At 42.2% G+C, this 57,671-nt stretch carries 45 protein-coding genes and 1 tRNA gene (2 of these 46 running past the window's edge); 30 read left to right on the top strand and 16 right to left on the bottom strand.

What is annotated here, in order from left to right:
• From GGD38_RS00935 to GGD38_RS00925, 3 genes are all read left to right on the top strand, one after another.
• Positions 1-763, top strand: the 3' portion of a protein-coding gene (locus GGD38_RS00935; RefSeq protein WP_375299910.1) for a RagB/SusD family nutrient uptake outer membrane protein. The gene continues 821 nt to the left of window position 1, outside the view; the window shows 763 of its 1,584 coding nt (coding positions 822-1,584); its start codon lies off the left edge, out of view; its stop codon occupies positions 761-763.
• A 25-nt stretch (positions 764-788) separates the two neighbouring features.
• Entirely contained in the window at positions 789-4,241 is a 3,453-nt protein-coding gene (locus GGD38_RS00930; protein WP_375299911.1) for a VCBS repeat-containing protein, read from the top strand.
• Positions 4,242-4,360: 119 nt separating this feature from the next.
• Positions 4,361-4,434 (top strand) — tRNA-Arg (locus GGD38_RS00925).
• 301 nt (positions 4,435-4,735) lie between these two features.
• On the opposite strand, the gene GGD38_RS00920 is transcribed toward GGD38_RS00925, so the two are convergent.
• The 3 genes from GGD38_RS00920 to GGD38_RS00910 form a co-directional block, all read right to left on the bottom strand.
• Complete coding sequence (locus GGD38_RS00920; protein ID WP_375299912.1) at positions 4,736-5,317, bottom strand: hypothetical protein; 582 nt, start codon at positions 5,315-5,317, stop codon at positions 4,736-4,738.
• 13 nt (positions 5,318-5,330) lie between these two features.
• Positions 5,331-7,448, bottom strand: a complete 2,118-nt coding sequence (locus GGD38_RS00915; protein ID WP_375303761.1) for an RHS repeat domain-containing protein — start codon at positions 7,446-7,448, stop codon at positions 5,331-5,333.
• 554 nt (positions 7,449-8,002) lie between these two features.
• Positions 8,003-8,266 carry a short-chain dehydrogenase gene (locus GGD38_RS00910; RefSeq protein WP_375299914.1) on the bottom strand — a complete coding sequence of 88 codons (264 nt, stop codon included), beginning with the start codon at positions 8,264-8,266 and terminating at the stop codon, positions 8,003-8,005.
• Positions 8,267-8,513: 247 nt separating this feature from the next.
• On the opposite strand from GGD38_RS00910, the gene GGD38_RS00905 reads away from it, so the two are divergent.
• On the top strand, positions 8,514-8,765 hold the full coding sequence (locus tag GGD38_RS00905; protein WP_375299915.1) for an RNA recognition motif domain-containing protein: 252 nt from the start codon (positions 8,514-8,516) through the stop codon (positions 8,763-8,765).
• Between the two features lie 167 nt (positions 8,766-8,932).
• Here the strand turns inward: GGD38_RS00905 and GGD38_RS00900 are convergent, their stop codons facing one another.
• The gene (locus GGD38_RS00900; protein WP_375303754.1) at positions 8,933-9,253 is read right to left on the bottom strand and encodes a hypothetical protein; all 321 of its coding nucleotides are present in this window, start codon (positions 9,251-9,253) and stop codon (positions 8,933-8,935) included.
• Here GGD38_RS00900 and GGD38_RS00895 point away from each other — a divergent pair.
• The 3 genes from GGD38_RS00895 (at position 9,178) to GGD38_RS00885 (ending at position 10,689) form a co-directional block, all read left to right on the top strand.
• Complete coding sequence (locus tag GGD38_RS00895) at positions 9,178-9,696, top strand: chemotaxis protein CheB (RefSeq protein WP_375299916.1); 519 nt, start codon at positions 9,178-9,180, stop codon at positions 9,694-9,696. The genes GGD38_RS00900 and GGD38_RS00895 overlap by 76 nt on opposite strands.
• A 221-nt stretch (positions 9,697-9,917) precedes the next feature.
• Complete coding sequence (locus GGD38_RS00890; RefSeq protein ID WP_375299917.1) at positions 9,918-10,166, top strand: hypothetical protein; 249 nt, start codon at positions 9,918-9,920, stop codon at positions 10,164-10,166.
• A gap of 214 nt (positions 10,167-10,380) precedes the next feature.
• Positions 10,381-10,689, top strand: coding sequence for an RNA recognition motif domain-containing protein (locus tag GGD38_RS00885; RefSeq protein WP_375299918.1), 309 nt, complete (start codon positions 10,381-10,383; stop codon positions 10,687-10,689).
• Positions 10,690-10,915: 226 nt separating this feature from the next.
• Here GGD38_RS00885 and GGD38_RS00880 read toward each other — a convergent pair whose 3' ends face one another.
• Complete coding sequence (locus GGD38_RS00880) at positions 10,916-11,329, bottom strand: hypothetical protein (protein ID WP_375299919.1); 414 nt, start codon at positions 11,327-11,329, stop codon at positions 10,916-10,918.
• 207 nt (positions 11,330-11,536) lie between these two features.
• Here GGD38_RS00880 and GGD38_RS00875 point away from each other — a divergent pair, with 207 nt between their 5' ends.
• The 7 genes from GGD38_RS00875 (at position 11,537) to GGD38_RS00845 (ending at position 22,596) form a co-directional block, all read left to right on the top strand.
• Positions 11,537-13,903: an ABC transporter permease gene (locus GGD38_RS00875; protein WP_375299920.1), complete on the top strand. Its 2,367-nt coding sequence runs from the start codon at positions 11,537-11,539 to the stop codon at positions 13,901-13,903.
• 108 nt (positions 13,904-14,011) lie between these two features.
• Positions 14,012-15,259, top strand: a complete 1,248-nt coding sequence (locus GGD38_RS00870; protein ID WP_375299921.1) for a transglutaminase domain-containing protein — start codon at positions 14,012-14,014, stop codon at positions 15,257-15,259.
• Positions 15,260-15,261: 2 nt separating this feature from the next.
• On the top strand, positions 15,262-16,977 hold the full coding sequence (locus GGD38_RS00865) for a sensor histidine kinase (RefSeq protein ID WP_375299922.1): 1,716 nt from the start codon (positions 15,262-15,264) through the stop codon (positions 16,975-16,977).
• On the top strand, positions 16,974-17,732 hold the full coding sequence (locus GGD38_RS00860) for a LytR/AlgR family response regulator transcription factor (protein ID WP_375299923.1): 759 nt from the start codon (positions 16,974-16,976) through the stop codon (positions 17,730-17,732). The genes GGD38_RS00865 and GGD38_RS00860 overlap by 4 nt, the downstream gene beginning before the upstream one ends.
• A gap of 48 nt (positions 17,733-17,780) precedes the next feature.
• Positions 17,781-19,112, top strand: a complete 1,332-nt coding sequence (locus GGD38_RS00855; protein ID WP_375299924.1) for an alpha-L-fucosidase — start codon at positions 17,781-17,783, stop codon at positions 19,110-19,112.
• Positions 19,113-19,130: 18 nt separating this feature from the next.
• On the top strand, positions 19,131-20,873 hold the full coding sequence (locus tag GGD38_RS00850; RefSeq protein WP_375299925.1) for an ABC transporter ATP-binding protein: 1,743 nt from the start codon (positions 19,131-19,133) through the stop codon (positions 20,871-20,873).
• Positions 20,857-22,596, top strand: a complete 1,740-nt coding sequence (locus GGD38_RS00845; RefSeq protein ID WP_375299926.1) for an ABC transporter ATP-binding protein — start codon at positions 20,857-20,859, stop codon at positions 22,594-22,596. Before GGD38_RS00850 ends, GGD38_RS00845 begins: the two co-directional genes overlap by 17 nt.
• A 2-nt stretch (positions 22,597-22,598) precedes the next feature.
• Here the strand turns inward: GGD38_RS00845 and GGD38_RS00840 are convergent, their stop codons facing one another.
• Positions 22,599-24,983 carry an ABC transporter permease gene (locus GGD38_RS00840; protein WP_375299927.1) on the bottom strand — a complete coding sequence of 795 codons (2,385 nt, stop codon included), beginning with the start codon at positions 24,981-24,983 and terminating at the stop codon, positions 22,599-22,601.
• 188 nt (positions 24,984-25,171) lie between these two features.
• Positions 25,172-25,567 carry a nuclear transport factor 2 family protein gene (locus GGD38_RS00835; protein WP_375299928.1) on the bottom strand — a complete coding sequence of 132 codons (396 nt, stop codon included), beginning with the start codon at positions 25,565-25,567 and terminating at the stop codon, positions 25,172-25,174.
• Between the two features lie 161 nt (positions 25,568-25,728).
• Between GGD38_RS00835 and GGD38_RS00830 the strand changes: the two genes are divergently transcribed.
• The 8 genes from GGD38_RS00830 to GGD38_RS00795 all read left to right on the top strand — a co-directional run bounded on the left by GGD38_RS00830 (position 25,729) and on the right by GGD38_RS00795 (position 36,436).
• On the top strand, positions 25,729-26,754 hold the full coding sequence (locus GGD38_RS00830; RefSeq protein WP_375299929.1) for a helix-turn-helix domain-containing protein: 1,026 nt from the start codon (positions 25,729-25,731) through the stop codon (positions 26,752-26,754).
• Between the two features lie 202 nt (positions 26,755-26,956).
• The gene (locus GGD38_RS00825; protein ID WP_375299930.1) at positions 26,957-27,364 is read left to right on the top strand and encodes a hypothetical protein; all 408 of its coding nucleotides are present in this window, start codon (positions 26,957-26,959) and stop codon (positions 27,362-27,364) included.
• 248 nt (positions 27,365-27,612) lie between these two features.
• Positions 27,613-28,944: a hypothetical protein gene (locus GGD38_RS00820; RefSeq protein ID WP_375299931.1), complete on the top strand. Its 1,332-nt coding sequence runs from the start codon at positions 27,613-27,615 to the stop codon at positions 28,942-28,944.
• A 5-nt stretch (positions 28,945-28,949) separates the two neighbouring features.
• The gene (locus tag GGD38_RS00815) at positions 28,950-29,381 is read left to right on the top strand and encodes a hypothetical protein (RefSeq protein ID WP_375299932.1); all 432 of its coding nucleotides are present in this window, start codon (positions 28,950-28,952) and stop codon (positions 29,379-29,381) included.
• A gap of 4 nt (positions 29,382-29,385) precedes the next feature.
• Positions 29,386-30,849, top strand: coding sequence for a hypothetical protein (locus GGD38_RS00810; RefSeq protein WP_375299933.1), 1,464 nt, complete (start codon positions 29,386-29,388; stop codon positions 30,847-30,849).
• 11 nt (positions 30,850-30,860) lie between these two features.
• Positions 30,861-34,109: a hypothetical protein gene (locus tag GGD38_RS00805; protein ID WP_375299934.1), complete on the top strand. Its 3,249-nt coding sequence runs from the start codon at positions 30,861-30,863 to the stop codon at positions 34,107-34,109.
• A 1-nt stretch (position 34,110) separates the two neighbouring features.
• Positions 34,111-35,691: a MotA/TolQ/ExbB proton channel family protein gene (locus GGD38_RS00800; protein ID WP_375299935.1), complete on the top strand. Its 1,581-nt coding sequence runs from the start codon at positions 34,111-34,113 to the stop codon at positions 35,689-35,691.
• A complete protein-coding gene (locus GGD38_RS00795; RefSeq protein ID WP_375299936.1) occupies positions 35,669-36,436 on the top strand; it encodes a flagellar motor protein MotB in 768 nt (255 codons plus the stop codon). Before GGD38_RS00800 ends, GGD38_RS00795 begins: the two co-directional genes overlap by 23 nt.
• A 6-nt stretch (positions 36,437-36,442) precedes the next feature.
• On the opposite strand, the gene GGD38_RS00790 is transcribed toward GGD38_RS00795, so the two are convergent.
• From GGD38_RS00790 to GGD38_RS00765, 6 genes are all read right to left on the bottom strand, one after another.
• Positions 36,443-38,317 (bottom strand): pectinesterase family protein, encoded by a 1,875-nt coding sequence (locus GGD38_RS00790; protein WP_375299937.1) that lies wholly within the window; start codon positions 38,315-38,317, stop codon positions 36,443-36,445.
• Positions 38,318-38,476: 159 nt separating this feature from the next.
• Positions 38,477-39,997 (bottom strand): RagB/SusD family nutrient uptake outer membrane protein, encoded by a 1,521-nt coding sequence (locus GGD38_RS00785; RefSeq protein ID WP_375299938.1) that lies wholly within the window; start codon positions 39,995-39,997, stop codon positions 38,477-38,479.
• A gap of 21 nt (positions 39,998-40,018) precedes the next feature.
• Positions 40,019-43,270, bottom strand: a complete 3,252-nt coding sequence (locus GGD38_RS00780) for a TonB-dependent receptor (RefSeq protein ID WP_375299939.1) — start codon at positions 43,268-43,270, stop codon at positions 40,019-40,021.
• A gap of 209 nt (positions 43,271-43,479) precedes the next feature.
• Positions 43,480-44,697 carry a FecR family protein gene (locus GGD38_RS00775; RefSeq protein ID WP_375299940.1) on the bottom strand — a complete coding sequence of 406 codons (1,218 nt, stop codon included), beginning with the start codon at positions 44,695-44,697 and terminating at the stop codon, positions 43,480-43,482.
• 80 nt (positions 44,698-44,777) lie between these two features.
• Positions 44,778-45,356, bottom strand: coding sequence for an RNA polymerase sigma factor (locus GGD38_RS00770; protein ID WP_375299941.1), 579 nt, complete (start codon positions 45,354-45,356; stop codon positions 44,778-44,780).
• 79 nt (positions 45,357-45,435) lie between these two features.
• Entirely contained in the window at positions 45,436-46,221 is a 786-nt protein-coding gene (locus GGD38_RS00765) for an alkaline phosphatase (protein WP_375299942.1), read from the bottom strand.
• A gap of 244 nt (positions 46,222-46,465) precedes the next feature.
• Between GGD38_RS00765 and GGD38_RS00760 the strand changes: the two genes are divergently transcribed.
• Entirely contained in the window at positions 46,466-48,070 is a 1,605-nt protein-coding gene (locus GGD38_RS00760) for a DUF5060 domain-containing protein (RefSeq protein ID WP_375299943.1), read from the top strand.
• Positions 48,071-48,110: 40 nt separating this feature from the next.
• Here the strand turns inward: GGD38_RS00760 and GGD38_RS00755 are convergent, their stop codons facing one another.
• The gene (locus GGD38_RS00755) at positions 48,111-48,413 is read right to left on the bottom strand and encodes a polyhydroxyalkanoic acid system family protein (protein WP_375299944.1); all 303 of its coding nucleotides are present in this window, start codon (positions 48,411-48,413) and stop codon (positions 48,111-48,113) included.
• Positions 48,414-48,598: 185 nt separating this feature from the next.
• Between GGD38_RS00755 and GGD38_RS00750 the strand changes: the two genes are divergently transcribed.
• From GGD38_RS00750 to GGD38_RS00720, 7 genes are all read left to right on the top strand, one after another.
• Positions 48,599-49,696: an SGNH/GDSL hydrolase family protein gene (locus tag GGD38_RS00750; RefSeq protein WP_375299945.1), complete on the top strand. Its 1,098-nt coding sequence runs from the start codon at positions 48,599-48,601 to the stop codon at positions 49,694-49,696.
• A gap of 57 nt (positions 49,697-49,753) precedes the next feature.
• Positions 49,754-50,986, top strand: coding sequence for a sensor histidine kinase (locus GGD38_RS00745; protein ID WP_375299946.1), 1,233 nt, complete (start codon positions 49,754-49,756; stop codon positions 50,984-50,986).
• 3 nt (positions 50,987-50,989) lie between these two features.
• A complete protein-coding gene (locus GGD38_RS00740) occupies positions 50,990-51,586 on the top strand; it encodes a response regulator (RefSeq protein WP_375299947.1) in 597 nt (198 codons plus the stop codon).
• A 133-nt stretch (positions 51,587-51,719) separates the two neighbouring features.
• Positions 51,720-53,177, top strand: coding sequence for a hypothetical protein (locus tag GGD38_RS00735; protein ID WP_375299948.1), 1,458 nt, complete (start codon positions 51,720-51,722; stop codon positions 53,175-53,177).
• A 30-nt stretch (positions 53,178-53,207) separates the two neighbouring features.
• Positions 53,208-54,800 (top strand): tol-pal system YbgF family protein, encoded by a 1,593-nt coding sequence (locus GGD38_RS00730; protein ID WP_375299949.1) that lies wholly within the window; start codon positions 53,208-53,210, stop codon positions 54,798-54,800.
• Positions 54,801-54,899: 99 nt separating this feature from the next.
• Positions 54,900-55,355, top strand: coding sequence for a WG repeat-containing protein (locus GGD38_RS00725; RefSeq protein ID WP_375299950.1), 456 nt, complete (start codon positions 54,900-54,902; stop codon positions 55,353-55,355).
• A gap of 179 nt (positions 55,356-55,534) precedes the next feature.
• Positions 55,535-56,332 (top strand): cyclase family protein, encoded by a 798-nt coding sequence (locus tag GGD38_RS00720; RefSeq protein WP_375299951.1) that lies wholly within the window; start codon positions 55,535-55,537, stop codon positions 56,330-56,332.
• A gap of 84 nt (positions 56,333-56,416) precedes the next feature.
• Here GGD38_RS00720 and GGD38_RS00715 read toward each other — a convergent pair whose 3' ends face one another.
• Together GGD38_RS00715 and GGD38_RS00710 are read right to left on the bottom strand one after the other, a co-directional pair.
• Positions 56,417-57,328 (bottom strand): helix-turn-helix domain-containing protein, encoded by a 912-nt coding sequence (locus GGD38_RS00715; protein ID WP_375299952.1) that lies wholly within the window; start codon positions 57,326-57,328, stop codon positions 56,417-56,419.
• A gap of 11 nt (positions 57,329-57,339) precedes the next feature.
• Positions 57,340-57,671, bottom strand: the 3' portion of a protein-coding gene (locus GGD38_RS00710) for an SDR family oxidoreductase (protein WP_375299953.1). Its footprint extends 484 nt past the window's final position; the window shows 332 of its 816 coding nt (coding positions 485-816); its start codon lies beyond the right edge, outside the window — the gene reads right to left on this strand; it ends in the stop codon at positions 57,340-57,342.

Below are 57,671 nucleotides of genomic sequence, written 5' to 3'. Positions count from 1 at the left end.
TAAACCCAACACTTTTAACTGGGGTGGTGAAGGCGGAGGAACCGGCGATGATCCCAGCCAGGCGCAGGGAACAGTACGTAACCAGGAATATTCGCCTATAGCCTGGCGTAACCTCATTCCTTCAAACAGGTTCCTGAATGAATTTGAGAACACGGCCACAGGAGCTGCGAAAACAGATCCACGGTTTGCGATGTCGGTTTACCAGAGTGGCGACACATATAACAACGGAGCGTCTGTGCTTACAGATGATGACCAGAATGGAAACTCCTCCATTCTAAATGGTGTTACCAAAAAAATAAGCTGGCGCAAGTTTATGATCATTTATAAACATGGCAAGGGTGGCGACCGTGCCGGCGGCGGAAACAACCAACGAATTATACGATATGCAGAAGTGTTGCTGATGCTGGCTGAGTGTGAAAATGAATTGAATAATACAGCAGCAGCGGTAGGTTATTTGAATGAAATACGCGACCGGCCAGGGGTGGATATGCCGCATTATCCAACCGCTCAATTTCCAACCGGCAGCAAAGCGGATATAACAAAAGCTATTATTCATGAGAAAACAGTAGAGATGGGCTGCGAAGAAATTCGCAACCGCGACATTTTGCGTTGGCGCAAAAAAGGATATTATACTTCTGTCAACGAACCCTTGTCATACTTTAAAACAGGCCGCGATGAATTGTTACCCATTCCGCAACAGGAAATAGATAATAATCCGCAACTGGGTTCAGGCAGTATAAATAAACAAAATGGTGGCTACTAAAGTGCTTCAAAACTAACAAAAGGCTATGGTCTCATCGTCAGCGTGCTGTCATCTTCGTTTACTGGTAACATCCGTATTCTTATTGCTGGTTTCTTGTACTACGGATAAAAAGGAAACGCTGTTCAGCTCATTGCCCTCAAAGGTTACTAATATACATTTCAGGAACCAGGTAAACGAGACTGACAGCACGCATTCCTTTATCAACGAATTTGGCTACATGGGTGGCGGCGTTGGCATAGGTGATTTTAATAACGATGGATTGAAAGATATTTATTTTACCGGTAACCAGGTAAGTTCGGCCTTGTATATAAACAAAGGCGAAAACCACTTCGACGACATTACCGCCAAAGCCGGCTGCGGCACCAGTGGCTGGGCCACCGGAGTAAGCATTGTAGACATAAATAATGATGGTTACGACGATATTTATGTTTGTGTATTTGGCAAGAACCTGCTCGAACGTGCAGCCAATCTGTTATTTATAAATCAACATGATCTTACTTTTAAAGAGTCTGCTGCAGAGTATGGATTGGCTGACACCAGTTATTCAACCCAGGCTGTGTTCTTTGATTATGATAAAGATGGCGACCTGGATATGTACCTTGCCAATTATTTACTCAGCGCCGGAAATGCCAATACTATTTACCCGCGCGACCAAACAGGCGGTTCCCTGGCAAATGATAAATTATACCGAAATGAAGGTGTAGCAGGAGCGGCCGGGCATCCCGTGTTTACCGATGTTACGCTGGCAGCTAATATCAAAGAAGATGGTTATGGCTTAGGTGTAGTGGTAAGCGATCTCAATAACGATGGGTGGCCCGATATATATGTGGCCAATGATTTTTTAACGAACGATGTAATGTGGTTGAACAACCGAAATGGGACCTTCACCAATAGCATAGCAAACGCCATACAACATCAGAGTTATTCAAGTATGGGCGCCGATGCGGCCGATATAAATAATGATGGCTGGCCCGATGTGGCCACGCTCGATATGATGCCCGAGCATAATGAACGACGGAAGCTAACCTGGTCGGTAATGAATTATGAACGGTACCAGGCCGAACGCTCATACGGTTATGAGCCAGAGTATATGCGGAATATGTTGCAATTGAACAATGGAAATTGGAAAGGCCGGGAAAATGCAAATAGTAGCGAGGTTACCAACTCCCCCTCCACCGGAAGGGGCCGGGGGGAGGCCGGACGGCGGAGGGAGGTTTCGACCCCTTTTTTCAGCGAGATAGGCCAGCTCGCCGGCATCGCCACTACCGATTGGAGCTGGAGTGTATTGATGGCCGATTTTGATAATGATGGCTGGAAAGACATGCATGTTACCAATGGAATCGGCCGCGATTTTATCAATGCCGATTTTCTTGAATTTAGTTCAACCGTAATGGGGCGGGTAAGCGATATAAAGCAACAACGAAAACTGATCAATGATAAACTGGCATCATTGAACCATGTGGAGTTAGGTAATTATCTGTATAGAAATAATGGCAATTACACATTTACCGATGTATCGGAACAGGCAGGGGTGAACGAAAAGTCGATGTCGAACGGCGCCGCCTGGGCCGACCTCGATAACGATGGCGACCTGGACCTTGTAGTGAACAATATCAATAAAGATGCATTTGTATTGATCAATAATACCAATGTAAAAGGTAAACCTGTAACGCATCATTCCATAAGTATTCAGTTAAAAGGGAAGGGGGCAAACCCCGCCGCCTTTGGTACCAAAGTAAAAGTGTATACCGGTTTACAGGTACAAACGCAGGAACAAAACCCGGTACGCGGCTATTTTTCAACGGTAGATACGAAGTTAGTCTTTGGTTTAGGACAGCATATGCATATCGATTCCATTGTTACCATTTGGCCCGATAATACTTTTCAGGTGTTAAGGCAGGTGGCAGTGGATTCGCTATTGGTTATAGATCAACAGCCGGCTGGAACGTGGCCGGGGTATACCACGCAAAACCAGCTGGCTGTTTTTTTAGATGTTACCAATGCAACACATATAGCATACCGCCATGTAGAAAGTAATTATAATGACTTTGCGGTACAACGATTGCTACCGCAAAAATTTTCGCAGTTGGGTCCATATATAACCACCGCCGACATTAACAACGATGGGCTCAATGACCTCTTCGTCGGCGGTGCTTTTAATTTCAGTGGCCGGTTTTTTGTGCAACAAAAGAACGGACAGTTCACCAGCGTTGCCCTCACAGACAGTATAAAAATGGAAGAAGACCAGGATTGCATATTCTTTGATGCAAATGGCGATAGCTTTCCCGATCTGCTGGTAACCAGTGGTAATATTCAATTTGAAGACAGTTCGGCGTATAATGCGCCCCGATTGTACACAAACGACGGAAAAGGACATTTCCGGCTACAGACGAACGCCATTCCCGCCAACATCCGCATTATTGCAGGTTGTGTACAGGCGGGCGATTACGATGGAGATGGGCGGCCCGACCTGTTTATTGGCAGCCGCGTTACGCGCCAATATCCTAAGCCTGGCCGAAGCTACATTTTACACAACGACAAAGGCGTATTTACCGACGTTACAGCTACTGTATGTAAAGAATTGGTTCACCCCGGTATGGTAACGGCAGCAGTTTGGACGGACCTCGATAACGACCATCAACCCGACCTGTTGATAACAGGGGAGTGGATGCCTATAAGGTTCTTTAAGAACGATCACGGACGATTACGCGAAGTAACTCAGGGTACCGGTATTGCCACTATGACCGGTATGTGGCGGAGCCTGGCGGCGGCCGATATCGATCATGATGGCGATATAGATCTTGTTGCCGGTAATTTAGGTTCCAATTGTGATTACCAGGTACGCGATTCAACGCCTATGGAATTGTATGCGGCCGATCTTGATGGGAATGGCAGCATTGATCCCATTCCGTTTTATTATATCAAAGACCAAACTGGAGTTAAGCGGCTATATCCCGGCATCAACCGGCGGCAGTTTGCCGACCAGGTGCCGGCCATCAAAAAGCAGTTCCTGCACCATACAGATTATGCTAAAGCCACTGTTACCGATATCTTCAAAGGCCGTCCGAAGGACAGTTTGGCCCGGTACACGTGTACCGAAACCCGCAGTTGCTGGTTCGAAAACCTCGGCGGTGGCCAATTCAGACGCCATATTTTACCGCAGGAAGCCCAATTCGCTCCTGTAAACGCCATTATTTGCGATGACCTTGACGGTGACGGAGCTATCGACCTGCTGCTGGCTGGAAATGAATATCAGACCGATGTAATGACCGGCCGCTATGATGCCTCCTACGGATGCTTTTTAAAGGGAATTGCCGGCAAGAACTTTCTGGCCATTCCGCCCGTACGAAGTGGGTTTATAGTGCACGGCGATGTGAAGGATCTGGCATTGATAAAGGGGGCGAAGGGCCAAAAAATGGTGGTAATTGCTGTAAATAATGATTCCCTGAAGGTTATGGGCATCAATTCAATGAAATAGTTTGCTTCGAAGTATCAATTTTATCGATAAAAAACATATTTTTGCGTCCCCGATGAAAGTCGGGGCAGACTGTTTTGGATTTTAGCACTTCCGAAAGGGGCAAAAGGTTCAAAATGGAGGGTCCGGTAGCTCAGTTGGATAGAGCAACTGCCTTCTAAGCAGTAGGTCATTGGTTCGAATCCAATCCGGATCACTACAAGTTAATTGTTCAACTAAAACCCGCTCTGACAGCGGGTTTTTTAGTACCGTAATATTACTTACTCTTAAACTTCTATATGGAATTGGCTTAATTTCAATGGTATTTGGTTTGAATCCAGTTTGGTTGCTGTCTTGTGTATTTTAAACCAATTCAATCTGTTGGGATCATGTTGACGCATGGTTAACACATGGATGTTGCAAGGTGCAAACCTCGGGGTCTACATTTAAAAGATGAAAATTGATCCTTGTGTCTTCTCCCCTAAACAACCTTTGTATAATCGAGGCCTTGAAATTTCTTAATGGAAGTTTTTCGTAATAGGTAACAATATTTTAAAATAGACATTGTCCATATTATAAATCTTTATTTCATCTCTTCCTTGACATCTGCGAAGAGCTCTTCCTTTTGCCAAACATAAAAGAAATTTTCTCGGGTAAATTTCACGATATGCCCACCCATTGTGTTTTTTAGGATTATTCCAGTACGTGCTTCTATCAATTGGAACATAAACCGTATCCTGATCAGCTTTATATAACTGTGTTTGCAACTTTGTATAAAAAGGAGAATCTTTTAAAGCTGGATAATAATAAAGTAAATTATTAAAAAAGCAGGAAAATTCAGCTGCCTGAAATAATAAATATCCACTTCCAGCACATAAAAAATTTAAATAACTGGTATCATCCTTACGCACAGAATCAAGACGTTCCTTTGATACCAGAACAGACTGAACATATTTATTTTCTACAAACCTAATCAGGATGGGGTCTTTTATTTCTATTGTATCAACAATATATAATTCTTTTTCGACGCTCACTGTTTGAGCAACGCTTCTAAAATTAAATATACAATAACACGACATTAATAATATTCTAATTTTCATTTTGTATCTTTTTTTACCTCTTTGGCTTGGGCACCTCTTCGACTTTACCTGTTTTGAAATTTTCGGGAGCTGTTCCTTCTTCATGCACTTTTACCGTTGCTATGTCATCTGTTTCTTTTTGATCCCATTCCTGGTCAGGATACTTTTTAATTAATGTGCCAAGCCCGGAAAAGTTTAAGATCCTAGATACATTACCAATAGTGATCTGATTATTATTTTCTCCTTCGTCCCTATCTGATCCATTTTTCATAAGACCCGTATACCAATGTTCTAAACCTAAAGTATGTCCAACTTCATGAGCTGGTGTGAATCTTGCTTTCGCAGCAGCTGAATTTTCAACTGTTATAGAGTTAACACCACCACCATTTTCAGGTATAGTTCTACCCCATGTATCAAAATTTTCAGGTCCTGTAGCAAATTTATTTCCTTCACCAGATTTATCTGCATTAAACGCTTTATCTCTTGCAGCATCATTTTCATATGGCTTCACAGTAAGTTCAAACCGGATTTTATAAGTTTCTGTTTTGTCTCCTTCCTTAACAACATATTGGTATTTCCCGTTTTGAGCTTTCCAGCGGCTAACAGCTGCCTGAGCATTTTCAACACCGGCACCCTTTGTAGCATAGTAGGTGGCTTTAATGATGATTGTATGGGAACTATGGTCAACATAAACCCCAAAATCCTTGCCATCCCCATCAGTATATAAAAGGGGATTGTTGGCTGTGAAATTATAGGGACTCATGCCTGGGTACTTCGCCATCAAAGGGTCTAAGGAAAGCCAGCGCCCCAACCTTGGATCATAGATCCTGTCTCCAAAATCAATACTATTTCCTCTTCCTTTTTCGTCATCGTCATTTTCTTTTCCATTAAAACCATATCTATAATTGTTTCCGGTAGCAGAAAGATAAAAGCGGCCCGGCTGTAACATTCCAAATGGATAATAATCCTGCGCACTTATAACATCCGGTTCATAGTGATCGATCAAAGAACTATTGTAAACAGACGATACGCCAATTTTCTTGTCACTTACCGTGACCAGTACGTTGCCTAAATGATTGGTCAGTTCATATTCTTTCGCTCCTCTTGGTTGAATCAAACTGTATCCTATACCTAACAGGGGTATATAACCTATTTCAGTCGTCTCATTTTTATAGGCGTCATAAACAGCCTGCTCTATGCTCTTTGCCTCGGGCGAATTCAATTGATTGATCTTTGCCCTAATAGCATTTAGTTGGTTGTAGAGTTCTTTAACTTCTTTTTCATTTTGAAGATTCACCTGATCGTACAACCCGGCACTTTGCCGTCTAATTGCGGACAAGGTTCCCTGCCATTGCATCTCTAACCAACCGCGATATAACAGAAAAACATCTGTCTTTTCTTTCTGTAAAAGATCATACTTTTCCGGTTGTATGGCAACGCTGTCAATTATTTCGGAAGATCTGTTCTGGATGTAAAACTGCCATGGCGCCTTTTTATACAGAGTTATTTTAGCAACAGCACTCGTGGGGTCAATATTATAATATACCGTGCTATCGGTTGTTTTTACCATTATGCCCGCCTGCTCTTTGTTGGTTGCATAAAGCGGGTCATGGGACAGCGTCGATGGATTAACACAATTCAAATAAGCCAGTTGGGTGAGGATCTTTTTTCCGGCATTCTCTATTGCTATTAATTTTTGTAATGAAGTTTTAGCGGATTGAACCGTTTCCATTGCAAACAGTGCACGATAACGGGAATTCAACCTGTCGAATGATTGTTTATCGCCATAAATCCGGTAAAGGTCCCTGCCGGTGGCCATCTCTGCCAGGTAGCTATCGCAAATATTCTGGTATAATGTAAATGGGTCAAGTTGTTTGGATGTTACCTGATCAAATTCCCGGGTAGTGAGTTTAGTGGAATCAAATAATCTTCCATGGCAGGTAAACCAGCACAATGTATGTGATGCCTGATTTAATACGGCTATATTAATAAACCTGGAGACAGAGGTTCTGCCATAAATGTAATAACCGCTTTTCGAGGCAAGGGCACTTTTTAAGATCTGGTTTACCCTTTGGTCTTGCTGTACATTAATTTGAGTGAAAGAAAAAAGGTACAAAAGGGAAAAAGTAATATGCAGTAATAGCTTTTTCAAAGTTGGGGTCATAAATAAAGCAAATTAACAACAATTACTTTGCTTAGCCCCTATTGCCGACGTTTAGTAATTCACAGGAATAAAATCCGGTTGAAAAATTGCGAAATAACGTACGCATTTTCATTGGAAATGCTCCAGCTTGAGATGTCGTCAATCAAAAATCTCCAATGACAAACTAAACCCTGCGTAAATTATTAGGTATCAGCGATTTGATCTTATACAGTTGGCTCGTTGAGAATCAGCGACCTATTTTTTTTACTCTATCTTTTACTCTATAAAGAACGTCGTAGTCGGTTGTGCTTTATACTTCTTTACTCAGCACTAACTATCGTTACAAATTTAGTTGTTTTTATTGCCGCTACTTGAGTTTGAAAACGAACCGGTGTTCAATTGAATAACAAAAATAATGCTTAAGTCAGAGAATTGTTAATGCTATGCCGATCAAACATATGGTAAATGCGGATTTCTTGGTACTCCGAATTAACGGTTCAATATATACGAGTTAAAAACATAACATAGGAGTGAGTCCTGCATGGCAGGAAATGTATAACCTGTTAACCGATGTTTTCAACAACTGATAATTTTACAAAAGCAGTACCATGAAAGATGCGTGTCAAACTCGTATCTTTTGACGACAGATACTGTTTTATATTCGATTCAATGATAATACGCCAGAAGTTTTTACCTTTCAGGTGATCATAGTCTTCGGCTTTAACAAACATCCCAATAAATGCATCTCTTGTTTTGAAGTTTATTTTAATTGATCTTTTATCAGACTTATTCTTACGAAGAAATGTATCGATTTGTTCAACGGTCATTCTACTGATTTTATTTAATAAATAGGTGTGATATAGAGGCTTATGATCTTGCCTAACTAAGTGTTGTGAAGGTTCAGAACAGGTGCAGGAGGATGATAAGACGTTAAAGGTACCAATAATAAATTAGATTATCATTAATAATAAGTGTAGCTTTAATGAATGGCTACTTATTGTGTAGTACCTTCTTGAATTATACTTTCTCATACACTATACCTGGTCAATCTTCTAATCTGTAAATTGTACTTTTATGCGCCTATTCATCAGCAACCTGAACAGGTTTACTACTGCTGCTCATATTGTAGCTTTATTACTTCCCTTTGGCCTGGTTAAATCAGCCAAACTCATTAATAATAATAAGTTAGGTTATTCTGAGGGAACAGCTCTGGTAGAGATGGAACTTACTGCAGGTCAGTCGGCCATTAAAGAACTTAATAACCGGCGGTTTATGAATTGCTTTATTAAAGTGGAAGAAACTCTTTCGGCTATTGTTTTAAGATAAATTATTCGTATATACATTTTGGTTTTCCTTCTTTTATTTCAACCATCCAAACACTGCATCTGTAGTTTAAGCATATCTGTTCATAAGTTATTCAAGGTTTGTAACAGGTTCTAAAAAAAATTGGACCTGAATAATTACAACTTTTTTGCATTCATTTGAGCCTCGCATCAGTAAACGTCATCAATCTGCCATTTACCTGCATATTTATTGCCTTCCTTCTTGCCTTCCTTCTTGCCTTCCTTCTTGCCTTCCTTCTTGCCTTCCTCAGATAGCGTTATAGACGTAGAAAAGAATTCAAAGCACCCTTTTAAATAATAAAATTTACATGCTGGAACAAACATAATTGTTATTGGGGGCTCAAGTGGTGCTTTGGCCCCTCTGAAAGTGTTTTTTGATAACTCTATGTTGAGAAATGCGTCATACTCCGAACCATAACCTTTTATTATCGAATGGTATTTTGTTTCTGGCTGAAAGATCCGGTGGCTCAAATCGTCCGATCGATATGTTCATGAAATCGCTGGCTTCCCATCACAATAAAGCCAAATCTATAGCTATCATTCTTTCGGGAAAGGGAGATGATGGTGTACAAGGAGCGGCTGCGATTGTCAATTCGGGTGGATTTGTTATAGTGCAAACGCCTGAAAGTGCGCATATTCTGCACTACCTGAGGCTGTTATCAAAAGCGGAAACGCAGATTTTGTGGTTCCACCTAAAGACATGCCTTTTATTTTGCACGAATATGTTAACCAGAGTGGCTTTATCAGCAATTTTGGGAAAGACCAGGGGCATTAATATCATAAACGAGTTCACTGCTTCAATAAAACTTATATTCTACTGCTATTTAAGCATACAAATAATCATTTTCATCCAAAAGCATACAATTATAATAGTAACATTACGTTGTATTAAAATAATAAGAATGCCATACTAATTCTCAAAGCCTTTATATTTGTAAATCTCTATTGTATTTGTCGATTATGCCTTCTTTATGACATTATATATGTCTCAAGTTACTTATGGGGCATTCTTTTATAGTCTTTCCGCTCTAATTGAACATTGATAGGTAGTTCATGTATTTTTTTGTTCTCGTTTGTCAGTTTCATTAAAAGTTTTAGCGAGCCTTTAATTAGTTAACTTATTAAAATTAACGTTATGAAGCTTTCTGAATTTATTTTACTAAATGAGGAGGATAAAAAAACTGCCGTAATGAATAATGCAGTTGCATTGGCTCAAAGAACTTATCCAAACGTTATTATTTTTTTATTTCAGATGGAATACTATTACATAGAAGCATATTGTAACATAACCACCAGGGCCATTGACGAATACCGGGTATTACTTAACACTAATGCAATAGAACATTACCTGGATGCCATTCGAATTGATGACTTATTAAACTGATTTGCACAAGGTAATACTGGCCTGCTATGGACTTTAGATCGTGGCGGGTCAGTTAATAACAATTATTTAAATGTAAAAAATAAGTGTTACCTTCACATAGTTAATTTGAGCCTCGCATTAGTATTCATTAATTACATTGCCTAGTTTTCTGCATTATAGTTAGTCTCTTACTTCTTGCCTTCCTCGAAATTTTTCATCACTTAATTTTTCGCAAATGAACATTTATGTTTCTAATTTAAGCTTCGACGTACAGGATGAAGACTTAAAAGATTTTTTTACTCCTTATGGAGAAGTTGCTTCAGCTAAGGTTATTACAGACAGAGAAACCGGCAGGTCGAGAGGTTTCGGATTTGTTGAAATGACTGATGAGGTTGCATCAAAAAAAGCAATCGCTGAACTTGATGGTGCTACTGTAGAGAACAGAACTATCAGCGTATCTGTTGCAAAGCCAAAAGGAGACAGACCTCGCGGTAGTGAAAGAAGTTTCAATAACTCGAATAGTTATAATAAAAATAGATACTAAAGTTATTCCGACTAAGTAAAAAGCCCCGGAAGGGGCTTTTTACTTACTTTAGTATATAATAACCTTTCCCGCGTATATCAACTGTATTACTCATGTCTTTTATTGATAATTTACCACAAGCGCCCACTTATGGCTGGAAAGAGGAAAACGGGAAACTAGGCATTGTCAGTACTCAAACAGATATTTAAGGCATTGCTACTCAAACGACGTTTAACATTGCCAACCGTTAGGTCACACATTTGTTTCCTGATTCCCCTCCACTGTAGCTGATACCATTATTCCTGAATGTAAATGGTATATCTTTTACAAGCTCAACATTCGATAAAGTATCATTGGGTTTTTGATGATTGAATTTGATACTATCGATATATCCGTATCCCGGTTTGTTAAAAGTCAATATAACATTTCCCATCATTACTTTTTCAAACTTATATTTACCTGTAGCATCAACAGTGCCTGTAGACACCTGGTTTTGCGCATCGATCAATTTGATGCTGATGTCATCATACTTCGGGTTTTCATTCCCTGAATTATCATATACTTTTATGCTTCCCTGTATAATGCTGGATTGATCTTGTGTTTCGGATTTTTTAGAGCAGGAACATATTAAAGCAATCGCGATAAAATACAAATATTTCATAAAGGAGTAAGCGTGGTTAATGGTTAAATATAGAAAAAATTAACACATGCTACAAGCCTTGAATGTTGCAAAACATATGCAATCGTACGCCGGTTGTATCGAAAGCGGACAATTATAGTTTACTCTTTAAGAGTATGTGTTTGATTACCATTTTATAAATAGTTGGGCATTGCATTTGGTAAAATTAATCAACCTGAATACCTGTCTATGTTTATAAACGTATGTAAGATCGCCTGGCGGAATATGACGCGTAATAAAGCCTTTTCTGTGGTTAATATCCTGGGACTTACCCTTGGTATGGCTGCCGGCATCATTATCATTCTTTGGGTACGGGATGAATGGAGCATAGGTAAACAATATGCGAATAGTTCTTTCCTTTACCGCATCATGGAGCGGGAGTTTACTTCCGGAAAAGTAGTGGCCGATGAAGATACGCCCGGCTTATTAGCCGAAGAACTAAAAAAACAATTTCCCGAAGTAGTGCATGCGGCCGGCTTTACCTGGGGCGAAGGGCACGTACTCACTGTAAATGATAAAATGCTGAGGCAGACGGGGCGGTATGCGGGGGCTGATTGGTTTGCCATGTACAATATTCCTTTACTGGCTGGTACGCCTGCTACAGCGCTTAGCTCACCATCCGGTATCGCTATCTCCCGTAAGCTGGCAGAAACCTATTTCAATAGTGCGCAAAATGCCGTTGGTAAATCCATTCGTTTTGATAATACTGTCGATTACCAGGTAACGGCTGTTTTTGAAAACCTGCCGGCAAATGATCCTGAAAAATATGATTTCCTGCTTACCTGGTCTGTATTCCTGAACAAGGAATCCTGGGCCAAAGACTGGACAAATGGCGGCCCGCGAACGCGAATTCAGCTTAGAGCCGATGTAGATCGAAAACAATTTGAAGCTAAACTGGAATGGTTTCTCAAAGGACGCAATACCGATTTTAACTCCAGTTTCTACATTCAGCTTTTTTTGCAACCCGAAACGGAAGCATACCTGCATGCCAGCTTTAAAAATGGATACCGGCAAGGTGGCCGCATAGTATATGTACGCCTGCTGACCGTTGTAGCTATATTCTTGTTGTTGATTGCAGGGATTAACTTTACCAACCTGGCTACAGCGCGTTCTGTAAAACGGGCGCGGGAAGTGGGCGTGCGTAAGGTAGCGGGCGCGGGGCGTATTTCCCTGGTATGGCAGTTTATGGGGGAAGCTATATTGCTGGCGGCAATAGCATTGATCATCGCTATCATCATTGTAGTGTCTTTATTACCGGCCTTCAATCAGCTAACGGGTAAGCACCTGGCATTTTCTCTGGCCAACGCCCCGGCATGGGCGGCCTTGCTATTGGGGTTATTGATCGTGACGGGTTTCCTGGCAGGAAGCTATCCGGCCTTTTTCCTTTCCTCATTAAACCCTGCACGTGTATTAAAAGGTCAGCTACGTTTTGGAGCACGTGCGCAATTCTTCCGCCAGGGTCTGGTCGTATTCCAGTTTCTCATGAGTATGCTGCTCATTACCGGCACCCTGATCGTATACCGGCAATTGAACTATATAGAAACGAAAGATATAGGGTACGACAGAAAGAATCTTATCACTATTCCGGGTCATGGAATATCAAAACAATATGCAGCATTCAGGAATGAGTTGTTGCAGTTACCCGGTATACAGGCGGTTACGCATGCTGCCTTAAATCCCTTAGGCAATGGTAATACCACGGAAGCTGTTTCATGGCCAGGTAAGGACCCTCACGATATGACCTCATTTAACCAAACCAGTGTATGGTACGATTTTGCCAAAGTACTAAAGGTAAACATCCTGCAGGGCCGGGATTTTTCTCCCGCCTTTGCCGATTCCAATAACTACCTGGTCAATCAAATGGCGGCGGCGCGTATGGGATACAAAGACCCGGTAGGCAAACCGCTTACCTTTTGGCGTAGGCCGGGAAAGATCATTGGCGTTATAGAAGATTTTCACTTCAATTCGCTGTATCAGCCTATTACGCCGATGATCATTCGTCTTGATCCCAGGAATAGTTTCGATAACATTCTGGTTCGTATTGAACCTGGCAAAACCAAAGAAGCGCTGACTGGCATTGAAACGGTGTACCGTAGCATGAACCCTGATGAGCCCTTTACTTATGCGTTCGTTGACGAAGGGTATCAACAGCAGTACAAAAGTGAAACCATTGTGGGTACACTGGCTACTATTTTTACCTTTCTGGCCGTCTTCATTGCCTGCCTGGGCCTGTTTGGGTTAGCCGCCTTTACCGCTGAACAGCGTACCAAAGAAATAGGAGTGCGAAAGGTGTTGGGTGCCAGTGTAGCCAACATTGTGCGGTTACTTTCCAAAGATTTTCTGAAACTGGTATTGATCGCCATAGTCATTGCCACTCCTGTTGCCTGGTGGGTCATGCACCAATGGTTACAAGGCTTTGCTTACCGGGTGCAGATCAGTTGGTGGATCTTTGTGCTGGCAGGCCTGTTGGCTGTGGTCATTGCCTTAATAACCATCAGCTATCAAAGCATCAAAGCAGCCTTAATGAGCCCTGCAAAGAGTCTCAAAACAGAATAGTCATCAGGTTCTCCCAATTCACACCAGATCACTTCCAATTCACATTAGTTAGTATAAAGCAGTTCCTTTTAGGGAAGTTTACACCTGTAAACAATAAAAATAACCCCAATGGTAAAAGGAATTTTAGCTACACTACTTTTGTTTTGTACATGTAACCTGCAGGCACAGGTAAATAATACCGGTTCATTTAATGAATTCGCAAACCAATACGACAGTCTTTTTAAAAACGCGTATGATAATTTAGATACTACCCGTTATCAACAATTACTCAATACGTTTACTTTACGCTATAATAGCCTCGACAGCGCATCAAAAAAAGCCAATGCCCGCCGCCTTGCATCGGCCTTGTATAACCTATGCTGCATCTACAGCCTGCAAAACAAACAGATGCAGTCGCTAAAGTTTCTTGAAAAGTCTATTGCGGCAGGTTATTATAATTATGCAAACATAGCGGCAGACAAAGACCTGAATAACATAAGGCCGCTGAAGAAATTTACGCAACTCGTTGCACCGCTACGCAGGATAGGCGATTATCCTTATATACTGCGTGGGGCAGCGTTATATAATTTAACCGATACCAGGCCATTACCGCGCTTTACTTACCAGTCTAAAAATGATTCCAACCTTGTAGCATTGCGTAAAGCGTTCAACCTCGATTCCATTGCCGGCACAGGAAACGATGTTTCGCAGATGCTTAACGTAATGCATTGGTTGCACAACCTCGTTCCGCACGATGGCCAGCATGAAAACCCTGCGGTAAAAAACGCAATCAGTATGATCACCGTTTGTAAGAAAGATAACCGCGGGCTCAATTGCCGCGGACTGGCCACAACGTTAAATGAATGCTATCTCGCTCTCGGTTTTAAATCAAGGTTTGTGACCTGTTTGCCAAAAGATAGTCTCGGCATAGATAACGATTGCCATGTGATCAATATGGTTTATGCCCCTTCGCTTAAAAAATGGTTGTGGATCGACCCTACATTTGATACTTATGTTATGAACGAAAAAGGCGATTTGTTAAGTATTGAAGAAGTGCGGCAAAGGATCATTGGTAATCGTCCACTTATTATAAGCCCCGATGCCAACTGGAACCATAAATTAAGTGAAACAAAAGAACACTATCTCTTTTATTACATGGCCAAAAATTTGTACCGTATCGAATGCGCTGTAAATAGTGCTTTCAATATGGAAACATCTGCTGTTGGAAAGAATATTGAATACATTCAATTATTACCGCTCGACTACTTTAAACAGCCGGTAAAAACATCATGGACCAATAAAAACACCCAAACTGTGTATACTTATTATTATACCAATAACCCTGCTTATTTTTGGCAGATTCCCGAAAACAACTAAGAATGGTAAAAAACATTGTACTGTGTTTGTTGTTGCCTTTTTGGGCCATGCAGGGTGTGGCGCAAATAAAATGGAGTAAAAGTACAACGCCACTTACAAACAAAGACTGGCAAAATTATTCAACCACATATCAGCCGCCGGAAGATGAAAATACAAAACCGGTGCTGGTTACGGCCATTCCTTATAACGGTATATATTCCCACGAAGATGAATATGGTCTGCCTTTTTCTATGTCGCCGGGCAATTCTTTGTTTGGTTTTGTATCCCGGCTTTCTGCCAAAACACAGCAGTTGTTTACGTACGATTCCTCGAATGTATATTTCATTACACCGGGCATACACCCTTCCAACGCTGCTTTGTATGAATACCGCGTGTTGCTGAACGGAGAAAAGGTAATGGTGCCGTGGACAACAGTAAAACAATTTACCGATGACAAATTTCAGCTGAATAACTTTAAAAAACATCTCGGCTTTCTGGGCGGCTTTAAAACAACCTGGGGCAATGCTATTGTTGTGGAATTGAGAAAAACAGGTAGCGATCTGCTGGTGGCATCTTCAGCGGTTTGCTGGGTGGAAACCAAACCCCGGTTGTTGCAGATCTATACACCGGGCGACCTTGAAGATTTGTTAAGCATGCTGAAAACCTCTTATAATCCCTATTCACCCGAAGTGCCTTCCGGGGAGTTGCTTAAATGGAAAACAAGATATGCCAGCAACCAGCTTGATCCCGAAACCGGCCTGCCTAAAAAGCTGGTCCTTCAGCCAGGTGAAAGCAGCGTGATATTTTATCTGCGTTCAGGCATATTTAAACGAAATGCAATAGAGTACCAGTTGCTAAAGAATAATAAAGTGGAAGTAAACTGGCAGCCTAATGATAACGACAACAGCTTTATAAGGGTTAAACAGCTTACGTATGGCGATTATCAGTTATTTATCCGCTACAGCGCACAACGGCATAACGTAACACAGTATTCTTTCGAAGTAAAACCGGCCTGGTATCAAACAGGGCTTTTTAAACTGGTTGCCGGTTTTTTGCTGGTTGCTTTTATAGCGGCCATTTATTTACTCTACCGGCTAATACAACAACAACGCAGGACCAGGGCAGAAGAGGCAAAAAAGCAACAGCTCGCCCTTGAGCTAAAAGCCATACATACCCAGCTAAACCCGCATTTCATCTTTAATTCGCTCAGTTCAATACAGGGGCTTATAAATACAAATGATATTAAAGCTGCCAACCAGTACCTTTCTGAATTTGGCAGCCTCATGCGCAATACGCTAACGGGGGCCGACAAGAACTTTACCACACTTGCCAATGATATAAGCACCATTGACAATTACCTGAAACTTGAGCAATTAAGGTTTGGGTTCACCTATACCATCTGCACAGATCCAGGTATTGATGTTCGTGAAACAGACGTTCCTTTTTTACTTTTACAGCCTATTGTAGAAAATGCAGTGAAGCATGGTGTTGCCGGAATGCAGGAGAGAGGGGCGATCACTGTGACATTTAAACGCCACGACAACAATATCATTGCTTCCGTTGGGGATAATGGTAATGGCTTTCCCGATAAGGCTGCAGCAGGTTACGGCCTGAAACTGACGCGGGACAGGATAACATTGCTCAACCAGACGATGAGCGACAGATCGCTTCATCTTACTATTGAGGACAACATGCCTGGCACTGTTGTGAAAATTAACTTTATTAACTGGCTCATATGACTGTAAGCGCTGTTATTATTGATGATGAACGAAAGAACGTTGACAACGTAAGGGCATTACTCTCCACCTATTGCCCGCAGGTAAATATTGTTGGTACCGCATTTGATGCGCCCACCGGTAAACAGGTGATATTACAAATGCAACCGCAGCTCGTTTTTCTGGATATACAAATGCCGGGCGAAAGCGGGTTCGATATGTTGCGTGCACTGAACCGGTATAACTTTGAAGTGATCTTTATTACTGCTTACGACGAGTATGGCATTCAGGCGGTAAAGTTTGCTGCATTAGACTATTTGTTAAAACCGGTGAACATTGCTGAACTTCAACTGGCTGTTGAAAAAGTCATCACAAGGCTTCAGGTCAAAAATCAGGAACTGCAACTGGAAAACCTGGTTAAAATTCTACAACAACAGCATCATAAGGAGGAGCACCGGATTGCCTTACCCGTACTAAAAGAAACAAGGTTCGTTTACACAAGGGAGATCATACGCTGCGAATCATCCAACAACTATAGCAGATTTTTCCTGACCGACGGCGAGGTATTGTTAGTTTCCAGACCCATATTTGAATACGAGGAAATTCTTAAAGATTATGGCTTTGTACGTTGTCATCAATCCCATTTGGTAAATAAAAAGTTCATAAAAAGCTGGGTGAAAGACAACGGACAGTTCCTGCTTCTTCAAAACGGAACACAGGTGCCAATATCCCGTAACAAAAAAGACATGCTTACCAGGGAACTGAGATCAGATAGTTGAATAACACACTGCCGGCTATAGTTTAATGAACTTCCCTATATTTACCCTATGAAGAAAATGAATGTATTGCTTGCCCTTGGGCTGTTTGCTTTTGCACCGGCAATTTTTAGCCAAAAAAATATTGATCCCAAAGACATTCGTGAAAAGATGCAGTGGTTTGCCGATGCAAAGCTGGGCATCTTTATTCATAGCGGCATTTATGCGGTTAATGGCGTTGATGAATCGTGGAGCTTTTATAACAAAAAGCTCAGCTATGCAGATTATATGAAGCAATTAAATGGCTTCACACTAAAAAAATATGATCCCGCTTATTGGGCAGGCCTCATCAAAGAAAGTGGCGCCCGTTATGCTGTTGTTACTACCAAACATCACGATGGGGTAGCTATGTACGATACCCGCATGAATGGCCTCAGCATTGTAAAAAAAGCACCGGCAAAACAGGATCTGATCAAACCCTTATTTGAAGAGTTAAGAAAACAAAATATTAAATGCGGCGCATACTATTCGCTTATCGACTGGAGCGATAATAATTACCCCGCTTTTCTGAAAGACAGTAACCGGTACGTAGTGTCAAAAGATTATGATCGCTGGAACCGCTTTCGTAATTTTTTTCAGGGGCAGATAAAAGAGATCAATACCATGTTCAGGCCCGATCTCTGGTGGTTTGATGGAGACTGGGAGCACAGTGCCGAGGAATGGGAGTCGCAGAAAGTAAGGTCCATCATCCTGTCGGGTAATCCCAAAGCTATTATCAACGGACGGCTTCAGGGCTATGGCGATTATGAAACGCCCGAACAGAACTTTCCGGTTACAAGACCTAACTATCACTGGTGGGAGCTTTGCATGACCAGTAACGATAACTGGGGTTTTCACAACGACAACAACTGGAAAACGCCTTATGAGATCATCACCATCTTTGTAGACGCCGTTGCAAACGGTGGCAATTTACTGCTCGATATAGGACCTAAAGAAGATGGCACCCTTCCTGAGGAACAGGTTAATATATTGAAGGAATTGGGCGCATGGAATAATAAACATGGAGAGGCCATTTTCAATACGGTTGGCGGATTGCCTCAGGGACATTTTTACGGCCCTTCAACGCTTTCAAAAGACTCTACCACATTATACATGTTCCTGCACGGAAAAATGAATGGTCCGGTAATGATCAAAGGACTTAAAAATAAAGTGGAAGAAGTTACGGTATTGGGTAATGGAACAAAATTACAACCGAAAATAGTGGGAAAGATCTCATGGAGCCCTATCCCGGGACTGGTTTATATTGATGTACCCGCATCGGTTGCAGATAACTATGTAACTGTATTAAGGATAAAACTCGATAAACCGCTAAATTTGTACAAGGGAAGCGGCGGTTTAAATTAAAAAAATCCCCCAAGTAACATGAAAACAAAAGCCGGAGCACCACCCGCAGGGAAAAAGTTAAATGCGCTTGTTTTGGGCTATAAAAAGCTGGTCACGCTTTTAAGTTTTTTTACCATTAGCGCCAGCTTGTTGGGGTTGCTAATCCCAAAGATCGTTGCCAGAGCTATAGATTCATATGCACAGGCTCATACGATACATGAACGGCTATTGTGGCAGTTTGCTATTGTAACTGTGTTAGTGTTTATTTTCACATACCTGCAGTCGGTAGTACAATCCTATGCCTCTGAAGTTGTGGCCAGAGACCTGCGGCAGAAACTGGCAGAAAAGATCGCATTGCAGAATTATTCATATGTAACGGAAGTGTCGCCGGCACGTTTGCTCACCAATCTTACCTCCGATGTTGATGCTGTAAAATTGTTTGTTGGCATGGCGGTTGGCAATCTCATTTCATCTTACTGTTTGCTCATTGGCGCCAGTATTTTATTATTAATAACCAACTGGAAGCTGGCATTGGTAGTACTGTTGCTTACTTCCGTTATCTGGATAGCCCGTACGGTGATCATGAAAAAGATAAGGAAGTTTTTCAGGGAAGTACAGGGCATCGTTGATTGGTTGAACAAAGTGATCAACGAAAGTATTTTGGGCGCGGCGCTCATACGGGTGTTGAATACCCAGCAGCAGGAAAATAATAAATTTATCGAAGCCAATACAAAGGCCCGCAGCATCCGGTTGGCAATAATCAGGTATTTATCGATCCTTATTCCGGTAATTACTTTTGTTGCCAGTCTTTGCTCCATGGCCATTCTTTTAGTGGGTGGGCATTTTGTGATCGGCGACAGTATGTCGCTCGGTGATCTTTCTGCGTTTTATAGTTATATAGGCATTATGATATTCCCGATCATCATGATCGGTTTTATGGCCAACATCATTGCTCAGTCTTCGGCTTCGTATGAACGTGTTGCTGCACTGCTAACTGCAGAAGGCCCTAAAAACGTAGGCGTTCAATCTGTTCAATTAAACGGTACGTTACAGCTTTCGGATCTCACCCTCCGCTTTGGTGAAAAGAAAGTGCTGAATGATATTTCACTATTAATACAACCTGGTACCAGAACGGCCATCATTGGACCAACTGCTGCGGGAAAAACACAATTGTTGTATGTGTTGAGCGGGCTGGCGCAACCGCAACAGGGTAAAGTATTATATAATGGTGTACCGCTGCAGGAGATCGATAAACAAATGTTTCACCGGCAAATGGGTTTTGTGTTTCAGGATAGTGTGATATTTAATATGACCATTAGGGAAAATATTGCTTTTGCTGAATCTGTTACCCAAGAAAACATGCAGAAAGCTATTCGTGCAGCAGAGTTGACTGATTTTATTGAATCGCTGCCCGATAAGCTAGAAACGGTTATTGCTGAGCGTGGACTGAATTTGTCGGGTGGGCAAAAACAACGCATCATGCTGGCACGTGCATTAGCGCTGGACCCTTCCATTTTATTGCTCGATGACTTTACGGCGCGGGTAGATGCTCAAACTGAAAAAAGGATCCTCGAAAATGTAAGGAGTCTGTATCCGGGCATTACACTGATCTCGGTTACGCAGAAAATTTCTTCTGTTACCGATTACGATCAGTGTGTATTGCTGATGGAAGGTGAAATTATTGCTACCGGAACACATGCGCAATTATTGAAAAGCTCACCTGAGTATAATCAACTGTTCGAATCACAAAAGAGTACCAGTCAGTATGAATTACCAGCTTAATACAAAAGCAAATAAACCTTTTACAGCGTTAAGAAAGTTAATGCCTATTATAAAAGGGGAGCAGAAGATCATGTCTTTGGCTTTTGTGGCATTGATGGTCAATACCCTTACGTTGCTGGTAGTGCCCATCATTATTGCCCATACCATTAATACCTCCATTATTTCCAAAGATTATAGTGGTGTTGTTAGAGCTTCGCTATGGGTGTTTATGTTATACCTGGTTGGTTTTATTGCCAGTTATTTTCAAACGAGGTGGATGGGGGCTGTGGGGCAGCATGTACTGTTTTCGCTTCGTAACCAGTTGTTCTCGAAATTGCAATCGCTGCCTGTTGCCTTCTTTAGCCAGAACAAGGCCGGTGACCTGATCTCGCGCATCAATAATGATACAGATAAACTGAACCAGTTCTTTTCACAGGGTTTGCTGCAATTTGTGGGTAACCTGTTTATGATGATCGGCGCTGCTGTTTTTATCTTAATAGTGAATATTAAACTGGGTTTGGCCGCATTGGCACCTGCTGTTATCGTTCTGCTTATAACAAAATTCCTTTCGCCCTGGATCAAAAAAAGAAATGCTGCCAGCCTGCAAACTGTAGGCGGAATGAGTGCTGAGATCCAGGAAAGCCTGGATAATTTTAAAGTGGTGGAGGCATTTAACCGGCGCGATTATTTTACTAAACGGTTTGCCATTATCAATAATCAAAATTACCGTCGTGCAGTATCCGCAGGTATTGCTAATAATATCTTTATTCCATTATATGGGCTTGCCGGTAACGTGGCGCAGATCATAGTGTTGTTCCTGGGCATTTATCTGCTGCAACAGGGGCAATTCACTATTGGATTTATGATCAGTTATTTTGTTTACCTGTCGCGTTTTTATGATCCCATGCGACAGATCGCCGGCATATGGCCGGTATTCCAGGTGGCTATGGCGGGGTGGGACCGCATTGCCGCTGTGCTGGCCATGGAATCGGATATGCCGGTGATGGAAGTGGAACCCGCTAATGGAAAAGGTTTGTTGGAATTTCGCGGTGTTTCGTTTAAGTATGGTGATAAGGAAGTGCTGCATAAAGTGAATTTTACATTGGAGCGGGGAAAAACCTACGCCTTTGTAGGACCTACCGGAGGCGGAAAAACTACCACCGCTTCGCTGATAGCGCGTTTGTACGACCCGGTAAGCGGACATGTTTTACTGGATGGGAAAGATATTCGCACTTACAAAATGGAAGATAGAACGCAGAAGATCGGGTTTATTTTACAGGAACCCTTTTTGTTTACCGGTACCGTTTACGAAAATATCCTGTATGGTAATGATGCCTATCAGCAATATAGCCCCGAGCAATTGAATGAAGTGTTGCAACGTAAGGGGCTATTGCATATACTTGAACGATTTGATAAAGGATTGCAAACACCTGTAACAAGCAAGGGGGAATCAATGAGTTTGGGTCAACGGCAATTGATCGCGTTTGTACGTGCTTTGCTGCGTGAGCCGGAACTGCTGATCCTCGATGAAGCTACCGCCAATATTGATACGGTAACCGAGCAGTTGTTGGGTGAAATACTGGATAAGCTTCCTGCTCAAACCACCCAGATAATAATAGCCCACCGGTTAAACACCATTGAAAAATCGGACGAAATATTTTTTGTGAATGCCGGTCAAATCATTCAGGCCGGCTCTTTCGACCATGCCATTAGTTTGTTGATGGAAGGGAAAAGGGTTAGCTAAGCTTACTCGCTCCTCAAACTCTTTATCGGGTTAACCAGCGCCGCCTTTATTGCCTGAACACTTACTGTGATCAATGCAATGAGTACCGCAATCATAGCGGCTGCCCCAAATAGCCACCAGTGAATTGTAGTACGATATGCAAAGTTTTGCAGCCAGTTCTGCATAACAAAATAACCGGCAGGTATTGCGATAATAGTACCCAGCAGTACAGGCTTTAAAAGGTCTTTCGATAACAACAGTACTATATTTTCTATTGAGGAACCGAGCACCTTTCTTACGCCTATTTCTTTGGTCCTTTTAATGGCAGTATATGATGCCAGTCCGAATAACCCCAGGCAGGCTATGCCAATAGCAATGATCGAAAATACACTTAATAAAGTTTCCTGCTTTATTTCAGCCTTATACAGCTTGTTGAACCTTTCGTCGAGGAAGTCGAATGCAAACGGGTAATCGGGCGCCGCGGTGGTATACGCCTTTTTAATGCGTTCGATGGTTGCCGGCAGATCGTTGGTATGTAACCTGATCAACATCAGCCGCCGGTCGTCTTTTTGGGTAGAAATGACCAGTGGGGCAATGGCGTTTTTCAAAGAGGTAAAATGATAATCTTCAACCACGCCTACAATGATCCTGCGTTCTTTAACGCCTGTAATGTTTATCCATTTGCCAACTGCCTGCTGCGGTGAATATCCCAATTGCCTGGCTGCTGTGTGGTTAATGAGTACTGCGCCGGTTGAATCGGTAATGAATGCCGGTGAAAAATCGCGACCGGCAATTATTTTCAACCCGAGTGTTTTTACATATTCAAAATCGGCATACTGTGTATTGAACATGAGTTTTTCACCGGGGTGGCCTTCTGCTTCAAAACTATAATTGTCATGGAAGCCTCCGGGTTCACCGGTCATGGCTGCAACGGCTGCTACTGCAGGGTCGGCTTGTACCTGGTTTTTAAACTGGGTCTTTTCTTCCCATATCCTTCCATTATCGAGGCGCACGATCATGGTTTGTTCTTTACTAAATCCCATATCGGCATTGCGCACATAATTCATTTGCTTCATTACAACCGCAACACAAACGGTTAATAGTACCGATATGCCAAATTGAAATACCACCAGAGCCTTTCTGAAAAAAGCACCATTTTTCCCCGACCTTAATTTTCCTTTTAATGATTCAGTAGGGGAGAAAGAAGAAAGCAACAGGGCAGGGTAGCTGCCGGCAAGCAAGCCAATCACCAATATAACTCCGAGAGTGAATGCGTATACCCAGGGGTTGGTCCAGTAGGTAGGTAGTTGGTAACCCAGGAAGCTGCTATAGGCCGGCATTATGAGTTGAAGTATCAGCAAGGCGCTGATGGCTGCCACCGAAGCAAACAGCAGCGATTCGAAAATGAACTGCCAGGTAAGTTGTGAACGTACGGCACCCATTACTTTTCGTACGCCTATTTCTTTCGAGCGGTCTGCTGCTCTTGCGGTTGACAGGTTCACAAAATTGATGCAGGCGATCAGTAAAATGAGAATGGCTATACTCATAAAAATATAGACCATCTTTTTGCTTCCATGTTTTACATCTCTGTCGAAGGTGCTTTCTGTTTCAAAATAAATGCCGTGAAGAGGTTGTATAATGAGGTCATTTTTAAATCCCATTTCCCGGTAGTACTTACCCAGGTATTTTTCCATAAAGGCCGGGAACATTTTCATAAGGTGTGCCGGTTGTACAGCCGGGTTCAATTGTACATACACATACACGCCATTATTGGTCCATTGATTGAAGAACGCTGACTGCTCCCAGTTAGCCGTGGGAACTATAATGTCAAATTCTATATGCGAATTGGCAGGGACATCTTTTGCAATGCCGGTCACCTTCATTTGCATTTTTTTATTGAACGATATCACTTTTCCCATCGGGTCTTCATTGCCAAAATACTTTTTGGCGGTAGATGCTGTCATTACAATACTATTGGGGTCGGCCAGTACTGTAGCAGGGTTGCCTTGCAACAGGGGAAAGCTGAAGAACTGGAAAAACGTACTATCGGCAAGGAATACCTTTTTCTCATTAAACGATACATCTTTATAAGTGATAAGGTCGTTATCGGGAAATATTCTGATCGCTTTTTTTATAGCATCGGGATAATTGCTTAACAGGGCTTTGGAGTATGGCGGGGCAAGGTACGGGATGTCACGGGTGGCGCCATCTATATGGCTTCTGCGCATTACGCGGTATATATGTTCCCCGTTTTTATGAAACCTGTCGTAACTGAACTCATTCATGATAAAAAGGAAGATCATAAGGCAACAAACGATGCCTACCGTTAACCCCAATACATTGATCAGGGAAAACATCTTTTGTTTCCTGCAGTTCTTAATTGCCAGCAACAGGTAGTTTTTTAACATGGGACCAAATTTAATCACTGTATAGATCAATGGATATGCCAGTAATAAAATGATTTGCCAATCAGCAAGTTAAAAAAATATCTATAATAAGAACTGTACGAAACCGGACAATCAATGTATCAAAAAGCCACAAATGCCCCCATAAGTGTTTAACTACCGGGGGCATTGCGTATCGTAACATACACAATCTACGACCAAAACAGGTTTTCCGCCTCAATATCAGCTGAAAAGACTTTTGCACTTACAATTTCACCGTTCTCAACTGTATAAACGTCTATGTTTTCCACGTTGAGTTTTGTACCATCGGGTTTTAATGCCTGCCACTGCAGCAAACAGGCTACTTCTTTTCCATTGACCGTAACTGATTTAATATCGGTTAGCCGCAGACTGTTTTCGGATAGCTCGAACATTTTGCCAACCATACCGAATACCTCGGCCGCTGAGTTTTTCTTTCCTGATACTAAATTATTCCCCGGTTGATCCCATTGAATGTTTTGACTTAACAGTGCAGCAAGTTGTGCGTTATTACCGGTTTGAACAGCATTTAAAAAATCGGTTACAATTGCTTTAGCCTGAGTTTCCATATTAATTAACGTTTTTTATAAATAAATATGTTTTGTTGATTCAAAGGTGAGAAGAAAACGACGGTCAGCTGTTATCAATTCACGACCATGACTTATCATTTTCCGCCAATCTTATATTATCTCCTGGTAAGCACTTATCTTAGTGCTGTTATTATTTGTATATGGAAACACCTGCAACCAGCTTTATACTTGGCCTTTTGGCTTATGCCGCACAACGTGATATTTCACCGGAGCAACTCTGCAAACTGGCTAATATTCATTCAGGCTGGTCCACTGCGGCCAATAAGCGTCCTTTATCAGAAAAACAGGTGTACGATCTTTGGTCAAATGCGCTTCGCATTAGTAATGATGCCCGGTTTGGTTTGCACCTGGGCGAATCGCTGCAGTTGAATGCACTGGGTATAGTAGGAGAGATCATCAAAAGCAGTAAAACAGTTGGCGAGGCAATAACAAATGCAGCGGCAATGGTTGAACATGTGACTGACTGGTTCAGCATGACAGTAAGCCGGAAAGCCAATTCGTTCACCATTCATATTAATCCATTAAGGGCCGACTGGAAATCGTACTTGCCCGCTTTACAAATGCTCGATGTATTAATGGTGTTGGTCATTCATGAATTAGATGGCCTGTTGTTGCATAAGACAGTGCCGCTATCGGTAAACTATATACCTGAAATTACCAACATAAATGAGTTTGAGCGCGTGTTCCGTTGTAAGCCTGTTGCTAAAAGCAGAAAGAATGCTATTAGTTTTGACATTTCCTTTTGGAACGAGCCGATCATCACAGCGAACTATGAGTTGCAGAATTTTTTAAAGGAGAAAATGAGCGCGGCATTGAATAAGATCAGGAAAAAGGAGCGGCTTTCTGATAAGATCAATCATTACCTTATCAGCAACTCATACCTCGGTGTATTATCGCTGGAGGAAACGGCAGCTAACTTTCATATGAGTACCCGTACATTGCAACGCAGGCTGAAAGAAGAAGATGCTAATTTTCATCAGCTGGCTGATAGTATTCGTCAACATCTCTCTGTTCAGGCGCTTAAACAAACCAGGTACACGGTTAAAGAAATTGCCTTTATGATGGGGTATAACGAGTTAAGCGCTTTTTCAAGAGCGTTCAAACGGTGGACGGGAAGTAGCCCTGAAACCTACAGATCGAACAATCAACGAGCGCTGACTAAATAATAACAGGCGTTCGTATGTTTATATTATTTAAGCCTTGGGCATCATGGTGCCTTTTTTATAGAACCCGCTGCTGTAGCGGGTTTTAACATTTTGTACACGCTTTAACCATCCTAAAAACCACCCTATGTTGATTTTTGGCGCGGCAAAACGCGCTGTATGTTTGCATCATCAAACAACGAAACAAATTTTAAAACATACAATTATGAAAATCGATTCGGGTAACTTTGGAAAACTGGCTATCGCTGCTCTTGCTTTATCATTAGCATTTACAACTCCTACAATGGCAAAGGACGGCGGCAAAGACAATCCAAAGACAGAATTGAAGTTCATCGGTAACATGGAAAATCAACCAGTGTTCGAGCTGAACCTGGCTAACAAAGTAGAAGATGAGTATACTGTAACCTTCCGCGATGAATATGGTAACGTGCTGTTTACCGATAAATTTAAAGGTGCTGGTCTTACAAAGAAGTTTATGTTGAAATCAGAAGACTTCGGTGATGCAGCCCTGAACGTAACCGTGAAATCTAAAAATACAAATACAACTGACGTATATTCTATCAACAAAAGCCACAGTTATGTTGAAGAAACACAGGTAAACAAGGTTAAATAACAACGTATTTCAGTCAATAATCTATAGTGTTTTAAGGCGTCCCGGCTTAGCCGGGACGTTTTTTTATGTGCAATGCTTAAATAAGCGTGTTACAAAGATTTGTAGTTTAAAAAAACGGTGTTTTTCACGTTTTCTATTATTCTATTTATAAGTAACTATACGTAATTCAGAAACACCCCGGCTTCGTGTGTTGAATACGCGAGTGACGTTTGGTAAATGATATGGCTAGTTAACTATAAATCACACTGATGAGAGAAACACTCCTTTTGTTTTTTGTAACGCTTATTGTTATTGCATGTAATGAAGAACCTTTTAACAGTGGGAATTATATGGACGAAAAATGGGTACAGTCCATTGATACCACATTTACACAACCTTCCGACTTCAAAGATACATCCTTACTTAGTGTAAGAATTTCTTCTAAAAAGATCATGCAGGGCTTTCTAAGGCCTACTAATTTCGATTCAACCGGCGCATTTGGGAAACTGATCAATATGTTCAGCCGTTTTTATGCTACTCCTCATAATCCACTTACTAAAAAAGAATATCTTTTTGTTGATGGCGACCATCAGGGAGCAATTACCGATACGGTATATGCTGACAGCAGTTTGTTTAACGGGAGATATTATTCAGCTAATACAAATAATCTTCATTTTCAATTTCTGTCAATTGCCAAAGAAATTAAAACGAAACCCGATAAGCGTAAATTTTACGTGATCCTGAGCGATGGTGAAACAACTATCAGGAAATATCAAAACGATAATGCTGCAGAACTTACTGAAATAAAAGAAGCGCTTAAAGACATTCTGAATAAACAACCCAATATGTGTATTGGCTCCATCAGTTTGTTGTCGAAGTTCACGGGCGATTATACGTATGATCCCAAACAATCGAAGTATATAGATTGCATGCGGTATCTGTATGCGTTCTGTTTCTTTGATAAGAGTTTTATGCCCGAATTTCAGCGGTTTGCCGATGATGCCACCAGGGCAGGAGGGCATGCTTTTGTGTTCAATCCGCAGGTGCCCCATGTATCAGTTTCTACCAGCACTGCTATTTATCCGCAACGTATTGGGGCAAAAAACAGGGCTGAGTCTGATAAATATTCGGCTTACTCATTTAGAGAAAATGTGCCCGATAGCATTGTTTTAGATAGCAGGATCAGCAACTTCAAATACATGCAACTGCCTTCATTAAACTATAAAGTATATTATTATTCACCTAAAAGTATATACAAACTGAATGCACCAAAGGAGATCGGTGCAGGAGCGTATCCGGCTAAAACAAATGGTTCCGGTTTTACCGTTTCATTAAAGTTAAAGCCCGAAAATGCACCTGGAATGTATGGTATTGAATTGGTTCCGGTGTATAAAGATGTAGACGTCAGCCAAATTGCAGGATACAATATTCAGGAAGTAAATATTGATGATAATACGCTTACTGAGGTCACCAATATACGCCCTGGGGAAACTTTAAAAACAGAGGGGCTAAAGGATCTGTACCAAAAATTCATTGAAGCGCTTATTGATATTCAACAACCCATTTTTTACCGAACCTATATTTCCATTTCTAAAAACTAAATGTTATGTATAAAATATTTTATCGCTTGATCTCTTTTTCGGGTGACGACGATCTGTGGATCAAGTTTTTAGATCCTTTGATCTTTGTTGCACTCGGTTTTGGGGTGCTGTTAGCCTGTTTGTTTGTATTTACAAGAACCGGTACTTCGAATGCCAGGGTTCAGAACAGGTATTGGTTTGTATTATACCTTATAGGTATCGTATTAACAACAATTACGCTGGTAATGATCAAAGGCAGTACAGAAGACAGCGATCCTGAGGGAAAATTCAGTATCGATTTAGGTAGCTTTATAATGACGGTTGTGCTAACTGTTTTATATGTAGGCGTTATATACTATATACTTACCAATATTTTAAGACGTGCTCCAAGGCACAATCCTAAAAGGTATTTTCCAACATTTGTTTTACCTCACGCATCAAAATTAAATCCAAAATAACAATATGAGGCCTTTAGTATTATTTCTGATAGGAGGTAGTGGTGCCCGTTTCCTGCGTTCTTTACTGTATCAGTTAGCAGCCGGGCTCGAACTGCATAATATAACAGTAATAAAGTTGGTTATTATCGATACAGATGAAGCGAACGGTAATTATGAGCAGGCGCTTAATTTACTGGGTCAATACCAGCAGATACGGGAGCGGGTTGAACAAGATAGTTCTAATTTTCGCGATAAAGATGGTTCAAAATTATTCTTTCACGAAGTGCAGTTGTTTGATGATAACCGAAAATTCATTACACCATTAAATGCCTCGCAACGATCCTTACGCAGTATTGTAGATTATACCAATCTCGATCACGACCAGGCCGATTTTGTGAACCTGATGTTAACCAATGAAGAACTGAATGAGGACCTGTCTATTGGTTTTCAGGGGCGGCCCAATATGGGTACAATTGGCCTGGAGGCAATTGATAAATGCATTGAGGCATCGGGCAGGCTCAATAATTTGCTGGGCGATAGTCCCGATCTGAAATCAGAAGGGGTGAGCGGTGCTGTTTTCTTTACCGTATCCTCGATGTTTGGCGGAATGGGCGCCAGCGGTATGCCATTATTAATAAACAAATTCAGCAGAAGCGCTTACAACGACGTTCCGCTTGCTTCGTTGTGTTTTATGCCTTACTTCAAAATAAAAGAAGGAAAAGGAAATAACAACAGCAGATATTTTCCCCAAAGAACAGTATTGGCCTTTGATCATTATAAAAGAGATTTTACCAGTAAGCTCGATAACCTTTATTTCATAGGTAAATCGTTCGATGATGAGAACGGTGTGAGTTATGCTCCCGGCAGTAAAAAACAGGCCAATGAGGCGCATTATGTAGAGTTTTTGTCGGTCACTTCTTTGATCCATTTTTGCCGGCATACGCCGGCTAAAAGGCGCAACATGCATTCATATGCCCTTCATGTAGATGAATATGAAGGGGACGGGCTATATGCTAACTGTGCCGGGCCCGAGTATGTGAACAGTTATGAGAAATATATTCGTTTCGTATTCATGGCCCGGTATTTTATCGACAGGTTTGAGCAAAACTATTCCAGCGAGGAAATGAAAAATATAAACTGGGTACAGTATGCCGGTTTTGCCGATTTTACAAATGAAGACAAACTGCTGCTACACCAATTCTTTACCGAGCTGCTGGCATATGACTGGGACGAGCTCTATACGTATTCGGGGTTCAGGGTACTTCAATCGAAAGGCTTTCCTGCGAATATTGAATCTGCTGTTCCGCATAAATTGTATTCGCCGTACCGGCCCAAATTTTCATTTACAGTAAGGCGATATAATACCTACCAGGAACTGGATATGTACGGCCTTACAGATAAAGGCATTTCTTCCCGGGAAAATATTCCCCGGTTGTTATCCATATTCGACAGATCATTTACGACCATCTTCAATAATATATACAAGTAAATATTGAGCATATGCCAGAAGCGCAAAAAAAATGTTTGCTGCCTAAAGAGTACTTAACTACGATCAATAACACACATACAGGTTGGCATACCTTTACCATGACCAACATGACCATTGAGTTGAATGAACAGGATAAAATTGATGAAGTAAGCGCGTTGCCAACGCCGTGGGCCCGAATGGAGTTTGTGAATATGGTTTTTTCGAAATGGGCGGGTAATACAGCAAATGAAGCTTTGCTAACGTTAGAAGAGAAACATATCATCAATCATACTTTCGATTTACTGGAGTTGATCTTCTACAGTAATTTTTATGCTGTTGATCTGGAATTCCAATCAATTGCCGATTTCAGGGAAGGAAACTATTTTGGTAAGGCCACCGACACATTCTTTCAATTTCCCAAACCTGTTTTGATAAAAGCCAGGCGGAGCGGCACCCCGGTTTTGTTGGGCTCTACTTCGCCCTACACGCTTGTATACCCGGCTATGCACCTGATACAGGAAAGTTATCCATTAGGTAAAGGACGTAAGTTGTTTAACAGGGATACAACAGACATAACCCCGCTCAACAGGCGCCCAAAAATGTTTGCTTCTTTTCTTGCTTTCATCGCTAACAAACTTTCCGATGACAAAACACATTCTACCCAGGTATTAAAAACAGCGCTCAATGCTTGGGTGGGTAAAACTGAAAAACTCAATAGCCATCAGGCCGAAGAAGCCGTACAGGTGGCGTTTTCATCAGATAGTTATTTTTCGATAGTTAAACTGAAAGAAGAAGAAAAGCTGCAGTCGCCCTATTTTTATACCGGCCATGTAATAGTCATTGGAGAGCATCATCGGGAAGGGGTAAATTATCTAACCGATTTTCCTCTCACAATTGAAACCTCTTACGAAGCTATAGGCAATGTGCCCAATAAAACAGTATTGCCGGGTACTATTATTAAGCAAAACTGGATGCATGAAAGCGGCTTCTTTGCATCCAGGCTGGTTTATATGCCTTATGACCTGAACGGAGATGCGTTTTATATTGGTAAAACAGAAAATACAGATAATAAAAGATATGCTCCCCCGCTAACCCCGGCTTATTATAGTAACGCAGCGCATTGGGATAGTGACGAGCCAATGTCAGAAACCAGCTTAAGCATAAAGGTGGTACATGCAAAAACAAAGGCAGAGGTTGATATTCTGTTACTCAACCAAAACAAGATAAGGGTTTCCAGAACATATGAAGCTTCGCAGTTAAATGAAAGCCTGAAACAATCTGCATTTGCATTGAAAGTATTTCCCAATTATTACATTGATGAATTTGAGAAACATAAAAAGGCCATAGGACCATTGTCTTATTTTGTAAGTCTGTATGATGATGCGGGAATAGCCAGCTTTCCAATATTGACTGCTGTGCATTTATATGGAACAGATGGTCAAAATCTGGCACCCCAAAGCACCCGAAGCCGAAAGAAAAAGACCAATGTTATAGGTGAAAGCGCACTCGTTAATTACCAGGTCGACAAGCTGCCCCGCCGTATAGAGTTAACTGTAAAAATGGGGGCTGAAAAGGAAATATTTATTTTCAGCTTTTTACCAAAGTATGAGAAAAAAGAATATAATCATACTGGTGAAAGCGGGGTTGCCATTGGGTTCGATTTTGGTACAACCAATAGCACCATTGCCTATAAATACCTTGGCATTAATGAAGAACCCATTATTGCTGAATTTAGTAAACTGAAGGAGTGTGCTACTTATTTCCCTAAAACTAAAATGCCATCCGGTGAAACTTACGAAAATGAGTTTGAACGCTTTTTTATAGAACCTGGCTCTTACAGGAAAATTTTTCGGAGTGTGATCAATTATTCTTCGGGCGTAAGTGAGTTTAACGACTGGATCACATTTAATGTGTTTTTTGATAAGGTGAGCAAACCCGATGAATTTGCCGGTAATGAAGTAAGGCCTGAGTTTAAGTGGGATATCAACAAAAAACAATACTCGGGGCAGGCGACCCATTGGGTGAAGCATTATATTTCATGCAACCTTTTATTGTTAAAATACCTGTTGCTACAGGATGGCAGGAATATTGACCTGAACAATGTGAAACTGGTGTGGTTCTATCCGCTGGCATTCGATGAAAATCAAAGAGATCAGATAAGGGAGATATGGCATTCACAAGAAGTATTTCCCGCTTTGAAGGAAGTGCGTGAGCTCGACGAATCTATTGCCCCTTTTACAAACTCCCCTTATTATAGCGCAACCAATGCAACAAAAGCATTGAATGTTGATGTAGGTGGCGGTACTACAGACATCTGTATGCTCGAGGGAACCAACGTATTACTAAAGCTGTCGTTACCGGTTGCCGGTAGAAACATTCTGGGCGACATGTATTCAAAAAGTGATGCGCCCTTGTTGCACAATCCCTTGCCCTGGTCGAATGTTTCACCTTTGCAGGGAGTAGAAAAAAAGCCAAGATCTTCGCACGAGCATTTTATTAACCAAACAGATAATGATAAGGTAGAGATCCTCATACGGGCTTCCCCTGTGATCATATTCTTTGCCTATTCCATATTGAAATATGTAAAGCTGGCCATCGATGTAAACAAAAAGGGCCAGAGTGTAGGGGTTAATGATTATCCCGACACTATTCGCTTTTCGGGCAATGGCGCCAAGATATTTGCTTCCATACTTAGCAATGAGCATGGCATCAAATACCTGGAGTCTTTGAACGATCGAACACACTCGCTCAATGAGCTGATAGCCCTGATCTTTGGAAAAAAGATCTCCGTTGAATTTTCAGAGAACCTGAAAGAGGATACCGTTATCGGTGGTATAAAATCAATTTTGAACGGAAATGCAGGCAAAGGCAAGGGCCCGTCGAGCGACGAATATGAAATAGTTGGTGAAAACGTAAACGGCATACCGTTTAATGATACCCTAACAACTGTGCAAAAGTTAGGGACCAATATCAGGATCTCTTCCCAAACCGGCAGTTATTTACTGGATACTTTTATTAAGGAGTTTTTAGATCTGCTGCGTCAGGAAGAAAGATTGTTTGAGCAATTGTTCCGCAAAGATGGTGAAGAGAAGCGGAGGGCGTTGATAAACTATCTTGAGAAGTTAATTGAGGCCAAAGACCTGGTAAAGCTGCAAAACTATATTTCAGGCGGCATCGAATCTTCAGGGGTTTCGCTCGAAAAACTTAAGTCATCGTTGCTGATGTTCGAATTGCAAGGGGTGATCCTTGAAATGGTACGTGCCCTTATAAAAGAGAAATAACATGCATTTTATCATTCTGATTTGTATTATTTTAGTTCAGGTATGGGTGCTTCTCCGTATTGTAAATATTGGCGGCAAAATAAAATATTTATTCCCAGACCTTGGCAAAAAGATCTCTGTTAAAAAGGATAGTATAAATGGCTTGTCAATAAACATTGAAAGTGACGTGCTCGATATGCAAATACTTAAAAATGAGATCAACGATTGTTTAAAAGCGCATCATATAAATGAAAGGCCGCCAGATATAACCCAATTGTTGACAATGGCCAGAGACAGAAGCCGCATCTATGATGGCAAAGCCGGCGTGCTGGTTACAGTGCCGATCTTATTAGGGCTTGCCGGTACCATTATAGGATTGGGATGGGCATTTTACAATATAGATGTTGGTGGAAAATCTGAAGAACTGGATTTTCTTTCTGCGATCACCCATAGTGCGGCCATAGCATTTGTTGGTACCCTCGGAGGTATATTAGTCACCATTGGCTCAGCTACGTATATAAGTGCCTGTAAGCGGGAACGCGACAAGCGGTTAAACTGGTTTTGCACCAATATGAATACTTATTTGGCTGTAGTTATACCAACTATAAAGGATCAAACGGCAGCCCTTATTGCCAGTTCAATGTTCAAGTTCAGCGAAGAGTATTTTAAGGAATTCGCCCGGTATACCCAACAGTTCAGGGACATAAATAAAGAGTTGGCTGCCCTGTTCGATAATGAACTGAAAGAAACCATTAAACAAAACAATACCTGTATTCACAAACTCAATGAATATATTGACAGGCTCGATAACCTGTATACAGTTACAAAAGGAATTACTTTTAAGCCGGCGATGGTAAATGAGTTTGCTAAAGCTGCAGGGGACCTGGTAACGTCATTGCAGTCGGCCACTACTAACCATAACGAGAATACAGCTTATTTGAGCGGCATACTTGAGGCGTATAAAAACCTTGAGAACCGCGTAAGTGCCAACCTTATTGACCTGGTAAAACAAAAAGCAGTTTTCGGAAATTTTGAAGAGGCCGTAAATACATTTGTTACTGATGGGAAAAATTGGATGGCAGATTTTTCAGAAGTAAGCAAAGGTATCGGTGGTCAATTAAAAGATCTTTCAGCTACCTATATTAATACCATGGGAAGGATCAGGGATAAATTGATATTACAGGTAGAAAGTAATTTTAGTTCTGAAGGATATAAAGATTTTGCGCAACAGATAATTTCGTTGCAAAGCTCTGTGAAAAAAGAATTGGATAATATTAAACTGCTTTCCTACTCTATAAAGCAGGAGTTCTCCAATATTAAACAACTTACTGGCTCCCTTGATAATTTGACCAACGCTCTTTCCGATTCCCTGGTGCCATCCATACAAATTACCTCTAAAAATCTTGTACATACCACCGACACATTAAATACGGTACTCCCGAATGCCATTGAGCGATCGGTAGAAAAACACCGGGATACCATTATTGAAACCAGTGAACGCTTAATGAACAAACCAAGATCATGGGGAACATGGACCTTCAAAATTGCCACTTATTTAATACCCAAACGCTTTAAACGAAATGGAAGACGAACATCAAAATAGCTATTTCTGGGCAGCATATGTAGACTTTATGATGATAGTTGTTTTTATTGCTTTTGGGCTTGGCGCCGCTGCGTTGGCGAAGTACCGTAATGAAAAGAAAAAGGTTGAAATACTTAAAGGTAAATTTTATACAACTAAAGAGCAAAATGACTCCCTGGCATTAAACTTAGAAAAATATGTATCCCTTGTTCAGGAAGCCGACCATATTACCGCAGTCATCGAAAAAGAATTCGATAATAAAAATCTTAGGGTCGATTTTACCAACAGCAAAAAAATAAAACTGGAAGGCGATTTTCTTTTTAAATCGGGCGGTGCCACACTTAGGCCCGAGGCTATTGATTCAATTGTATTAATAGGCAAAAGCCTTGTAGCGGCTTTAAAAAAAGATTCAAATTTTGCCAAATGTGCTATTATGGTGGAAGGTCATGCAGATAGTACTGACACAGAATTCAATAATTATATCTTAAGTTTTAACAGATCGCTGGCCATAGTTCAAATTTGGGCAGACTCCTGTAACCTTAAAATGCCTGAATACGATATTTTACCGGTTGGTTTTGGCGAGTTGTATCCCTATAATGGCAATCAAAATTCAACCTCGGAAGAAAGAAGGTTAAATAGACGAATTGAAATAGCTATTATGCCAAAGCTGAATGAATTTTTTAATATTGTACGTGCAGCCCAGAAAAAAGGCCCTCCTGTACAGGCGAGATACCTTGATGAGGAGAAGCGCCCCAGAAAAAAATAACAGGCTTTATGGCTTCCAACCCGAAAGAATATTCTCGATCGTATAATCCTTCGCTTCCTCTGCACTCAATACATGTGACCATGGTACACGGCCACTTGTTACCGCACCTTTGCCGCGATTGTTATACTCTGCATAGTAGGTAGTTTTTTCGTTTTCTGCTTTATCCCAATTATGCCAGCCTTCCGGTTTTACCATGTTGCTTAATTCGCTTTCTATAAAAACCACTTTAGCATAAGGGCGCCAGGGCCGGCCTAAATAAAAGGAACTGGCAGGGGCATTGCCGGTTATGTTGCAATGACGAAAAACATAGCCAAACTTTTTATCGGCCGGGGTAGAGGCGGCTGTGTAAAAACCATTGGTCTTTCCATAAATAACACAGCTGTCGAACAAACAGGTGGAGGCGCCGAAAATAAAATCTACAGTACCTTCTATGTAGCACTTTAAATAATATTGCCGGCTATTATCGCCATGAGTGTACAACGTATCCTGAAAACCCAGAAAGCGGCAGTTGATAAATTTTATTCTGTCGCCGGTAACTCTAACGGCAACGGCCTGTCCCACCGGGCCCGCAGCATTTTCGAAGGTGATATTCTCTGCGCTGATATCGGAGCCGTAAATGTAAAAACTGGCAGAACCTGAAGTACCAATATTTTTTCCCGATGCGTCTTTTTTAGAAGCATAATCGTCAAACGTGAGAACAGTCTTTTCTACACTTTCTCCTATGAAATGTATATTTCGTTTTGATGCAGGCAGGTTAAGCTTTTCTTTATATATGCCGTTCTTAATATAAATAGTGGTAACAAATGTATTGGAATCCTTTACTGCATCGATGGCTTGTTGTACCGTTTTAAAATCTCCGCTGCCATCGCTGGCTACCACTATTTTCCGTGCCTGTGCTGTGGTAGTAAAAATCTTTGATAAAAAATTATGCATGTAGTCAACAGTTGTATCAACCCAGGGATGAAACAACCAGAAGGGATGCACCTTTATATCAAAGCCATGCACTTCGTAATATTTTTTCCAGTCTTTCATCATGCCTGTCAATTCATCACGCCCGGCATGAAACCAGTTGTACCCGCTGTTCACAAATAGCACAGGTACCATTGATTCTGTTGCCCAAAAGATAGGGGAGGCTTCTTTCCATATCAATGGCTTTTCCTCAAATGATCCACCCAGCCATTCGCTGTCGGGCGAATTGGGTTTTCGTTTAAGGTTGAGTGATAAAGGCGCCATAAAATCTATTACGCCATCGATATCTATTACGGCATGTACCTTACTGCTGGCGCCCTTGTTGCCCAGGTCACCTTCAAATTGTGCCACGCCATTTGTTAAACCAATGAAGGCTGCAAGCTGTCCGCCGGCAGAACAGCCTGAAACAGCGATCCGCGAAGTGTCTATGCCATATTTATCGGCATTCAACTTGATCCATCTGATGGCCGATTTTATATTATATACTGCAGCAGGGTACTTTGCTTCCTGTGATAACTGGTATTCTACAGGTATGGTTACAAATCCTTTGACGGCCAGCATTTGGGCCATTGGTACCTGCATTTGCCGGGTACCGGAGCGCCAGCCACCACCGTGCACCATCACTATGGCGGGGTGTTTTCCTGCCTTTTCGGGTCTGAAGATATCAAGGTGCAGTTCTCTTTTCCCATAGGGCGTATTCTCAAGCGTTGTATAAACAACATTTCTATCGGCTTTTACGCCTTTAGGTACAGCATCCTTTGCGGCTACAGCCATTGGATAATCCTTGTGGATCTGATTGTAAACTGTATTTACATTGTAGGTGGTATCGCGTGGGATCTCTTTTGTTTGTGCGTTAGCGATCGTAAAACCAATGATAATAGGAATTAGAAAACCCAACCGTTTTAAAACCATAGCTGTTTTTTTACAAATTTATAATGTGAGTGGTGAATAGTGAGTGGTGAGTGGAAGCTCGCTAAAGCTCAGAATTCATTAAAATTCCTGAGCCTCACAATTGTTCTGAATTCTGGAAATTCGGAAACTCACTCACCACTGACCACTCACAACTCACATTTATTTAGGATATCCGGGGTTTTGTTCCAGTTTCGGATTGTTCGTCAATTGCTCCTGTGGTATGGGATACAGTGCCCGGTACTTTTCCGTTACTGTTGTTTTGAATGCATATGTTCCGGTAAAGTAAGTGCCAAAACGTATCATATCGGTTCTTCTGCATCCTTCCCATAAAAACTCCCGCATTCTTTCATCTTCCAGGTCTTGCAGGGTTAATGCGTTTAATGCGGTGGCGCCACTTCTTTGCCGTACCTGGTTCACCAGCGGTAATGCGGCGCCGGCGCTGCCTAACCTGAACAACGCTTCTGCTTTTATCAATAACACATTGGAGTATCTTTCCAGTACCAGGTCATTATCGGCATTGAAGCCCGACCATGCAGCGCCCACCGGGGTATACTTAAGTACTTTATAACCTTCATTATCCTGTGCAGCCAGCAGGTCCTGTACCGGTACCAACACCAGTTGAGTGCCATTGGTATAAGTGAGCGGCCGGCCATCGAGGTAGTATTGCGGCCCGTATTCTATCAATGTTTTACGGGCGTCGTTATTTGCATATTTATCTAATGATACCTGTGTGGTGCTATAACCATTGGCCGGCACAAAAGGCAAATTATACTTCAATGCATCCAGGCCATTTTGGGTATATAAAATAAATTGATTGTTACCAGCTGTTTTAGTAGGGTCTTTGGTAAAGGCCGAAATGATCTCTGTAGAGGTACTTTGTTTGGGCGATGAAAAATTATCAAGCACGGCCGGCATTAAACTGTATGCGCCGGTATTGATCACTTTATCGCACATGTCAATTGCTTTTTGCCATTGTTGTGTGCCCGTATATACTTCTGCATTCAGATACATATAAGCCAGTGCGGTGTAAATACTCTCTTTTGTAAAGCGTGGGTAATAAGCTTTGCGATCTACATTTTTTACAGAAGGAAGGTCCTCGATCGCTGCGAGCATTTCCGTTTCAATAAACTTAAAAATATCGGCTCTTGGCGTGGTGCCGGGCAGGTTATTGGGGTCAATTCTTGCAACGGTAACCAATGGCACATTGCCCCAGTTATCCATAGCATAATAATATCCATAGGCGCGCAACGCTTTTGCTTCGGCTATCAGGGCTTTCAGGTTGTCTTTATTGGGCGATGCGTTGAGGCTTTCAATAACGGCATTGGCTGTGCCAATTTCCTGAAAGATCTGACTCCATGCCCGTGCAATGGTAGCATTGGTCTTATCTTCTTTATGCTGTAGCAGATCAATATTGTTTTGATCGTACCAGCCGCCGCTTGCTCTGCCCGGTGTAATAAACTCATCTGTGCTGTATTCTTTCATACGCCAGGGATCGCCAATGTCAACATTATAAGAAAGCAAATTATAAATACCTACTACCGATGACAAGGCCTCTGCTTCGCCTTTATAATAAGTGTCGGGAGCAAGGCTGCCGAATTTTTCTTCATCCAGTTTTGTACAACCTGAGGCCAGCATGATAATGAATAAAGCCGATACCAGTATTTTAAGATATGTTAGCATACAAGTAATTTGAATTAGTGATTAAAAACTAAAGTTGGCGCCAATACTAATGTTGCGTGCTCTTGGATAGCTTAAGTAATCGATGCCCAATGGCGCAGTGCCCACTCCCGATACTTCTGCATTTACTTCGGGGTCGATGCCCGAATAGCCTGAAATAAAGAATAGATTGGTGCCGGTTACATACAAACGGGCAGAAGAAATGAATGTGCGTTTAATGGGAACATCGTAACTCAGGGTCAGGTTATCGAGCCGTACAAAGCTTCCATCCTCTATCCAACGCGATGAGTATGCTTTGGGTTGCGACCTTTTAAGACCACTTGTGAGGGCGCTGGTCAATACGTTCTTACCAGGTAAATTATTCAAATAAGCCATGTTGGCGGCTGTAAGATTGAACACATCATTGCCAACCGAACCTCTGAAAAGAAAGTTCAGGGTAAATCTTTTATAGCTGAATGTATTGGTGAAGCCAAAAATAAATTTTGGCTGGGCACAACCTATGATGGTATCATTGCCGGGCACATAAGTTTCAAGGCTATCCTTTACACCTGCATATCGCGGTCCCCAGAAGGTACCCAAAGGCTGGCCGGGTACAATAAGCTGTGCATATTTCCCCAATGAAACGGTGCCTTGCAACGGGGCAATTTGTATGTTGTTGCCTTTGTAGGTGTCGTTGGAAAGACTCAATACTTTGTTCCTGTTAAAGCTGATGTTGAAGCCCGGTTCCCATTTGAAATCTTTTTGGTCAAAAACCGTTCCGCTCAATGAAATTTCAACACCTTTGTTTTGAACACTGCCCACATTCGCCAGCTGTGTGCTTACGGCTGTTGGTGATGGAACAGGAATGCGCAGCAACAGGTCGGTTGTTTTCTTTATATAATAATCAACGGTACCGCGTAGTCTTCCATCAAATAAAGCGAAGTCAACACCCGCATCAAATTGCGCGGTTTGTTCCCATTTCAAACTCGGGTTGGCGTACTGTTGCGGCAATACGGTGGTTACCCGCTGGTCGCCAACAATATACCCTGTTGCAGTGGCGCCAAGTGTTGTTAAAGAGTTCAGGTTACCTATTTCCTGGTTACCGGTTACGCCATAGCTTACCCGTAGTTTTAGGTCAGAAAGGGCTTTTACATTATCCAGGAATTTCTCGCGCGATAATCGCCAGGCTATAGAACCGGAGGGGAATACGCCCCATTTATTACCCGAACCAAACCGGCTGCTGCCATCGCGCCGTACGGTGGCTGTTACCAATATGCGGTCGTCGAAATTATAGTTCGCTCTTCCGTAAAATGAAATGAGTGTATTGCTGGCCTGAAAGGTATTGACAAGACTTACCGTACTTGCCGCCTGCAGGCTATACCATTTAAATTCATCCGATAAAAAGCCCTGTGCAGTAGTTCTGTCGCCCGTGTTCACAAAGTATTGCCAGCTGTAACCTGCAAGGGCTTCTATTGTGTGTTTGTTAAAATGTTGGTTATACCTTACAATGGTTTCCAGCAACCGGCTGTAGTCTTCCAGCTTTTGCACGCTGGCATAACCCTTTAAGCCTTCACCCAGCAGGTTCACTTTACTTATGTAGGAATTACGATTAATATTTTGATTGGTATAACCAAGGTTTACGTTAACGCTTAACGGTTTTGTTATTTTCAGTGTGGTTGATAAGCTGCCAATAAACCTGTTGTTGGTAACCTGGTCAAGTACCTGATCTTTAAATGAAACCGGGTTTACTCTGTAAGGACGTACGAAATAATAATTTCCGGAAGGATCGTAAACGGGGTAGGTAGGGTTGAACACCAATGCTTCATAGTTCATGCTGGTGCCAAATTCACTGCCTACGGTATTTGAAACGGGAGATTGGGTTGAAAATGTTTGTCCGTAATTTACCCGCAGATCAAAATTCAATCTGTCGTTCAACATGGAATGATTGATATTTATGCGGGCATTGGCTCTTTTAAGCGCAGACGTTAACATAATACCTTGCTGATCGCCATAGCCAAACGAAGCGCGATACGTGGTTTTATCGCCACCGCCGGAAAGGGAAAGATGATGGTCCTGCGAAAGGGCGGTCCTGTAAATTTCATCCTGCCAGTTGGTGTTGGCGCCTTTATCATCGATGGTAATACCAAAGTCTTTTAACGTTTTACGATATTGATCGGCCGAAAGAACATCCAGGGTGCCTTCTACTTTTGAAAAGCCAACTGAGGTGCCAAGTGTAACTTTTCCTTTACCTGCCGAACCTTTTTTGGTAGTGATAACAATAACGCCATTAGCGCCTCTTGATCCATAAATGGCGGTAGCCGAAGCATCTTTCAATACGGTTATCGATTCAATATCATCGGGGTTTAAGGTCATTAACGGGTTGGTAGGTTCCTGGTCAAATACATCGGTGCCGTTACCACGAATGTTAGCTTGCGCCACACCGGCGCTATTGGAAATAGGAATACCATCAATTACATACAGGGGATCGTTTGAACCGGTTAACGAAGTACCGCCTCTTATTCGAACGGTATTGCTGCCGCCCGGTTTACCACTGTTTTGTGAAATATTTACCCCGGTTACTTTTCCCTGAATGGCTTGTTGCGGGCTTAACACCGCGCCCTGGTTAAAGTCTTTATTGCCTACGGCCGAAACAGATCCCGTTAGGTCTTTGTTGCGGGAGGTGCCATAACCGATCACTACAATATCCATTTCCAGCGAAGCGGGTGACAGAACGATATTCAGTTGTTCCGATGCTGCTTTTATTTCTTTGGTGGTATAGCCCACAAAGGAGATCACCAGTGTGGTATTGCTGCTGGCCACGGTGATGGAAAAGCTGCCATCTTCATGGGCCTTTACAATATTTGTTGCAGAGCCTTTTTCGGCAATGGTAGCCCCGGCCAGGGCCTCCCCCTTGTCGTTGGATATTTTACCCGTAATAACTATTTCAGGGGCAGGCGCAGCAACCGCAGGCGGTGGTGGCAGCGGTTCGGGCTGCTTTTCCTTTTTGAGGCTAATTACAACTGTGTTGTCTACAATTGTATACGTGAGCGGTTGATCTTTAAGCAGCAAATTCATAGCCTGTTCCAATCCGGCGTTGGAGATGTTTACAGTTACAGGCTGGGCTTTTTGAATAACCAGCTTTGAGTAGGCAAATGTGTAGCCGGTTTGCCGTTTAAGCTCCTTAATGACTTTTACAAGTGGTTCCTGCTTTGCGTTTAAACTAATGTGCTGGCCCACGCCATGGGCGCTTACATTGAGAAATACAACCAACAGAAAGAAAGTTGACAGTTTCATCATTAATAGTTTCTTGCATACTTCTTTTGAGGGAAGAAGTTTGCGACAAGCAATCAATTGCATAAATTTGATTGGTTTTAGGTTAAATAATGAGCATCGCGTTCATATGAATAACCTGACCATTGCCGGATTCAGCCTGCCCGCTGTCTCCGGTTTTTTCTTGGCTGGTACTCTATATGTTAATTATGATCGGTGAAAAGCTTACCCTTTCTTTAGGATACAATTAGTTTGTGGCCTTCAATTTCAAAATGAATATTGCCTGTTAGTTCCAATACTTTTAAGATGGATGATAGTTTTGAGTTTCTTGGCATTTCTACATAGTATAGATTATCGTCTGGCGGTTTGCTGTACTCTACCTCCAGGTTATACCACCGCGCCAGTTGGCGAATGATGGTTTGTATATCTGCGTTGTTGAATTGGAACAGGCCATTCTTCCACGACATTACCTGCTCTATGTTAGCCTCGGCAATCGTGAATCGTGAATCGGCAATAGGTCCCGCCAGTTCAGCCTGCTCACCTGGCTTAAGGATAACTGCACGTTCAGCATTTTTTGCCGATTGCCGATTGCCGATTGCCGATTGGCTCACCTTCACCTTCCCTTCAAGCAATGTAGTTTTCACTGCGCTCTCATCTGAATAAGCATTCACATTAAAATGGGTACCCAACACTTCAACATCCTGCGTAGGAGTGATCACATGAAAGGGTTTATGGGCATCCTTCTTAACTTCAAAATAAGCCTCGCCGGTAATTTCTACCCGTCGCTCCTTGTCGTTAAAGCGGGTAGGGAAGTGAATAGAAGATGCGGCATTTAACCAAACCAATGTACCATCGGGCAATACAACCTGGTACTGGCCACCCCTGGGAGTTGCAATGGTATTATATAGTGTTTGTCCCGCTTTTGCGTTCTCGTAATTAATGGTGCCATCCATTTTTATGATCTTTGTGCCGCCCTGGCTTGCCAGCGTGCCATTTTGGGCGTTGTCGAGCTCTATTACTGTGCCATCGCCCAGGGTAAGCAGGGCTTTTTGTGTGCCCGGTAATACATCATTTTTATACGTTTTGTTTTGTTGTTTGGCGGTAACCTTCTTTTCAGTGGAGCGAACTACCCATATATAGGCGAGCGACAAAAACGCAATAAGCACCGCTGCTGCTGCCGCATATTTCATCCACACAATACGTTTTTTCGGAACTTCCTGCCATTCGCCTTGCTCATTGGCCGCCGACATAATTTTCTGAAACACAGCCTGGCCCTGTATTTCATTCGACAGTCCGGCAATGGAACGGTTATGTAATAAGTTGCCGATGTAGGTTTCCAGCTTTTCTTTATACGCCGGTTGTTGCACCAGCGCCATAAAGCAGGCGGTTTCTTCATCGGTCAACTGGTTGTTGACATACCCGTTCATTAATTCTTCAAATGATCTTTCTGGCATAAGCTAGTGCGGCTTTATATATATAAAGACACGGGTATTTTGGCCAGGGTGTAGTTAGAAATAAAAAATTTTAAAAAAAATCATAGAACGAAGAGAAGGAGGCAAAGGAACAGCAAGAACATAATATTATGACGCGATAAATACCCTCTTATTGAGTGTAAGGCTTTATTCATGTGGGTTTTAACCGTAAGGCGCGATAACTTCAGGCGGTTGGCAATAGCGGCATGGTCGAGCCCTTCATTGCGGCTAAGCTCAAAAATAACCCGTTGTTGTTTGGGCAGGCGTTTTACTGCTTCTGTTATTATTTGTACCGTTTCTTTCAGGTACAGCTGTTTTTCGGGCGTTTCAGAAACTTCAACATCTGTTTCAGAAAACTGAACGGCTTTGGCTCTTAATTGATTGTAGATATGATTGCGGGCAATTATAAACAGGTAATTGTCGAAGTTCTTTACTTCGGCAAGTTGTTCGCGTTTCAACCAAACCTTAAGAAAAACATCCTGAACGATCTCTTCTGCAACAACTTTAGATCTTGTAATGGAGAATGCGATTGAATAAATATTATCCCAATAAAGCCGGAAAAGCTCGTTGAAGGCATTTACATCACCCGCGGCCACCAATGTAACTAAATAGGCCTTGTCATATGAGGAATATGCAAGCAATATAAGCAGTTTTGTAATTTAACAATCGTCTTGTTAAAAGTACAAATATTAATTAAACCCATAAAAAGGAATTTACTGCTTATGTTTTTCTTGTTCCATTCTTTTTCAAAAACTCAGCCAGTGCTTTTATACTATCGGTATTAATATAATCAACGCCCAGCTCAATGAGTTTGCTCCAGCCTTCAATAAAATCGGGTGTGTTCCAGAATCTAACTTTTTTACCCAGGGCATGGCCTTTGTCAACCGCTTTTTTCAATTTCTCCCAATCGTTTGGCGGTATTTGTTCATGACCATCCCATTTTGAATAGTTTATGAAATTGTCGCCAAGTACGGCAATACGTGAAAGTGCTTCTTTGCTATAGTTGGAGCTTAACAAACCATCGAACCAAAGGAATGATGGATAAGAGCCATACGTACTATGATGGGGTTTGCTGCCGGTTACCATAATAGTGAGTGAAGAACATTTGGTAATGGCCGGATATTTCATGAACAGATCGATGAGCTTATTGATAGAGGTAATGGCGTCGGTTTTTACATCGAGCATCAATATCAGTTTGAGGGTGGAATCCTCATAAACATTTCCATTGTTCTTTTGGATCATTTCCGACAATGGTTTCAGATACACTTCTTCAAACTTGCGGTTTTGCGCTACATCCCTTAAGGTATGGGCCACGTACAGTTCATTGTCGCTTTGGCTTAAATATACGTCCACCTCAATGGAACCGTATTGCAGGTTATATGCAGAATAGAATGGCGCCGATTGTTGGTAGTCATTATGTGAATGCGCATCGGCCGTAGTATAAACAGCAGGTTGGGCAAGCACATGCATGCAGGGAAGCATCAGCAAAAGCAGCAGGGTTTTCATGCGAAAAGATATCTTAAGGGTTTAGATGGTGCTTTTTTCCGGAAATTGAAAAATAGGAGGAATAATGGTTTGGCGAATCGTGAAAACAAATAAAGAAAAATTAAATGATACTTGCAACCTTTTTTAAGATTGTACCACTTAATTATAAATAAATCAATGCGCAGCAGCCTTTTGGCGCCGCATTTTGAGAATATCCATTTTTTAGGTGTAATAATTACAGTACATATTTTACAATATGATGCAGATGAAAAAGTTGATCATGGCCGGTGTGTTTTTGATGTTGTTGGCCGGTAATGCCTTCGCCCAGGAAAAAGTTGAAAAATGGGGCATATTTGAGCTCACCCTGAAAGGACCTTCAACCGGTAACCCGTTTATGGGCGTTGAATTGCTGGGCCGGTTTACCAATGGCGACAAAGTAGTTGAACAGGAAGGGTATTACGACGGCAACGGCATTTACAAAATAAGGTTCATGCCCGAAAAGGAAGGCACCTGGAATTATACCATCACCAGTAATAAAAAAGAACTGGATAATAGCAAGGGAACATTTGAATGTACAAGCCCTTCGAAAAGTAATCACGGCCCGGTAAGAGTAAAAGAAACGTATCATTTTCAATATGAAGATGGAACGCCCTATTATCCGTTTGGGACAACCATTTACGAATGGCCTTTTCAGGATACAGCAACAAAAAAACAAACGGTTGAAACCCTTACCGCCAGCGCATTTAACAAGGCCCGCTTTCTGGCGGTGCCGCCTTATAAAGACCGATATATAGATGGTCCACTCAGGATCTCCGTTTTTCCATTTGAAGGCACCAGCAGTGCCGATTGGGATTTTTCGCGTTTCAACCCCGCGTATTTCAAGAACATCGATGCGTGTGTGCAGCAATTGCAGCAAATAGGTGTAGAAGCTGATATGATCCTTTTTCGTCCGTACGATAAAGGCAAATGGGGTTTCGATATGATGGGGCAGGAAGTGAATAAACGTTTTGCCCGTTACATGGTGGCCCGCTATGCAGCTTATCGCAATATCTGGTGGAGCCTTGCCAATGAAAATGGGTTTATGAAATACGTGACCACTGAAAATTGGGACGAACTGTTTCAACTGGTGCAGCAAAAAGATCCTTATCATCACCTGCGCTCCATTCACAATGCCGATAATATTTACGACTATGCAAAACCATGGGTAACGCATGTAAGTCTGCAATATTACAATGTGGTTAAAACGCCCTTCTGTACACCATTGCTGCGCGAACTGTATAAAAAGCCGATTGTAAATGATGAGATCAATTATGAAGGCGATATAGAAAGCCGGTGGGGACAGCTTAGCGGTGAAGAAATGACGTTCCGTTTTTGGAATGCGTTAATTGGCGGCGGCTATGCCACCCATGGCGAAACGTATAAGACTAGTCCGTGGATCTCATACGGCGGCCGGCTTACCGGTTCAAGCCCATCGCGTATTGCATTTTTAAGAAAGATCGTTGAAAGCGGCCCGGGTGCTTTGGAACCCATTGACCAGTATTGGGAGATCAATATGGCGGGCAAAGCAGGGGAGTACTACCTCATTTATTTTGGAAATGATAAATTGAACAAATGGGAATTTGTGCTTCCTAAAAAAGGGCTTACCAATGGCGCCAGGTTCAAGGCCGATCTTATTGATACATGGAATATGACCATTACGCCTATTGACAAATTGTTTGAAGTAATGCCCATGCCCGGTAACCGGTACAAGTTTGTAGAGAAGAACAATGCTTCAATAAAACTACCGGCAAAACAATATTTAGCATTACGCATTTACAAAGTGGCCGATGGAGCTAAGGTAAAAGACGATGGCCGTCACGAGCTGGAGTAATCGAAATGGGTAGAATAGCAATCGTTAATGCATTGCCTGCTTACGCAAGCAATGCATTTGCTTTTTCAGTGATGAAGGAAGCGATCTGTCCTTTAAAAAGCGCAACGGCAAAAGGCAGGTCCGAATCGAGCTGAACTTCATTTTCCTTTACCTGAATGGTGCCGGCGATATTAAAGCCTTTGGCAGAAAAGCTAAAATCGCCATTGGGACCATCCCAGTTTTCCTGAACGTTGGTCACCGTGCCTTTTTGCTCTTCCTGTAAACGGCCCAGCAATTGTTTAATGCGGTTCAGCGCTTCTTCCTGGGTTTGCGAATGCGGAATGTTTAAAGTTAATTTCGACATATTAATGTTGTTTTGTAATTATTGCTGGCTTCCTGGTAAATAGATAACAGTGGCAAATGTACTTTGTTTTGACCGGCTAACCTTTTAAGTTTCATTTTTTTATAACTTCATTCAGAATATTTGGGAAGGCAACCCGTCTTTTGTTTTTTAGCTATATTTGAGCCTCAATTTACTTATACCACAAGATGACAAAGTCTTCGCTGCGCCGGAAATTACTCTACTTCCTCTATCTCTTTATTGTGGTATTTATTCTTCTCGAAATTGTGTTGCGTATATATAACCCGTTTCAATTCAGGATTCGGGGAAACCAGATCCTGCTGCCCATTAACCAAAAGCAGATCATAAAGAATTCGATCAATCCAAAACTCGACTCAGTTATTATAAATACCAGGAACGGACTGGGTTTCAGAGGACCGGAAAAGCCTGCTAACTGGGATAGTTGCCTCACCATTATAACCGTTGGTGGCAGTACTACTGAATGTCATTTTTTGTCGGATAATAAAACCTGGTCGTTTCAGTTGGAGCAACAATTGAAACCTGCATTTAAAAATTTGTGGCTTAATAATGCGGGGTTCGATGGGCATTCATCTTTTGGCCACCAGGTATTGTTGAACGATCATTTGATAAAGATCAGGCCTAAAGTGATTTTGTTTTATGCTGGTATTAATGACGTTGAAAACGAACAGCCCACTTTCCATGATGAATTGAACAGGCGGGGCGGCTATTCGGACCTGAAACATTATATCTTCAATAACAGCGAAGTATTGAATGTTGGTTTGAACCTGGTGCGCGGCTATAGAGCGCAGCGATTGAATAATACCACCGATGAAATGCTCGATCTGCAAAAGGCTATTCCCAAAGTAATGACCGGGCAACAGATCGTTGAGCGGAAGGCACAGCAGGAAAAATATCTTACCGCCTACAAACAACGACTTGGGCAACTAATAGATACCTGCAAAAAGTATAACATACAACCCGTGTTTATGACACAGGCCATGTTGCTGGGATGCGGTATCGATCCTGTTACAGGCGTAAACCTCGAAACCATCGATTATGGCACAGGTATGAACGGACGATGCTTATTTGAGGTATTAGAGCTATACAATGATGTTATGAGAAAAGCATGCGGTGAAAAGAATGTGCCGGTGATAGACTTTGAGAAGCAGATGCCGAAGAACAGCCTGTATTTTTATGATGCCGTGCATTTTACCAATGAAGGCGCCCTGAAGGCGGCAGAGATCATAGCGCCGGAGTTGAAGGGTATTCTTGGTAGTAAGTTCTGATTTTTACGTTTCACATTTGGAATTTAATCATCTATCCCTTAGATTTACCCGGTTCACATGTTGAAAAGGGTTTATCATTATATAGCAGGCGATAATACTACGTACCGTTTTGAGCACCGCGTGTTCAACCTCACCAGTTTTGTCATTACCCTTTTTTGCCTGCAGGGAACATTGATCAATTATTTATTGGGATTGCATTGGGCCACCGTTTGGCTGGCAATAATAGGCACCGTCATTTCTGCCACCCTGTTTTATTTAAGCCGCGTGCGCAAATGGTTTACGCCGGCTACCATTTTCATTTACATAACAGGTACCATTCTGTTACTTGGTTTCATGCACTTTTATAATGGCGCCTCCTATGGTACTATAATCTACCTCATCATTATGCTCTTGAACATCTTCCTGCTTATTGCGCAACGAAGACATCAATTGCTGATCTATAGCCTGCTGGCAGGCACGGCCCTGTTGTTAATAGTGGTGGAATATTTTTTTCCGCAACTGGTGGTGCCGTATGCTTCTGTTGACCAACGATTGACCGATCATGTAACGGTGCTTGTATATTCTCTTTTTTTCACCATGCTTATCATTGTGCTGTTTCGCCGCAGTTACGACCGCGAGCAAAAAATGGTGCTTGACCAAAAACGGGAGTTGGAAGAAGCCTACCGGCTTACAACGGAAAAGAATGAATACATTGAGTCGCTGGTTCGAGAGCTGCATCACCGGGTAAAGAATAACCTTCAGATAGTGTCCAGTTTGTTGTCGTTACAAAGTAACCGCCTGGAAGATGATAAAGCCCGGATGGCGTTGGAAGAGGGCAGGACGCGCGTAGACGCCATGGCGATGATCCATCAGCAGCTTTATATGGAGAACGACCTGGCAGCAGTAAATATCGAAGATTATCTGGGCACCCTTACTTTGTCACTGGCGGGTAGTTTTGGTTATAATAGCGGAAACATTCGCACTGCAGTGCAATTGAAAAACCGGTCGGTAGATATCGATATGGCCATACCTATTGGGTTAATTGTAAATGAACTGGTGACCAATTCTTTTAAACATGCATTCCACGGAGTTGCCGATCCCAAAATAATCATAAGCCTGCAACAACAGTCAGACGACCGCCTTATTTTAACCATAGCCGACAATGGGAACGGACTAAAAAGTTCCGAAGCATTGAACAAAGCAACATCGTTTGGTATAAAGCTGGTGAATATGTTGGTAGACCAGTTAAACGGCGTAATGACCATTCGTGAAAATCCGGGCATAACCTTTACCATTGAAATACGAGCATAACGCATGAAAGATAGAGCTACCGTACTGGTTGTAGAAGATGAACTGATAACGGCAGAAAGTATTGCCGAATTACTTACTGATGAAGAATACAAAATAGCCGGTATTGCAAAAGATGCGGCCGGTGCTTTTAGAATATGTACAGAGGCCAGTGAAATACCGCAGGTCGTTATCTGCGATATCAATATTAAAGGTGAAATGAAAGGAACGGCCCTTGCAAAAGAATTGAAGGAAACATATGGCTGTGAAATTATTTTTATTACAGCCTATTCCGACGCCAAAACATTACTCGCGGCTTTTGAAGCAGACCCTGCCATGTATGTAATGAAACCTTACAGCGATACGCAGCTGCTGGTGGCGGTGCAATTAGCATTTCATAAAGTATTTAAAAAGCAAAATGTACAGGTAAGTAACAAATTAATGCTTACCGAAAGGGAAAAGGAAATTGCACAACTTGTTGCCAATGGTTTTTCTTCCAAACAAATAGCCCGCAAATTGACTATCAGTATTGAAACGGTAAAAACACACCGCCGGCGTATGCTTCAGAAAAATAATGTAAGCAACTTTCCACAGCTGGTATTTTTAATGAACCAGGATGCCTGATCTTTTTACCGTTCACTGTTTTACTATTATTTGTACCCCTTTGGGGGTATTGCCCACCTTTTTTGAATTGGCGTAATTTGTTTCTTTAATAATCTTATTGCAACCCCTTATTGGTAACCCAACCCCTGTAGAAATGAAGTCTTTTCTTCTGGCATGTTGCCTGTGCGCCACTTCGTTGTTAACTTCTTCCCAAAACATAAAACTTGAGAAAAAGGGTGATGTTGATGTAGCATTTGTTTACAAAGACCCCTTTGGCTATTTTGATTATCCCAAAGAGCGAACATTTGTAATGGACCTCGATCAGCAATACGATCGTGAGATAAGGCCGGGTTTGCTTAATGTTTCTTCTCTTGCTTTGCGGGTAAGGGTGTGGGCAATACTGGAGAATATTGCCACCAATCCCGTGTTTGTATACAGGTTGAATATGGAAGGCCTTACCGGACAAAAGCATTACGTTTCTTTTCAGCAAATATCTAAATACCCCGACCTTGTAAGAAGGTACAAGGCTATTAGACCTACATCGGTTAATGCCGTGGTGGGTATGGGGCTTAATCCTGAGGACAAGTTTCAATATGGCGCGTACTATTGGTTCAATATAACTGAAAAAGATCTATTGATCAGCAGTTCTGAAAGTACACCATTCGGTACGGTGCCTTTATCGGGTACCTGGGGGTTGAAGGCCGATATCGTTTATTCTGATGTAAAAACCGAATACTGGTGCCGGCATCCGAAAGATTTTAAGCCAAGCAATGCCAGGCAGGAGGTGATGATGAAATTCCTTAGCAAAGCCACCCGCGCAAATGCGTCTGCCTGGACAAAAGTTCAAACCGGTACCGTACGCGAAAATTATCCGCCATCCAATACGTACATCCGCATCACCTGGCCCGAGGAGGCCATTGATGCCATACAGGAACTATATCTTAAATATGAAAGGGGAGAAGAAAAACCACCAAGCAAAGAGGTGGAAGAAGCGATGGCCAAAAAAGAATTGGACCGTTACAATGGCAATGATGAATGGGGAACTGCATTTGAAGATGATCTGAAAGATGTGGAAACGGTTAATGATTATCAAAAAAAGATCATAGCACTAAAAAGCAAAAACAGAACTATTACCACTTTTGATTCAGACAAGTATTCCCGCATAGATGCTTTAAGCGGCACACCATATTTTATGCTCACTGCTAAGGACAATACAAAATATATAGTAGATAAAAGAGGAAATAAACAGTCTGTTAATGGTTATCAGAATTTCGATCGCGTTTCCGTAAATCAAAAAGGCGAAATAACCGCAGATATAAATCTTACCAAAGAACAATTTATAGCGGAGGAAGGTAGCCTGGGATTGGTCAATGATAACAAGTTTTACAGTACTTCTTCAGATGCCTCGCAGGCCGTGCAAGCAGCTATAGCACGCAAAAGACAGGCGGAACGGGATGAATGGGCGCGGTTAAGCGAAGCGGAAAAAAAGCGACAGATGAATACGTTAAGCTTTGTTGCTTCGCACAGGTACTACTCCATAAAAATAAAACGGTTTGTGACCAGCAGTCAGCTGCAAACCATTTCCACAAATGAAGGCTACCAGATTCGGTAACATTTGACAATTACTCCTTAACGCCCTACCATGAGATACGTAGTATTTATTTTGTTTACTATACTTTCCGCTGCTGCACATGCCCAATCACCCTCGGAGATTTTTCAATCGGCACGCGAAGCCTATGAAAAAGGCGACAATACCGGCGCCATCAGCAAGTTACGCAATTGCGAGGCGGCATTGGGCAAAACCAACCCGCGCATAGAATCGCTGAGATCATTGAGCTATTATAACCTGGGCGATTGGGTGAACGCTTCTATATCGCTCAATACGTACTTTAAAATAGCCCCACCATCTAATGCAGGCACCAACGCGCACAACGACCTGGTGGCACTAAAAGAAAAAGTGGATGCGAAAATAAAGGACGCCGACTCTAATTTCAAAAATGAACTGGATAGAAAAAGAATGGAGGAAGCTACCGTGTATGAGCAGCGGCAGATCAGTGAAGAAAATACCCGTACCAGTGCGTTGAGATCGGCCAGTGCGGCAGAAATGTACGAATTGTATAAAAACAGTACTGACCCCGAAGAGCTCAACACATTTCTTACCATGTTTCCCAACTCGCCGCGGGCAAATGACATAAAGTTCAAAAAGTTTGTAGCCAATGGCGACCTGGATATAAATGCCAAACGCTGGACAGCCGCCGTGGAAAACTATACCAGGGCCCTGGAATTAAAAAGTGATGCAATGGTAAGAAGTAAATTAACGCGGGCGCGTGATGAACAAACGTACGAACTTACCGTATATACGAATAGTCTGGAGGGATATGAAAACTATCTTTCACTTTTCCCTGCAGGCATACACAAACAGGAGGCAGACAAAGTGCTGCAGAAAAACTATCTAAGGCTTGCCCGCGACTATGTTACAGCCAACAATTATGATAAGGCTGTTTATTACTATCAGGCTTACCAGAACCGTTATCCGCAGGGACCAGAAATACAGACAGTAAATACGGAGCTTTGCAACTATTATGTGGCAGAAGCAAAAAAAGCGGAAAAGATAAGAAAGGTAAACAATGTTAAATGGGCGCTGCAATTATATAACAATGCGGCGCAATGTGGAATGCCTGCCAGCAAGAGTCACATAAAGGCGCTAAACCAAAAGGTAAAACGATGGTCGCGTAGCGATGTGATCTTTTATGGATGGCATGCCGATGAAGAGAACCTGGCCGGCATTATGGCGGGAAGCCTCAATAACCGGAAGATTGGTATGTATATTTCGGCACGCACAGGAGGGGGATTCTTTAAATCGGTGGCAGACTGGGAAACAGATAATAAAAACAGTTTAACCGAATCTATAGACAAGGATAAGAAATTTACCGGCGATATTGTGCCGAAAGTAATACACGTCAATTTCGGTTTAACGCAAAAACTTATACATCCTTTCTGGCTGTATGCCGGTGGTGGTGTTACTTTCAATGCCGAATTAAGAAAGTTTGTAAAAACCTCGGGCAGCAGCGAAGAATACGTGGCGAATAAAGATGAAAAATACACGGCGTTCAATCCCGAAGGAGGTTTGTTTCTTTGGCTGGGCCCCTTTGTGTTTCGTTATGGCATCAACAAGCCATTGGGTAAATATACCGGACCGGTGATACAGCATTTTGGCGTGGCTTTTAAAATGTAATAGAATGTTGTTAAAAAGATTCCGACTAACAGCCATCTTCTTTTTTGTGCTCTGATAGATCTGTTACCATATGCCTTTACAAAAGGTTACCAGCGATTAATGCTGCCTGTAGCAAAGGAGTGGGAGCTGGACCTGAATTACATCGATGCAACCAATAGCACCGTATTAGATCATCTCGATGATGCAATAGCCACTACACAAAAAGCTTCCACAGCCAATATGCTGAAAGAGTACCGGGAAATTTATATCAGTTACGGCGCGCGGCGGCATGCCGATCTTTCATCAATTATCAAAAGCCTGGAACCACGTTTCGATTCGGTAAAAAGTTATGCATATGGCATGTTCCCTGTTTGCAAAAATGACAAGTGGGGCTGGGTGAACGAAAAAGGAGAGGTGGTGATACCGCTGCAATACATGGCCATACGATACTTTGTAAAAGATCGGTTTGAAGTGAGTGATGATGGGGTGGGGTTTTATTGGGTTGACCGGAGCAATCATTTATTTCCGAGTTCTTCTGCCAAACCGATAAGAAGTCCTTCTACGCCGCGAATGTAACAAAGCTTATACATGTTTTCATACTTAACCACTTCGCCAACAAGCTGGGCGCCATGCTTGCTTAGCCTGGTTACCATTTCGTCATGCCTACATTGTCCATTCTGACTAAATTGTTTTGTGCCATATTTTAAATCTTTTTATAAAGTCTTTGTACCTTTTGGTACTTTAAAACGATGCTTATGAACGGGTATATAATCATCACCGTTTTATGTCTGGCAGCGTGTAAGCCAGCGCAACATGAAGATAGTGTATTCTCCTCAGGCAAATGGATCGATCTTACTTATAGCTTCAGCGAACAAACCTTGTACTGGCCCAATAATGCTACAGGGTTTAAACTCGATACGCAGGCGAATGGTATTACACCCGCGGGTTTTTATTATTCCTCCAATGCATTTAGTGCGCCCGAGCATGGCGGTACTCACCTCGATGCCCCGGTGCATTTTGCACAGGGGCATCAAACAGCCGACCAGATACCACTTGAGCATCTTACCGGTGAAGCTGTAGTGATAGATGTGAGTGAACAGGCATTGAAGAATGCAGATTATCTTATAACGGTAAAGGACATAGAAGCCTGGGAAAAAGCAAACGGTACAATACCCGATAATGCCATCGTTTTATTTAGAACGGGCTATGGAAAGTTTTACCCAGATGCCAAAAAGTATTTCGGTACTGCCGAAAAAGGAGCCGGCGCCATACCGCATTTGCATTTCCCCGGCATTGACCCCACCACTGCCGAATGGCTAAGCACCCAGCGAAAAATAAAAGCAGTAGGATTAGATACCCCCAGCATCGATTACGGCCAGTCGAAAGATTTTAAAACCCACCAGGTATTGATGGGGAAAAATATTCCTGCATTTGAGAACGTAGCCAACCTTGATCAATTACCATTAACCGGCACGTACATAGTGGCCTTGCCCATGAAAATAAAGAATGGGAGTGGCGGACCGTTAAGGATTGTGGGGTGGGTGAGGGGGTAAAAGAGAGAAACAGTAGAACAGGTTAAAGGAACCATGTTTGGTAAAAAGGAAAGGGGCCTGGATTGCTGTACGGCACTTCACCTTTTAATTAAGATTTCTGTACTCACTTGGCGACTTCCCCGTCTTTGCCTTGAAGATCTTGGTAAAATGTGATGGATGCTCGAAACCCAGTTCATAAGCTATCTCGCTTATCGATCCTTCCGATCCCCACAACAGTGACTTGGCCTTCTCTATAAGCTCCAGATGAATATGCTCAACCGTGCTTTTACCGGTCGACTTCTGCAGCAGGTCTGAAAGATAATTGGGTGACAAATTCAGCTTCGAGGAGAAATAGGTAACAGGAGGCAGTCCGGCTTCTATCAGGGTACCTTGGCCGAAGTAGTCCTTCAATAACGTTTCGAAACGCTGTACAACATCAGAGTTTACCTTTGCTCTTGTATAAAATTGCCGGTCATAAAAGCGGTTGCAATAATTCAGCAGCAGTTCTATATTACTTACAATAAGAGCCTGTGTATGTTTGTCTATGGTCTGCGTATATTCCCGGGCGATCTTATCTACACAATCTTTGACGATCTTATCTTCCTCCTCCGAAATATGCAGCGCCTCATTTACCTCATATTGGAAAAAGGAATACTGGTGCATCTTTTTGCCCAAAGCAGTCCCATGCAACAGGTCCGGATGAATGAACAAAGCCCAACCCTCGTACACCTTGCAACTGGGTCCTCCGCCAAGCACTTGTCCCGGTGCGGTGAACATCAACGATCCTTCCCTGAAGTCATAATGACTCTTGCCATAATGCAAAAGTCCTTCAAACTTCTTGCAGGAAATGGCATAGAACCCGAACCGGTATAAACCATCTTCTTCAGGTCGTTCGGTATAAAATTCGGTATGGTTTACCACGCTGATCAACGGATGCCGCGGACGCGGGCGCTTCACCAGGTCGTGCAGCTCGCTGATTGATTCAATGTTGATTATGGGCTGGGCTGTTCTTTTCATACTGTTATAATTTAGATCATACCGGTTTGACTGATCATCATCTTTTTAAATTCCACATCGTCCATTTGCCGCCGGGCTTCCAGCATGGGCACGGCATCCTGGCCTATAGGATAACGCAGTTTTTCTGTGCCATCGGTAACCGACTCATAAATAACAGCTGCTACCTCGCCAATGTTCTCCGACATGGGCCATGTTTCCATCACCCGCAAAATTTGGTCAAACCCTTTCTGGTAGCTATCCAGTCCGTTCGTTCCAAACTGGTCCAGGGAGCGACCGGCAAAGTTGGTCTTATAGCCGCCCGGTTCTACTATCTTCAACCGGATGCCTAATGGATTCAATTCGT

The sequence above is a fragment of the Niastella sp. OAS944 genome, assembly GCA_024809215.1.
Classification (GTDB): Bacteria; Bacteroidota; Bacteroidia; order Chitinophagales; family Chitinophagaceae; genus Niastella.
The sequence above is the reverse complement of the archived record's forward strand: the minus strand, read 5'-3'. Positions and strand labels throughout refer to the sequence as shown.

Bases quoted from the DNA above. Each gene is read 5' to 3' on its own strand.
- GGD38_RS00910 (WP_375299914.1), bottom strand. From the start codon at position 8,266: ATGACCGTTGAACAAATCGATACATTTCTTCGTAAGAATAAGTCTGAT.
- GGD38_RS00875 (WP_375299920.1), top strand. From the start codon at position 11,537: ATGTTTATAAACGTATGTAAGATCGCCTGGCGGAATATGACGCGTAAT.
- GGD38_RS00795 (WP_375299936.1), top strand. From the start codon at position 35,669: ATGGAAGACGAACATCAAAATAGCTATTTCTGGGCAGCATATGTAGAC.
- GGD38_RS00920 (WP_375299912.1), bottom strand. From the start codon at position 5,317: ATGAAAATTAGAATATTATTAATGTCGTGTTATTGTATATTTAATTTT.
- GGD38_RS00810 (WP_375299933.1), top strand. From the start codon at position 29,386: ATGAGGCCTTTAGTATTATTTCTGATAGGAGGTAGTGGTGCCCGTTTC.
- GGD38_RS00805 (WP_375299934.1), top strand. From the start codon at position 30,861: ATGCCAGAAGCGCAAAAAAAATGTTTGCTGCCTAAAGAGTACTTAACT.
- GGD38_RS00775 (WP_375299940.1), bottom strand. From the start codon at position 44,697: ATGCCAGAAAGATCATTTGAAGAATTAATGAACGGGTATGTCAACAAC.
- GGD38_RS00730 (WP_375299949.1), top strand. From the start codon at position 53,208: ATGAGATACGTAGTATTTATTTTGTTTACTATACTTTCCGCTGCTGCA.
- GGD38_RS00890 (WP_375299917.1), top strand. From the start codon at position 9,918: ATGAAGCTTTCTGAATTTATTTTACTAAATGAGGAGGATAAAAAAACT.
- GGD38_RS00750 (WP_375299945.1), top strand. From the start codon at position 48,599: ATGACAAAGTCTTCGCTGCGCCGGAAATTACTCTACTTCCTCTATCTC.
- GGD38_RS00790 (WP_375299937.1), bottom strand. From the start codon at position 38,317: ATGGTTTTAAAACGGTTGGGTTTTCTAATTCCTATTATCATTGGTTTT.
- GGD38_RS00870 (WP_375299921.1), top strand. From the start codon at position 14,012: ATGGTAAAAGGAATTTTAGCTACACTACTTTTGTTTTGTACATGTAAC.
- GGD38_RS00720 (WP_375299951.1), top strand. From the start codon at position 55,535: ATGAACGGGTATATAATCATCACCGTTTTATGTCTGGCAGCGTGTAAG.
- GGD38_RS00860 (WP_375299923.1), top strand. From the start codon at position 16,974: ATGACTGTAAGCGCTGTTATTATTGATGATGAACGAAAGAACGTTGAC.
- GGD38_RS00725 (WP_375299950.1), top strand. From the start codon at position 54,900: ATGCTGCCTGTAGCAAAGGAGTGGGAGCTGGACCTGAATTACATCGAT.
- GGD38_RS00930 (WP_375299911.1), top strand. From the start codon at position 789: ATGGTCTCATCGTCAGCGTGCTGTCATCTTCGTTTACTGGTAACATCC.
- GGD38_RS00765 (WP_375299942.1), bottom strand. From the start codon at position 46,221: ATGAAAACCCTGCTGCTTTTGCTGATGCTTCCCTGCATGCATGTGCTT.
- GGD38_RS00905 (WP_375299915.1), top strand. From the start codon at position 8,514: ATGCGCCTATTCATCAGCAACCTGAACAGGTTTACTACTGCTGCTCAT.
- GGD38_RS00780 (WP_375299939.1), bottom strand. From the start codon at position 43,270: ATGATGAAACTGTCAACTTTCTTTCTGTTGGTTGTATTTCTCAATGTA.
- GGD38_RS00840 (WP_375299927.1), bottom strand. From the start codon at position 24,983: ATGTTAAAAAACTACCTGTTGCTGGCAATTAAGAACTGCAGGAAACAA.
- GGD38_RS00755 (WP_375299944.1), bottom strand. From the start codon at position 48,413: ATGTCGAAATTAACTTTAAACATTCCGCATTCGCAAACCCAGGAAGAA.
- GGD38_RS00855 (WP_375299924.1), top strand. From the start codon at position 17,781: ATGAAGAAAATGAATGTATTGCTTGCCCTTGGGCTGTTTGCTTTTGCA.
- GGD38_RS00800 (WP_375299935.1), top strand. From the start codon at position 34,111: ATGCATTTTATCATTCTGATTTGTATTATTTTAGTTCAGGTATGGGTG.
- GGD38_RS00835 (WP_375299928.1), bottom strand. From the start codon at position 25,567: ATGGAAACTCAGGCTAAAGCAATTGTAACCGATTTTTTAAATGCTGTT.
- GGD38_RS00880 (WP_375299919.1), bottom strand. From the start codon at position 11,329: ATGAAATATTTGTATTTTATCGCGATTGCTTTAATATGTTCCTGCTCT.
- GGD38_RS00715 (WP_375299952.1), bottom strand. From the start codon at position 57,328: ATGAAAAGAACAGCCCAGCCCATAATCAACATTGAATCAATCAGCGAG.
- GGD38_RS00815 (WP_375299932.1), top strand. From the start codon at position 28,950: ATGTATAAAATATTTTATCGCTTGATCTCTTTTTCGGGTGACGACGAT.
- GGD38_RS00785 (WP_375299938.1), bottom strand. From the start codon at position 39,997: ATGCTAACATATCTTAAAATACTGGTATCGGCTTTATTCATTATCATG.
- GGD38_RS00745 (WP_375299946.1), top strand. From the start codon at position 49,754: ATGTTGAAAAGGGTTTATCATTATATAGCAGGCGATAATACTACGTAC.
- GGD38_RS00830 (WP_375299929.1), top strand. From the start codon at position 25,729: ATGGAAACACCTGCAACCAGCTTTATACTTGGCCTTTTGGCTTATGCC.
- GGD38_RS00885 (WP_375299918.1), top strand. From the start codon at position 10,381: ATGAACATTTATGTTTCTAATTTAAGCTTCGACGTACAGGATGAAGAC.
- GGD38_RS00740 (WP_375299947.1), top strand. From the start codon at position 50,990: ATGAAAGATAGAGCTACCGTACTGGTTGTAGAAGATGAACTGATAACG.
- GGD38_RS00825 (WP_375299930.1), top strand. From the start codon at position 26,957: ATGAAAATCGATTCGGGTAACTTTGGAAAACTGGCTATCGCTGCTCTT.
- GGD38_RS00760 (WP_375299943.1), top strand. From the start codon at position 46,466: ATGAAAAAGTTGATCATGGCCGGTGTGTTTTTGATGTTGTTGGCCGGT.
- GGD38_RS00820 (WP_375299931.1), top strand. From the start codon at position 27,613: ATGAGAGAAACACTCCTTTTGTTTTTTGTAACGCTTATTGTTATTGCA.
- GGD38_RS00850 (WP_375299925.1), top strand. From the start codon at position 19,131: ATGAAAACAAAAGCCGGAGCACCACCCGCAGGGAAAAAGTTAAATGCG.
- GGD38_RS00845 (WP_375299926.1), top strand. From the start codon at position 20,857: ATGAATTACCAGCTTAATACAAAAGCAAATAAACCTTTTACAGCGTTA.
- GGD38_RS00865 (WP_375299922.1), top strand. From the start codon at position 15,262: ATGGTAAAAAACATTGTACTGTGTTTGTTGTTGCCTTTTTGGGCCATG.
- GGD38_RS00735 (WP_375299948.1), top strand. From the start codon at position 51,720: ATGAAGTCTTTTCTTCTGGCATGTTGCCTGTGCGCCACTTCGTTGTTA.
- GGD38_RS00895 (WP_375299916.1), top strand. From the start codon at position 9,178: ATGCGTCATACTCCGAACCATAACCTTTTATTATCGAATGGTATTTTG.